Origin of the sequence: Mycobacterium hippophais (genome assembly GCF_027529605.1) — a bacterium.
In the GTDB taxonomy this organism is placed as follows: Bacteria; Actinomycetota; Actinomycetes; order Mycobacteriales; family Mycobacteriaceae; genus Mycobacterium; species Mycobacterium arseniciresistens.
The window spans coordinates 1-55,136 of record NZ_JAPZPY010000011.1 but is presented as its reverse complement, the minus strand read 5'-3'; the positions used below and the strand labels follow the sequence as shown (position 1 = coordinate 55,136).

59 protein-coding genes (1 of these 59 running past the window's edge) are annotated in these 55,136 nt (G+C 69.9%); 23 read left to right on the top strand and 36 right to left on the bottom strand.

Features of this window, described 5'->3' with window-relative positions:
• Both O6P37_RS21150 and O6P37_RS21145 read left to right on the top strand, forming a co-directional pair.
• Positions 1 to 577 carry the 3' portion of a methyltransferase domain-containing protein gene (locus O6P37_RS21150; protein WP_269895931.1) on the top strand. It extends 209 nt beyond the left edge of the window, so the window shows 577 of its 786 coding nt (coding positions 210-786); the start codon falls outside the window, past its left edge; its stop codon occupies positions 575 to 577.
• On the top strand, positions 564 to 1,634 hold the full coding sequence (locus tag O6P37_RS21145; RefSeq protein ID WP_269895930.1) for a prenyltransferase/squalene oxidase repeat-containing protein: 1,071 nt from the start codon (positions 564 to 566) through the stop codon (positions 1,632 to 1,634). Before O6P37_RS21150 ends, O6P37_RS21145 begins: the two co-directional genes overlap by 14 nt.
• Before the next feature lie 12 nt (positions 1,635 to 1,646).
• On the opposite strand, the gene O6P37_RS21140 is transcribed toward O6P37_RS21145, so the two are convergent.
• Positions 1,647 to 2,327, bottom strand: coding sequence for a class I SAM-dependent methyltransferase (locus O6P37_RS21140; protein WP_269895929.1), 681 nt, complete (start codon positions 2,325 to 2,327; stop codon positions 1,647 to 1,649).
• Between the two features lie 94 nt (positions 2,328 to 2,421).
• Here O6P37_RS21140 and O6P37_RS21135 point away from each other — a divergent pair, with 94 nt between their 5' ends.
• Positions 2,422 to 2,991, top strand: coding sequence for a TetR/AcrR family transcriptional regulator (locus tag O6P37_RS21135; RefSeq protein ID WP_269895928.1), 570 nt, complete (start codon positions 2,422 to 2,424; stop codon positions 2,989 to 2,991).
• Here O6P37_RS21135 and O6P37_RS21130 read toward each other — a convergent pair.
• Positions 2,988 to 3,599, bottom strand: coding sequence for a TetR/AcrR family transcriptional regulator (locus tag O6P37_RS21130; RefSeq protein WP_269895927.1), 612 nt, complete (start codon positions 3,597 to 3,599; stop codon positions 2,988 to 2,990). The genes O6P37_RS21135 and O6P37_RS21130 overlap by 4 nt on opposite strands.
• Positions 3,600 to 3,696: 97 nt before the next feature.
• Between O6P37_RS21130 and O6P37_RS21125 the strand changes: the two genes are divergently transcribed.
• The gene (locus O6P37_RS21125; RefSeq protein WP_269895926.1) at positions 3,697 to 5,049 is read left to right on the top strand and encodes a cytochrome P450; all 1,353 of its coding nucleotides are present in this window, start codon (positions 3,697 to 3,699) and stop codon (positions 5,047 to 5,049) included.
• Here O6P37_RS21125 and msrA read toward each other — a convergent pair whose 3' ends face one another.
• Positions 5,050 to 5,565, bottom strand: a complete 516-nt coding sequence (gene msrA / locus O6P37_RS21120; RefSeq protein ID WP_264014343.1) for a peptide-methionine (S)-S-oxide reductase MsrA — start codon at positions 5,563 to 5,565, stop codon at positions 5,050 to 5,052.
• Positions 5,562 to 6,035 carry a peptide-methionine (R)-S-oxide reductase MsrB gene (gene msrB, locus O6P37_RS21115; RefSeq protein WP_269895925.1) on the bottom strand — a complete coding sequence of 158 codons (474 nt, stop codon included), beginning with the start codon at positions 6,033 to 6,035 and terminating at the stop codon, positions 5,562 to 5,564. The genes msrA and msrB overlap by 4 nt, the downstream gene beginning before the upstream one ends.
• Before the next feature lie 121 nt (positions 6,036 to 6,156).
• Here msrB and O6P37_RS21110 point away from each other — a divergent pair, with 121 nt between their 5' ends.
• From O6P37_RS21110 to O6P37_RS21100, 3 genes are all read left to right on the top strand, one after another.
• Positions 6,157 to 6,663 carry a nuclear transport factor 2 family protein gene (locus tag O6P37_RS21110; protein WP_269895924.1) on the top strand — a complete coding sequence of 169 codons (507 nt, stop codon included), beginning with the start codon at positions 6,157 to 6,159 and terminating at the stop codon, positions 6,661 to 6,663.
• On the top strand, positions 6,660 to 7,691 hold the full coding sequence (locus O6P37_RS21105; RefSeq protein WP_269896079.1) for an NAD-dependent epimerase/dehydratase family protein: 1,032 nt from the start codon (positions 6,660 to 6,662) through the stop codon (positions 7,689 to 7,691). Before O6P37_RS21110 ends, O6P37_RS21105 begins: the two co-directional genes overlap by 4 nt.
• 64 nt (positions 7,692 to 7,755) lie before the next feature.
• Positions 7,756 to 8,574, top strand: a complete 819-nt coding sequence (locus tag O6P37_RS21100; protein ID WP_269895923.1) for a class I SAM-dependent methyltransferase — start codon at positions 7,756 to 7,758, stop codon at positions 8,572 to 8,574.
• Here O6P37_RS21100 and O6P37_RS21095 read toward each other — a convergent pair.
• Positions 8,562 to 9,029: a DUF4262 domain-containing protein gene (locus O6P37_RS21095; protein ID WP_269895922.1), complete on the bottom strand. Its 468-nt coding sequence runs from the start codon at positions 9,027 to 9,029 to the stop codon at positions 8,562 to 8,564. The genes O6P37_RS21100 and O6P37_RS21095 overlap by 13 nt on opposite strands.
• Before the next feature lie 66 nt (positions 9,030 to 9,095).
• On the opposite strand from O6P37_RS21095, the gene O6P37_RS21090 reads away from it, so the two are divergent.
• The 3 genes from O6P37_RS21090 to O6P37_RS21080 all read left to right on the top strand — a co-directional run bounded on the left by O6P37_RS21090 (position 9,096) and on the right by O6P37_RS21080 (position 12,601).
• Positions 9,096 to 10,484, top strand: a complete 1,389-nt coding sequence (locus tag O6P37_RS21090) for an NAD(P)/FAD-dependent oxidoreductase (protein ID WP_269895921.1) — start codon at positions 9,096 to 9,098, stop codon at positions 10,482 to 10,484.
• A 250-nt stretch (positions 10,485 to 10,734) separates the two neighbouring features.
• Positions 10,735 to 11,037: a hypothetical protein gene (locus tag O6P37_RS21085; RefSeq protein ID WP_269895920.1), complete on the top strand. Its 303-nt coding sequence runs from the start codon at positions 10,735 to 10,737 to the stop codon at positions 11,035 to 11,037.
• Between the two features lie 199 nt (positions 11,038 to 11,236).
• On the top strand, positions 11,237 to 12,601 hold the full coding sequence (locus O6P37_RS21080) for an HNH endonuclease signature motif containing protein (RefSeq protein WP_269895919.1): 1,365 nt from the start codon (positions 11,237 to 11,239) through the stop codon (positions 12,599 to 12,601).
• Between the two features lie 19 nt (positions 12,602 to 12,620).
• On the opposite strand, the gene O6P37_RS21075 is transcribed toward O6P37_RS21080, so the two are convergent.
• Positions 12,621 to 13,097, bottom strand: a complete 477-nt coding sequence (locus O6P37_RS21075; protein ID WP_269895918.1) for an SRPBCC family protein — start codon at positions 13,095 to 13,097, stop codon at positions 12,621 to 12,623.
• 110 nt (positions 13,098 to 13,207) lie between these two features.
• On the opposite strand from O6P37_RS21075, the gene O6P37_RS21070 reads away from it, so the two are divergent.
• Positions 13,208 to 13,579 (top strand): DUF427 domain-containing protein, encoded by a 372-nt coding sequence (locus O6P37_RS21070; protein ID WP_264014335.1) that lies wholly within the window; start codon positions 13,208 to 13,210, stop codon positions 13,577 to 13,579.
• Here the strand turns inward: O6P37_RS21070 and O6P37_RS21065 are convergent.
• Genes O6P37_RS21065 through O6P37_RS21030 form a run of 8 tightly spaced genes read right to left on the bottom strand, consistent with a single transcriptional unit; the run spans position 13,576 to position 21,178 of the window.
• Positions 13,576 to 14,583 (bottom strand): DUF5914 domain-containing protein, encoded by a 1,008-nt coding sequence (locus O6P37_RS21065; RefSeq protein WP_269895917.1) that lies wholly within the window; start codon positions 14,581 to 14,583, stop codon positions 13,576 to 13,578. The two genes, O6P37_RS21070 and O6P37_RS21065, sit on opposite strands and share 4 nt — an antisense overlap.
• Positions 14,580 to 16,145: an FAD-dependent oxidoreductase gene (locus tag O6P37_RS21060; protein WP_269895916.1), complete on the bottom strand. Its 1,566-nt coding sequence runs from the start codon at positions 16,143 to 16,145 to the stop codon at positions 14,580 to 14,582. Before O6P37_RS21060 ends, O6P37_RS21065 begins: the two co-directional genes overlap by 4 nt.
• Positions 16,142 to 16,852, bottom strand: coding sequence for a class I SAM-dependent methyltransferase (locus tag O6P37_RS21055; RefSeq protein WP_408633220.1), 711 nt, complete (start codon positions 16,850 to 16,852; stop codon positions 16,142 to 16,144). The genes O6P37_RS21060 and O6P37_RS21055 overlap by 4 nt, the downstream gene beginning before the upstream one ends.
• Entirely contained in the window at positions 16,849 to 17,184 is a 336-nt protein-coding gene (locus tag O6P37_RS21050; RefSeq protein WP_269895915.1) for a lycopene cyclase domain-containing protein, read from the bottom strand. The genes O6P37_RS21055 and O6P37_RS21050 overlap by 4 nt, the downstream gene beginning before the upstream one ends.
• Positions 17,181 to 17,522 carry a lycopene cyclase domain-containing protein gene (locus O6P37_RS21045; RefSeq protein ID WP_264014330.1) on the bottom strand — a complete coding sequence of 114 codons (342 nt, stop codon included), beginning with the start codon at positions 17,520 to 17,522 and terminating at the stop codon, positions 17,181 to 17,183. Before O6P37_RS21045 ends, O6P37_RS21050 begins: the two co-directional genes overlap by 4 nt.
• A gap of 2 nt (positions 17,523 to 17,524) precedes the next feature.
• Entirely contained in the window at positions 17,525 to 18,508 is a 984-nt protein-coding gene (locus O6P37_RS21040) for a phytoene/squalene synthase family protein (protein ID WP_269895914.1), read from the bottom strand.
• Positions 18,505 to 20,019 (bottom strand): phytoene desaturase family protein, encoded by a 1,515-nt coding sequence (gene crtI, locus O6P37_RS21035; RefSeq protein ID WP_269895913.1) that lies wholly within the window; start codon positions 20,017 to 20,019, stop codon positions 18,505 to 18,507. The genes O6P37_RS21040 and crtI overlap by 4 nt, the downstream gene beginning before the upstream one ends.
• A gap of 22 nt (positions 20,020 to 20,041) precedes the next feature.
• Positions 20,042 to 21,178, bottom strand: coding sequence for a polyprenyl synthetase family protein (locus O6P37_RS21030; protein WP_269895912.1), 1,137 nt, complete (start codon positions 21,176 to 21,178; stop codon positions 20,042 to 20,044).
• 213 nt (positions 21,179 to 21,391) lie between these two features.
• Between O6P37_RS21030 and O6P37_RS21025 the strand changes: the two genes are divergently transcribed.
• A complete protein-coding gene (locus O6P37_RS21025) occupies positions 21,392 to 22,246 on the top strand; it encodes a DNA-3-methyladenine glycosylase family protein (protein ID WP_408633223.1) in 855 nt (284 codons plus the stop codon).
• An 81-nt stretch (positions 22,247 to 22,327) separates the two neighbouring features.
• On the top strand, positions 22,328 to 22,882 hold the full coding sequence (locus O6P37_RS21020; RefSeq protein WP_264014326.1) for a Dps family protein: 555 nt from the start codon (positions 22,328 to 22,330) through the stop codon (positions 22,880 to 22,882).
• A 13-nt stretch (positions 22,883 to 22,895) separates the two neighbouring features.
• Here the strand turns inward: O6P37_RS21020 and aqpZ are convergent, their stop codons facing one another.
• The 3 genes from aqpZ to O6P37_RS21005 form a co-directional block, all read right to left on the bottom strand.
• Complete coding sequence (aqpZ, locus tag O6P37_RS21015) at positions 22,896 to 23,720, bottom strand: aquaporin Z (protein WP_269895910.1); 825 nt, start codon at positions 23,718 to 23,720, stop codon at positions 22,896 to 22,898.
• Between the two features lie 96 nt (positions 23,721 to 23,816).
• Complete coding sequence (locus tag O6P37_RS21010) at positions 23,817 to 25,235, bottom strand: chloride channel protein (protein ID WP_269895909.1); 1,419 nt, start codon at positions 25,233 to 25,235, stop codon at positions 23,817 to 23,819.
• Positions 25,236 to 25,263: 28 nt separating this feature from the next.
• Complete coding sequence (locus tag O6P37_RS21005; protein WP_269895908.1) at positions 25,264 to 26,058, bottom strand: PaaI family thioesterase; 795 nt, start codon at positions 26,056 to 26,058, stop codon at positions 25,264 to 25,266.
• Positions 26,059 to 26,526: 468 nt separating this feature from the next.
• On the opposite strand from O6P37_RS21005, the gene gltB reads away from it, so the two are divergent.
• Positions 26,527 to 31,110, top strand: coding sequence for a glutamate synthase large subunit (gene gltB / locus O6P37_RS21000; RefSeq protein WP_269895907.1), 4,584 nt, complete (start codon positions 26,527 to 26,529; stop codon positions 31,108 to 31,110).
• Positions 31,103 to 32,569 carry a glutamate synthase subunit beta gene (locus tag O6P37_RS20995; RefSeq protein ID WP_269895906.1) on the top strand — a complete coding sequence of 489 codons (1,467 nt, stop codon included), beginning with the start codon at positions 31,103 to 31,105 and terminating at the stop codon, positions 32,567 to 32,569. Before gltB ends, O6P37_RS20995 begins: the two co-directional genes overlap by 8 nt.
• 469 nt (positions 32,570 to 33,038) lie before the next feature.
• Here O6P37_RS20995 and O6P37_RS20990 read toward each other — a convergent pair whose 3' ends face one another.
• Both O6P37_RS20990 and O6P37_RS20985 read right to left on the bottom strand, forming a co-directional pair.
• A complete protein-coding gene (locus O6P37_RS20990) occupies positions 33,039 to 33,890 on the bottom strand; it encodes an LLM class F420-dependent oxidoreductase (protein ID WP_269895905.1) in 852 nt (283 codons plus the stop codon).
• 38 nt (positions 33,891 to 33,928) lie between these two features.
• On the bottom strand, positions 33,929 to 34,282 hold the full coding sequence (locus tag O6P37_RS20985; protein ID WP_269895904.1) for a hypothetical protein: 354 nt from the start codon (positions 34,280 to 34,282) through the stop codon (positions 33,929 to 33,931).
• 94 nt (positions 34,283 to 34,376) lie between these two features.
• Between O6P37_RS20985 and O6P37_RS20980 the strand changes: the two genes are divergently transcribed.
• Positions 34,377 to 35,381 carry a PHP domain-containing protein gene (locus O6P37_RS20980; RefSeq protein ID WP_269895903.1) on the top strand — a complete coding sequence of 335 codons (1,005 nt, stop codon included), beginning with the start codon at positions 34,377 to 34,379 and terminating at the stop codon, positions 35,379 to 35,381.
• On the opposite strand, the gene O6P37_RS20975 is transcribed toward O6P37_RS20980, so the two are convergent.
• Genes O6P37_RS20975 through O6P37_RS20965 form a run of 3 tightly spaced genes read right to left on the bottom strand, consistent with a single transcriptional unit; the run spans position 35,335 to position 38,100 of the window.
• Entirely contained in the window at positions 35,335 to 36,183 is an 849-nt protein-coding gene (locus tag O6P37_RS20975) for a TIGR03620 family F420-dependent LLM class oxidoreductase (RefSeq protein WP_269895902.1), read from the bottom strand. The genes O6P37_RS20980 and O6P37_RS20975 overlap by 47 nt on opposite strands.
• A gap of 48 nt (positions 36,184 to 36,231) precedes the next feature.
• Complete coding sequence (dinB, locus tag O6P37_RS20970) at positions 36,232 to 37,437, bottom strand: DNA polymerase IV (protein ID WP_269895901.1); 1,206 nt, start codon at positions 37,435 to 37,437, stop codon at positions 36,232 to 36,234.
• Between the two features lie 24 nt (positions 37,438 to 37,461).
• Positions 37,462 to 38,100: a TetR/AcrR family transcriptional regulator gene (locus O6P37_RS20965; RefSeq protein ID WP_269896077.1), complete on the bottom strand. Its 639-nt coding sequence runs from the start codon at positions 38,098 to 38,100 to the stop codon at positions 37,462 to 37,464.
• Positions 38,101 to 38,170: 70 nt separating this feature from the next.
• Between O6P37_RS20965 and O6P37_RS20960 the strand changes: the two genes are divergently transcribed.
• The gene (locus O6P37_RS20960; protein WP_269895900.1) at positions 38,171 to 39,640 is read left to right on the top strand and encodes a flavin-containing monooxygenase; all 1,470 of its coding nucleotides are present in this window, start codon (positions 38,171 to 38,173) and stop codon (positions 39,638 to 39,640) included.
• A 51-nt stretch (positions 39,641 to 39,691) separates the two neighbouring features.
• Here the strand turns inward: O6P37_RS20960 and rraA are convergent, their stop codons facing one another.
• The 7 genes from rraA to O6P37_RS20925 all read right to left on the bottom strand — a co-directional run bounded on the left by rraA (position 39,692) and on the right by O6P37_RS20925 (position 44,683).
• The gene (gene rraA / locus O6P37_RS20955) at positions 39,692 to 40,171 is read right to left on the bottom strand and encodes a ribonuclease E activity regulator RraA (RefSeq protein WP_269895899.1); all 480 of its coding nucleotides are present in this window, start codon (positions 40,169 to 40,171) and stop codon (positions 39,692 to 39,694) included.
• 20 nt (positions 40,172 to 40,191) lie between these two features.
• The gene (locus tag O6P37_RS20950; RefSeq protein WP_269895898.1) at positions 40,192 to 40,956 is read right to left on the bottom strand and encodes a MerR family transcriptional regulator; all 765 of its coding nucleotides are present in this window, start codon (positions 40,954 to 40,956) and stop codon (positions 40,192 to 40,194) included.
• A 48-nt stretch (positions 40,957 to 41,004) separates the two neighbouring features.
• Positions 41,005 to 41,541: a hypothetical protein gene (locus O6P37_RS20945; RefSeq protein WP_269895897.1), complete on the bottom strand. Its 537-nt coding sequence runs from the start codon at positions 41,539 to 41,541 to the stop codon at positions 41,005 to 41,007.
• Positions 41,542 to 41,635: 94 nt separating this feature from the next.
• Positions 41,636 to 42,595: a CopD family protein gene (locus O6P37_RS20940; protein ID WP_269895896.1), complete on the bottom strand. Its 960-nt coding sequence runs from the start codon at positions 42,593 to 42,595 to the stop codon at positions 41,636 to 41,638.
• On the bottom strand, positions 42,571 to 43,098 hold the full coding sequence (locus O6P37_RS20935; protein WP_269895895.1) for a copper resistance CopC family protein: 528 nt from the start codon (positions 43,096 to 43,098) through the stop codon (positions 42,571 to 42,573). Before O6P37_RS20935 ends, O6P37_RS20940 begins: the two co-directional genes overlap by 25 nt.
• A 5-nt stretch (positions 43,099 to 43,103) precedes the next feature.
• Positions 43,104 to 43,760 carry a DUF6474 family protein gene (locus tag O6P37_RS20930; protein WP_264015215.1) on the bottom strand — a complete coding sequence of 219 codons (657 nt, stop codon included), beginning with the start codon at positions 43,758 to 43,760 and terminating at the stop codon, positions 43,104 to 43,106.
• A 617-nt stretch (positions 43,761 to 44,377) separates the two neighbouring features.
• Positions 44,378 to 44,683, bottom strand: a complete 306-nt coding sequence (locus tag O6P37_RS20925) for a hypothetical protein (RefSeq protein ID WP_269895894.1) — start codon at positions 44,681 to 44,683, stop codon at positions 44,378 to 44,380.
• Positions 44,684 to 44,786: 103 nt separating this feature from the next.
• Here O6P37_RS20925 and O6P37_RS20920 point away from each other — a divergent pair, with 103 nt between their 5' ends.
• The 3 genes from O6P37_RS20920 to O6P37_RS20910 are packed head-to-tail and all read left to right on the top strand — an operon-like array spanning position 44,787 to position 46,983.
• The gene (locus O6P37_RS20920) at positions 44,787 to 45,245 is read left to right on the top strand and encodes a hypothetical protein (protein ID WP_269895893.1); all 459 of its coding nucleotides are present in this window, start codon (positions 44,787 to 44,789) and stop codon (positions 45,243 to 45,245) included.
• A gap of 59 nt (positions 45,246 to 45,304) precedes the next feature.
• Positions 45,305 to 45,796 carry an ImmA/IrrE family metallo-endopeptidase gene (locus O6P37_RS20915; protein WP_264014279.1) on the top strand — a complete coding sequence of 164 codons (492 nt, stop codon included), beginning with the start codon at positions 45,305 to 45,307 and terminating at the stop codon, positions 45,794 to 45,796.
• On the top strand, positions 45,793 to 46,983 hold the full coding sequence (locus O6P37_RS20910) for a hypothetical protein (protein ID WP_269895892.1): 1,191 nt from the start codon (positions 45,793 to 45,795) through the stop codon (positions 46,981 to 46,983). The genes O6P37_RS20915 and O6P37_RS20910 overlap by 4 nt, the downstream gene beginning before the upstream one ends.
• A 46-nt stretch (positions 46,984 to 47,029) precedes the next feature.
• Here the strand turns inward: O6P37_RS20910 and O6P37_RS20905 are convergent, their stop codons facing one another.
• From O6P37_RS20905 to O6P37_RS20885, 5 genes are all read right to left on the bottom strand, one after another.
• Positions 47,030 to 47,428 carry a helix-turn-helix domain-containing protein gene (locus O6P37_RS20905; protein WP_264014277.1) on the bottom strand — a complete coding sequence of 133 codons (399 nt, stop codon included), beginning with the start codon at positions 47,426 to 47,428 and terminating at the stop codon, positions 47,030 to 47,032.
• 438 nt (positions 47,429 to 47,866) lie between these two features.
• Entirely contained in the window at positions 47,867 to 48,586 is a 720-nt protein-coding gene (locus O6P37_RS20900; RefSeq protein WP_269895891.1) for a TMEM165/GDT1 family protein, read from the bottom strand.
• A gap of 259 nt (positions 48,587 to 48,845) precedes the next feature.
• The gene (locus O6P37_RS20895) at positions 48,846 to 49,379 is read right to left on the bottom strand and encodes a peptidase (RefSeq protein ID WP_264014275.1); all 534 of its coding nucleotides are present in this window, start codon (positions 49,377 to 49,379) and stop codon (positions 48,846 to 48,848) included.
• Between the two features lie 202 nt (positions 49,380 to 49,581).
• On the bottom strand, positions 49,582 to 50,205 hold the full coding sequence (locus O6P37_RS20890) for a superoxide dismutase (protein ID WP_264014274.1): 624 nt from the start codon (positions 50,203 to 50,205) through the stop codon (positions 49,582 to 49,584).
• 126 nt (positions 50,206 to 50,331) lie between these two features.
• Entirely contained in the window at positions 50,332 to 50,457 is a 126-nt protein-coding gene (locus O6P37_RS20885) for a hypothetical protein (protein WP_269896086.1), read from the bottom strand.
• A 627-nt stretch (positions 50,458 to 51,084) separates the two neighbouring features.
• Between O6P37_RS20885 and O6P37_RS20880 the strand changes: the two genes are divergently transcribed.
• Genes O6P37_RS20880 through O6P37_RS20870 form a run of 3 tightly spaced genes read left to right on the top strand, consistent with a single transcriptional unit; the run spans position 51,085 to position 53,383 of the window.
• Positions 51,085 to 51,426 (top strand): rhodanese-like domain-containing protein, encoded by a 342-nt coding sequence (locus tag O6P37_RS20880; protein ID WP_269895890.1) that lies wholly within the window; start codon positions 51,085 to 51,087, stop codon positions 51,424 to 51,426.
• Positions 51,427 to 51,483: 57 nt separating this feature from the next.
• Positions 51,484 to 52,515, top strand: a complete 1,032-nt coding sequence (locus O6P37_RS20875; protein WP_269895889.1) for a DUF4328 domain-containing protein — start codon at positions 51,484 to 51,486, stop codon at positions 52,513 to 52,515.
• Between the two features lie 25 nt (positions 52,516 to 52,540).
• Positions 52,541 to 53,383 (top strand): glycerophosphodiester phosphodiesterase, encoded by an 843-nt coding sequence (locus O6P37_RS20870; protein WP_269895888.1) that lies wholly within the window; start codon positions 52,541 to 52,543, stop codon positions 53,381 to 53,383.
• Position 53,384: 1 nt separating this feature from the next.
• Here O6P37_RS20870 and O6P37_RS20865 read toward each other — a convergent pair whose 3' ends face one another.
• Positions 53,385 to 53,930 carry a ferritin gene (locus O6P37_RS20865; protein ID WP_269895887.1) on the bottom strand — a complete coding sequence of 182 codons (546 nt, stop codon included), beginning with the start codon at positions 53,928 to 53,930 and terminating at the stop codon, positions 53,385 to 53,387.
• A gap of 131 nt (positions 53,931 to 54,061) precedes the next feature.
• On the bottom strand, positions 54,062 to 55,136 hold a 1,075-nt coding region (locus O6P37_RS20860), incomplete at its 5' end, for an LCP family protein (protein WP_408633219.1).

Here is a 55,136-nt window from a genome sequence, read left to right as displayed (position 1 = left end):
CGAGGCCGTCAAGGGCGACGCCCTCGATCTGCCCTACGCCGACGGCACGTTCGACGTCGTCATCGCCTCGGAGATCCTGGAGCACGTGCCCGCCGACGACCGGGCCATCGCCGAACTGGTGCGCGTGCTCAAACCCGGTGGCTCGCTGGCGATCACGGTGCCGCGGTGGCTGCCGGAGCGGATCTGCTGGATGCTGTCGGACGAGTACCACGCCAACGAGGGCGGCCACGTCCGGATCTACCGGGCCGACATGCTGCGCAACAAGGTGCTGGCGCACGGCCTGCGGTACACCTTCAGCCATCACGCGCATGCGCTGCACTCACCGTTCTGGTGGCTGAAATGCGCTGTCGGAACATCGAAGAACGACCATCCCGCGGTGGCGGCCTACCACAAGCTGCTGGTCTGGGACATGGTCGACCAGCCGTGGATCACCCGGCGCGCCGAGGAACTGCTCAACCCGCTGGTCGGCAAGAGCGTCGCTCTCTACTTCGAAAAACCGGCGGCCTTCCAAGAACCCGCCGCCTTCCAAGAACCCGCGACCCCCGACGACGTCGAGGTGAGCCATGCGCGCGACTGAACTCCCCGGGGTGGCCGGCGTCTTCACGCCGGACCAGTGTCTGCAGACGGCGCGGTCGATCGCCGCGACGCAGGAGAGTTCCGGTGCGATCCCGTGGTTCGACGGCGGGCACACCGACCCCTGGGACCACGTGGAGTCGGCGATGGCGCTGACCGCCGCAGGGCTGATCGAACCCGCCCGTGCCGCCTTCGAGTGGTGCCGCAACCGGCAGCGGCCCGACGGCTCATGGCCGATCCAGTTCCGCAACGGCGTGATCGAGGACGCCAACAGTGACAGCAACTTCTGCGCCTACGTCGCCACCGGGGTGTGGCACCACCTGTTGATCACCCGCGACCGGCGATTCGCCGAGCGAATGTGGCCGGTGGTCTCCAGGGCCGTCGACTTCGTGCTCGACCTCCAGCGGCCGAACGGCGAGATCGCCTGGGCGCGAAGCGAAGCGGGACCGGTCGACGAGGCCCTGCTCACCGGGTGCGCCAGTATCCACCACAGTCTGCGGTGCGCACTGGCGCTGGCCGACTACTTCGACGACCCGCAGCCGGAGTGGGAGGTCGCGGTCGGCCGACTCGGTCACGCGATCGTCGCGCACCCGGGGTCATTCGTCCCCAAGGACCGCCACTCGATGGAGTGGTACTACCCGGTGATGTGCGGCGCGCTGCGCGGACCTGCGGCCGAGGAACGCATCAACGACCGCTGGGACGACTTCGTGGTGCCCGGCCTCGGCATCCGCTGCGTCGACGACCGGCCGTGGGTCACCGGAGCCGAGACCTGCGAACTGGTGATGGCGCTGGACGCCATCGGCGACGGCCGGCGCGCGCACCAGCAGTTCGCGGCCATGCACCATCTGCGGGAACGCGACGGCTCGTACTGGACGGGCCTGGTGTTCGCCGACGGCAAGCGCTGGCCGGAGGAGCGCACCACGTGGACCGGTGGCGCAGTGATCTTGGCCGCGGATGCGCTGTCGCGCACCACTTCTGGCTCCGGGATTTTCCGGGCCGCCGATCTGCCGCGCGGCCTCGAGGACGAGTTCGACTGCGCCTGCGCCGACACCCGGCGCTGATCGCGCCTTCGGTTACAGCGAGCCCGGCCGGCCGCCGGTCCTTTCCAGCACCCGCATCGAACCCATTGCCGACACCTCGTGGAAGTCGCCGGTGTCGAGGGCGCGGCGGTAGATGTGGAACGGCGCCTGGCCGCCGTCGCGGGGATCGGGGAACACGTCGTGGATGATCAGCCCGCCGCCGACGTCGACCCAGCGCGCCCAGCCGTCGAAGTCGCGCTGTGCGGCCTCCTCGGTGTGACCGCCGTCGATGAACAACAGCCGCAACGGGGTTCGCCATCCGGTGGCCACCACGGTGGACTTGCCGACGATGGCGACCACGTGGTCGTCCAACCCGGCGGCGTCGAGCGTGTGGCGCAGCGTGGGCAGCGTGTCGAACAGCCCGGTCACCGGGTCGACCATGCCGCTGTCGTGGTACTCCCAGCCTGCCTGGTGCTCCTCGGAGCCGTGGTGGTGGTCGATGGTGTAGACGACCGCGCCGGCTTCCTGGGCGGCGGCGCCGAGCATGACCGTCGATTTGCCGCAGTACGTGCCGATCTCGACGCCCACTCCGCCGGGCAGGTACCGCACCGCCGCGTCGTAGAGCGCGCGGCCCTCGTCGGCCGGCATGAAGCCGGTGACGCCCTCGGCGAGGGCGAACAGCTGCGCGGCCCGCGGCGGCAGGGCGGTCCCGGTGACGGATTCGGTGGCACTCATGGTCTCAACTTAGCCGTCGGCCGGGCGCGGCCCGCCGCGGAGTGGGCGGCTCGGCCGTTGCTGGCCCCCCGGCGTTGTAGTAGCGTCCGGACATGTGTCCGATCCGGCTTTGGAGTCGACTCGGCGCCGATTGACCGCCAAACAGGCCGACACCGTCGACCGGCTCGGCCGCGCCGCGGTGGACATCCTCGGCCGTGACGGATTCGCGGGCCTGACCGTACGTCGGGTGGCAGCAGAGGCCGGGGTCGGCGCGGCCACCGCGTACACCTACTTCTCCTCCAAGGAACACCTTGTCGCCGAGGTGTTCTGGCGGCGCCTGGCCGCGTCCCCGGCCGCCGACCACGGTTCGCCGGAACCCGCCGCGCGCGTCATCGAGGTGCTGCAGCACATCGCCCTTCTGGTGGCCGACGAACCGGAGTTCGCGGGGGCGGTGACCAATGCGCTGCTCGGCCGCGACCCCGACGTCGAGGTGCTGCGCCAGCGCATCGGGCGCGACGTCCGCGACCGTCTGGTCACCGCGCTGGGACCGGACACCGACTACGACGTCATCGAGTCACTCGAGCTGCTCTACGTCGGCGCCCTGGTGTGGGCGGGGATGGGATATTCGTCCTACACCGACATGACCGAGCGGCTCACGAAGTCCGCGCGGCTGATCCTGGGCTAACGGGCCGGCGGTCCGAGGAGCGCCGTCGACGCCGCGATCGCCGGGTCGACGATGCCCCGGACGTCGCGACCGTCCTCCACGAGCACCGCCGTCAACTCGCGCAGGCCGCCCAGCAGGATGACCGCCAGCGGCCGGGGCACCACCGGCAGGCCTGCGCGCTGGAAGCCCGGACTGCTGCTGAGGTCGACGAGCATGTCGGTCAGGTGCTCCATGGCCAGCCGGTGCAGCGGCGCCGCCACCACGCCGAGCCCGGGCAGTTCGCGGATCCAGCTCAGCGTGACCGCGGGCCGCGACTCGATGTGGGCGACGTATGCGTCCACGGCCTGCCGGATCTGCTCCTGCCAGGGCGCCTCGGGGTCGACGGCGGCCCGGATCCGGTTGACCAGCGCGTCGTTGTTGGCGCGCAGGAGCTCGATGAAGCAGTCCTCCTTGGTGCCGAACAAGCCGTAGAACGTGCGCTTGGAGGTGCGCGCGTGCCGCACGATGTCCGACACCGTGGTGTCGCGGTAGCCGCGTTCGGCGATCGATGCGGCCAGGCCGTCGAGCAGCCGACCGCGGAACGTGTCGGTGGCCGTGGCGCTGGCTCCGTCCTCGACTGAGGTGGTCATGTCCCTCCCACCGCTCTTGCGCGTGTTGGTACCAAGCGGTACCGTACTCCACACATCCACGGTACATCGCAGTACCAACCGGGGTCTGGAGTCCTTGATGAGCGAAACGGCCGCCACCGAACACCCCGTCTCGGAGTCTGCCGGGGCGCATCTGCCGCCCGTGACGCGCGTGCCCAAGCTGCTTCAGGGCGTGGTGTACGTCCTCGCCAGGCGTCAGATGATCGACCGCCTGACACGGCGTCACGGCGCCGCCTTCGTCGCCAACATCCCGATGTTCGGCAAGACGGTGATCCTCACCGATCCGGCGCTGGCCAAGCAGGTGTTCGCCACCAACCCCGAAGAGCTCGGCAACGTGCAGCCCAACCTCAGCCGGGTCTTCGGGCCCGGATCGGTGTTCGCGCTCGACGGCGACGACCACCGCAGGCGACGCAAGCTGCTCACGCCGCCGTTCCACGGCAAGGCGATGAAGAACTACGAGAAGATCGTCGAGGAGGAGACCCGCCGCGAGATGGCGTCGTGGCCCGACGGCCGGCCGTTCGAGACGCTGGAACCGATGATGCGGATCACGCTCAACATCATCTTGCGTGCCATCTTCGGCGCCGACGGAGCAGAACTCGACCGGCTCCGCGAGGTCATCCCGCCGTGGGTGACGCTGGGCTCGCGCCTGGTCGTGTTCCCCGAACCGGCCCGCGACCTCGGGCCGCTGGACCCGTGGCGACGCCTGCACGACTACCGGCGGACCTACGAGTCGGTGATCGACACCCTGATCACCCAGGCGCGGGCCGACGAGCACTTCGACGAGCGCACGGACGTGCTCTCGCTGTTCCTGCGCAGCGCCTACGAAGACGGTTCGGCGATGACGCCGAGTGAGATCGGCGACGAGCTGCTCACCCTGCTCGCCGCCGGGCACGAGACCACCGCCTCAACCCTGGCGTGGGCGTTCGAGCGGATCAGCCGCCATCCCGCGGTGCTCGCCGAACTCGTGGCTGAGGCGCAGACCGACGGCAACGAGTACCGCCAGGCCACGATCCTCGAAGTGCAGCGGGCGCGCACCGTCATCGACTTCTGCGGGCGGCACGTCTGGGCGCCGATGGTGCAGATCGGCCAGTGGCGGATACCGCGCGGCTACTCGGTGCTGGTCAGCATCAACCAGTTGCACGCCAACACCGGGGAGTTCCCGGACCCACAGCGCTTCGACCCGACGCGGTTCGTCGGCAAGCGGCCCAACATGTTCGCGTGGGCGCCGTTCGGTGGCGGCACCCGCCGGTGCGTCGGCGCCGCCTTCGCCAACATGGAGATGGACGTCGTGCTACGAACGGTGCTGCGGCACTTCGACGTCGAGACCACGACGGCGCGCGACGAGAAGGTGCACTCCCGCGGGGTGGCGTTCACCCCCAAGGATGGCGGCCGGGTGGCCATGCGCCGCCGGCCGACACCCCTGGGGTCCTGACTACGTCGTCGCGTCGGCCCGCTTGGGCAGCTTCCAGTCCGGCCGCGGGAAATGGCAGGTGTAACCCCACGGCAGCCGCTCCAGGTAGTCCTGGTGCTCGGGTTCGGCCTCCCAGAAATCACTGGCGGGCGTCACCTCGGTGACCACCTTGCCGGGCCACAGCCCCGAGGCGTCCACGTCGGCGATGGTGTCGAGTGCGACGCGCTTCTGCTCGTCGTCGACGTAGAAGATCGCCGACCGGTAGCTGGTGCCGACGTCGTTGCCCTGCCGGTTCTTCGTCGTCGGGTCGTGGATCTGGAAGAAGAACTCCAGTATCGCCCGGTAGTCGGTCTTCGCCGGGTCGTAGACGATCTCGATCGCCTCGGCGTGGCCGGGATGGTTGCGGTAGGTCGCGTTGGCGTTCTGCCCGCCGGTGTAGCCGACGCGGGTCGAGACCACCCCGGGCTGCTTGCGGATCAGATCCTGCATACCCCAGAAGCAGCCGCCGGCCAGTATCGCCTTCTCGGTGGTGCTCATGCCTGTGCCTCCTTGGAAGAGAAGAGCTGTCGGTACTCGCCGTATCCCTCGGCCTCGAGGTCGTCGAGATGGACGAACCTCAGCGAAGCCGAGTTGATGCAGTAGCGCAACCCGCCGGCCTCCCGCGGCCCGTCGTTGAACACGTGCCCGAGGTGGCTGTCGCCGTGCGCCGACCGGACCTCGGTGCGGAGCATCAAGTGGCTGAAGTCCCGCTTCTCTCGCACATTTGACGCGCCGTTCGCGGCGTCCAGCGGCCTGGTGAAGCTGGGCCACCCGCTGCCGCTCTCGAACTTGTCCGTCGAGGCGAACAACGGCTCACCGGAGACCACGTCGACGTAAATACCCGGTTCGTGGTTGTCCCAGTACTCACCGGTGAACGGCCGCTCCGTGCCGTTGCGCTGGGTCACCTGGTACTGCTCCGGCGACAACGCGTCCAACGCCGCCGGGTTCTTGTGATAAGTCCTGCTCATCTGTCCCTTTCTACTCTTCGGGGCACGAGCTACAACCCCAAGATTGGTTCCGTTAGTCCCGAGGTGCACCGGCTCGGCGGCGGTTCTCGACAACACGGGTAGAACGTGTTCTAGTTTGGTGGTGACGGGCAGCACCTTCAGCCGCGACGAACTCGTCGCCGCCTTCGCCGACTTCGAGAAGACCGTCGACACCGCCGCGCAGACCCGCAACTGGGATCCGTGGGTCGACCAGTACAGCGAGGACATCGTCTACGTCGAACACGCCGCGGGCACCATGCGCGGCCGCGAGCAGGTGCGTGACTGGATCTGGAAGACGATGGAGGCCTTCCCCGGCAGCTACATGACGTCGTTCCCGTCGCTGTGGACGGTCTACGACGAATCGACCGCCCGGGTGATCTGCGAGCTCGACAACCCGATGCGCGACCCCGGCGACGGCAGCGTCATCAGCGCCACCAACATCTCGATCGTCACCTACGCAGGCGACGGGAAGTGGCGCCGCCAGGAGGACATCTACAACCCGCTGCGGTTCGTGTCGGCGGCCACGAAATGGTGCAGGAAGGCACAGGCGCTTGGCACCCTGACCGACGAGGCCGCGGTGTGGCTGAAGACGTACGGCGGCGGCCGGTGACCCGCGCGCTCGTCATCGGCGCCAACGGCTACCTCGGCTCGCACGTGACGCGCCAACTGGTCGCGGCGGGCGGGGAGGTCCGCGTGATGGTCCGCGACGGCGCCAAGACCGTCGGCATCGACGACCTGCAGGTCGACTGGTTCGTCGGCGACATCTGGAGCGACGACGTGCTGCGCGAGGCGATGACGGGTTGCCAGGACGTCTATTACTGCGTGGTCGACACCCGGGGCTGGCTACGCGATCCGGCGCCGCTGTTCCGCACCAACGTCGAGGGCACCCGCAACGTGCTGGAGATCGCCGCGCAGGTGCACGACGCCCATCCGATGCGGCGCTTCGTGTTCACCAGCAGCTACGTGACCGTGGGCCGCAAGCGGGGCCGCGTCGCCACCGAGGACGACGTCATCGGCGAGGCACAGCGCAAGCGCCTGACGCCCTACGTCCAATCCCGCGTGCAGGCCGAGGAGCTCGTGCTGGACTACGCGCGCCGCCGAGGCCTGCCCGCCGTGGCGATGTGCGTGTCGACGACCTACGGCGCCGGCGACTGGGGCCGCACCCCGCACGGCGCGATCATCGCGGGCGCCGCGTTGGGGAAGCTGCCGTTCGTGATGGGCGGAATCGAACTGGAGGCCGTCGGCGTCGAGGACGCCGCACGCGCGATGGTCCTGGCCGCGGAGAAGGGCCGTCCCGGCGAGCGGTACCTGATCTCCGAGAAGATGATCAGCAACGCCGAGGTGGTCCGCATCGCGGCGGAGGCGGCAGGCACACCGCCGCCGACGAAGTCCGTACCGCTGGCGCTGTCGTATGCGATGGCCGCGATGGGCAGCGCGAAGGCCCGGCTGCGCGGCACCGACGAGCGGCTGTCGATGGGGTCGCTGCGGCTGATGCGGGCCGAGGCGCACGTCGACCACGGCAAGGCGGTGCGCGAACTCGGCTGGCAGCCCCGGCCGGTCGAGGAGTCGATCCGTGAGGCCGCGCGGTTCTGGGTCGATCTGCGAAAAGCCAAGCGCAAGGCGGGATCCGCGGGCTGAACGACGCGCCCGCGGGTGTTCAGCGGGCTGTCTGCGCGGCGGCCGGCGCGCTACCGTCAGTGTCATGACCGACAAGACGAGCGTCGACCTGACCGGTGCGCCGGAGACCATGCTGGCGACGCTGTACGCCAAGGCGCTCGACGCCGGGGCGTCGGCCTCCGTGCTGCACGACCACTACGCCGCGGAGATCGTCGCGCAGATCGACTACGACTGGGCGAACACCGGGATCAAACCGGGCAACGCGCCGAGTGTCGCGCTGCGCTCCAAGCACTTCGACACCTGGGCGGGCCAGTTCCTCGCGGTGCATCCCGATGCGGTGGTGGTGCACCTCGGCTGCGGGCTGGACAGCCGCTTCTTCCGCCTGTCGCCCGGGTCCGGCGTCGAGTGGTACGACGTCGACTATCCCGATGTGATCGCGCTGCGCGAGCGGTTCTATCCACAGCCGGAGCGCTATCACCTGGTGGCGGCGTCGGTCACCGATCCCGCGTGGCTCGCCTCGATCACATCGGACCGGCCGACGCTGATCCTCGGCGAGGGGCTGACCATGTACCTGACCGAAGCGGACGGGGTGGCCCTGCTGCGCCGGCTGGTGGCCCGATTCCCTTCAGGCGAACTGCAATTCGACGCGTTCAACCGGCTCGGCATCCGGTCACAGTGGACCAACACCGTCGTGCGCCGCTCGGGGTCGACACTGCACTGGGCGATCAACACGCCCGCCGACATCCTCGACGCCGTCCCCGGCACCCGCCTGCTGGCGTGGGTGCCGGTGTTCGAGTCCGACGCGTTCTCGAAGCTGGGTGGCGGCTACCGGGTGATGGCAGCCGTGATGAACCGGGTGCCGGGGGTCCGCACCATGGCGCAGTTCCACCGCTACGCGTTCTGAGTGCGCGGCCCCAGTACCGGTTGCCTGCGCCCGCCGGGATTGAAGTCGGCCGACCACGGCCAGCGCCCTCGCCGGTCGGACCACACCAGCTGCAGTGCCCGCACGTCGCGGCCGTACAAGTTGATCGCCATGCCGAGGTGGGCGTCGGGTTGGGCCACTTCGACCACCTCGAGCAGCACCCCGTCGGGCAGCTCGATCTCGTCGCCGGGCGCCGGGGGTTCCTCGCAGACGCAGTAGTCGGCGACCGTGTTGAGCACCTGCAGTGACCGGGGCGGGTCCACGCCGGTGACGAGCAGTTCCGGTAGCCCGCACTCGTGCAGACCCACGGTGTAGGAGAACGGATTACGTTCGCTCTCCACGAACTGAACCGCCCAGCCGTGCTCGACGACCTTGTCGTACAGCACGTCGAGGTAGTCGTCGAGCGAGGCCTCGGGGTGATCGCACTGCCAGCACATCGGCGGCGTCCTTTCGTCAGTGGTACCTGACCTCAGCGTGCACCCGGGGTCTGACAGGATCGGGCGGTGGCGACGGATCGCGGGCAGGTGCGCAACGGCGAGGTCTCGCACTGGTTCGCCGAACCGCCCGCACTCCGCCCGCGGCTGCCCGGTGACCGCGACGCCGACGTCTGCATCGTCGGCGCGGGATACACCGGACTGTGGACCGCCTACTACCTCAGACGCGCCGACCCGTCGCTGCGGATCGCGGTGCTCGAGGCGCGCTTCGCCGGCTACGGCGCATCCGGCCGCAACGGCGGCTGGCTGTCCGGACTCGTTCCCGGTGACCGCGCCGGGCTGGCCCGGCAGTACGGCGCGCAGCGGGTGGTGGCGTGGCAGCGGGCGCTCAACGACGCGGTCGACGAGGTGATCGCGGTCGCCACCCGGGAGGGCATCGACGCCGGCATCGTCAAGGGCGGCACCCTGGAGATCGCCCGCAACCCGGCGCAGGCCGCACGGCTGGCGGCGGCGTTCGACGAGGAACTGCGCTGGGGCAACGAGGGCGTGACGCGGCTGACCGGAGACGAAGCGGCGCAACGCATCCGGTTCGACGGCATGCTCTCGGCCTACCATACGCCGCACTGCGCACGGATCCAGCCCGCGCGCCTGGCCCGCGGACTCGCCGACGTCGTCGAACACCTCGGCGTGGACGTCTACGAGCAGAGCGCGGTCACCGGCATCGCGGCGGGCCGGGCCGATACGGCGCACGGCACCGTCCGGGCGGGCACGGTGCTGCGCGCCACCGAGGGGTTCACCGCGAGCATGCCGGGACTGCGGCGGCGGTGGCTGCCGATGAACAGTTCGATGATCGCCACCGAGCCGATTCCCGAGCGGATCTGGGACGAGATCGGTTGGGAGGGCCGTGAGACGGCGGGGGACACCGCACACGGCTTCTTCTACGCCCAGCGCACGGCCGACGACCGCATCGCCATCGGCGGGCGCAGCGTGCCCTACCGCTACGCCTCACGCACCGATGTCGACGGCCGGGTGCCGTCGCGCACCATCGCGCGCCTGACCGAGGTGCTGCACGCGATCCTGCCGCAGGTGCGCGACATCCCGATCGCGCACGGCTGGTGCGGGGTGCTCGCCGTGCCGCGGGACTGGTCGGCCGGTGTGGGCCTCGACCGGTCGACCGGACTGGGCTGGGCCGGCGGATACGTCGGGCACGGCGTCACCGCCGCCAACCTCGCCGGGCGCACGCTCGCCGACCTGGTGCTCCGCCACGACACCGACCGCACGGCACTGCCCTGGGTGGGTCACCGCGCCCGTGACTGGGAGCCCGAGCCGTTGCGCTGGCTCGGCGTGCGGGGCCTGTACACCGCCTACCAGCTCGCCGACCGCCATGAGGCGCGCGGCCGAGCCGCCACGTCTCCGCTCGCGGTGCTCGCCGACCGGATCGCCGGCCGCCCCCACTAGCTCTCTCGGATCGGCTCGCGGTGCGGCCGATGGGTCCCCACGAATGCTTAGCCATAGCCGTGTGCCATGTGGTTTCCGAAAACGACTCTGAACGCCCATGACATGCATCGATGCTCGTCAGCGGGCTGAACTTCCTTCCGTAAACAAGCGGCGTCGATTCGGATGCGCAATTTGCCGAGCGATCCAGGTGACGAACCAATAGCTTCGAGGGGGATCGGCGCCGGCGAATGACCCAGAGAAACGAGAAACCATGAAGAAGTTTGCCATCGCTCTGGCGGCCGTCTGCATCGCCGGCCTGGCGGCGGCTCCGTCGGCCTCCGCGGAGCAGGCACCTCTCACCGAGGGACCGCACACGTTCATCTTCTCCGACGGCGCGACGAGCGCGGTGACCGTCGCCTACGACTGCGGGCCGGATTGCTTCTCGATGGGCGACTCGTCGTCGCGCGAACAGTTCCGCTTCGACGGCGCCCGTTGGGTGACCCCCAGCGGCATCTCGACCGCCGACGGGCGCAACTTCCTCAACAAGAACGGGCAGCCCGCCACCGTGACGTAGCCGCGTTTCCCCCTGGGTGGGCCACCGCGCGCGTGACTGGGAACCCGAGCCGTTGCGCTGGCTCGGCGTGAGGGCCCTGCACGCCGCCTATCGGATCGCCGGCCGCCGCACTAACGCGCGGTCGAATCCCTTGTGTCACATCTGTTTCTGCTGTCACAAAGTCGGCTGATCTGTCGGGGGTCGAACTAGTGTTCGATGTATGGACAGGGTGGATGTGGTCGCGGCGCTGCAGGCGTGGGACGATGCCCGCGCCTGGCTGGCCGCCCTGCCCCTGGACACGTTGACCGGCGCGGAGTTGGTGGCGATCTACGAGCACCGCCAGCACGGGCTGCGCCAGGAAGCCGCGCTCGATCACACCGTGCTGGCCACCCTGACGCAGCGGTTCACCGCCGCGGACTTCGGTGGCACCGGGCTGAAAGACGTGTTGGCGCAGCGGTTACACCTCGACACCGCCGATGCGAAGAGACGCCTCGACGCTGCCGGCATGCTCGGACCCCGGTGGGCGTTCACCGGTGAAGAACTACCTGCGGAGTGGGACAACACGTCGGCCGCCTTGACGAAAGGGCTGATCGATCCTGCGCACGTCGAGGTGATCCGCAAGTTCTTCACCAAGCTCCCGCCGTGGGTCGACCAGGCGGCCCGCGCCGACGCCGAGGGCGACCTCGCGCGGTGGGCGCAGGGCATGTGCCCGGAGGATCTGCAAAAGCTCGCCGATCATCTGGTCGAGGTCATCGATCCCGACGGCGCCGAACCCGACCACGACAAGCAACAGGCCAAACGCACTCTCAAGATGGGCAAGCAACGCAGCGACGGGATGACCCCGGTCCGTGGTGAACTCGACCCCGAGACCGCTGCCCTGCTCGACGTCGTGCTCGCCCGAGAAGGCGCGCCCGGACACAACTTGCCCGAGGACCCGGGTGCGGGCGAGGTCGCCGAACGCGACTTCACCGGCAACTCCGATCCGCGCACCCGCGAACAACGCCACCACGACGCGCTGAAGACCGCGCTACGGCACGCCGCAGCCGCCGGAGGTCAGATCAACGGGCTACCGGCCACCATCGTGGCCACCACCACCATCGGCGACCTGCAAGCCGGTACTGGGTACGCCCACACCGCCGGCGGCACCCGGCTACCGATCCGCGATCTGATCCGCATGGCCGGCCAGTCCCGGCACTACCTGGCCGTCTTCGACGACCACACCGAGGAAATCCTGTACTTGGGCCGCGCCCGGCGCTGCGCCACCACCGCGCAGCGGCTGGCGTTGTTCGCCCGCGACAGGGGCTGCACCCGACCGGGCTGCACCGCCCCGGCCTATCAGACACAGGTCCACCACGCCCAGCGCGACTGGGCCGACGGCGGACAGACCGACATCGACGAACTCGCCCTGGCCTGCCAACCCGACAACAACCTCATCGAACAAACCGAATGGACCACCCGCCGACGCGATGGCCGCACCGAATGGATCCCGCCACCCACCCTCGACACCGGCCAACACCGCACCAACCGATACCACCACCCCCGGCGCTACCTCACCGACCGAGACGACGACGCAGAACCGGCATAGGGCCTCGGCTTGAGGAGTTCTACTGGGCGCCCGCTTCGGCCTTGGCCTTGAGTCGCTGCAGGGTGACCTTGATGTGCTCGGAATTCGCCGCGTCGCGGTCGCTCACACCGGTCGCGAGAACGGCCACCTTCTTGAACCAGCCCGCGCGGCGGTCCCACGTCCGCTCGGTCACCCGGCAGCCGGCGCCCGAGGCCTCGATGTCGTAGCGCCAGTGCGCCACCGGCAGCATCGCGCTGCGCACGTCGAAGGCGAACACCCGGTCGGCGTCGGCATCGGTCACCGTGCAGGTGGTGGTCCAGCGCTTCGAGCCGTTCTCGTTGCGCCCCTTGAACACCGCTCCCGGCCGCGCCCCGTCACCCTTCTGCCACTGCATCGCGGTGGCCTCCTCGGCCAGGTCCGCCAGCGTCGGCAGGTCGGTGATCAGGCGGTACACGGTCGCGGGATCGGCGGCGATGTCCACGGTGGCCTCGGCGGAGGCCGTACCCAAGTCGGTCATCCGGCGATGGTAGCCGCCGGCCCGAACTCGGTGGACCGCTGCGGAAGAATCCCCGGCGGCACAGGGTTGGCAGGAGGAGAGTGGATGACGCACGCGTGAGGAGACCTCCGATGACAGAACGTCCCGTCCTGCACCCCACCGCAGAGCACCCGATCACCGTCACGCCGACCGGAGCGCGGGTGACCGTGCGGGTCAACGGCGAACTGGTCGCCGACACCACCGACGCAGTGACCCTGCAGGAGTCGACCTATCCCGCGGTGCAGTACATCCCGCTGTCCGACGTGGTCGCCGAGCGGCTGCAGCACAGCAACACCGGCACGTACTGCCCGTACAAGGGTGAGGCCGCCTACTACTCCGTCGCCGCGGGCGACGACGTCGTCGAGGACGCGATCTGGACCTACCCGAAGCCGTACCCCGCGGTCGCCGCGATCGCAGGCCGGGTCGCGTTCTACCCGGACAAGGCCGAGATCACGGTCGGTTAGCGGCTGCGCACCAGGTAGCGGCGCTCGGCGTAAGCCAGGTCGTCGCGCCACAGCCGGGTCGCGGCGTACCGCATGACGGGGGCGATCAGCGGCGCCGCGTACACGCCGTAGCCGAAGTTGGGCCGGTCCGAGTGCGCAACGACGGCCTCGATCACCGCGGTGCGTGGCCGGCCGTCGGGACCGGGCCCGACGGGCGTCGCGTGGGTCTCGACGACGCTGCTCGCGCCCTCGCCGTCGACGATGCGCATCACGATGGTCCGCGGGCCCGGCGCGGTGAACTCGGCGATCACCGGGACGCCGAGGCGGCCCAGCCGGAAGGTGACCGCCACCAGGAAGCGGTCCGCCTGTTCGGTGACCTCACCGTCGGCGGGTGGCGCGCTGAGCACGTCGAGCCGGGTGAACGAATACGGGTGGAACCACGCACCGTGCCAGGGGTCGAGCCGGTTGGCGATGATGTCGGCCGGCTCGCACACCCCCTCGAGCCGGGTGACGGCATGCAAGTAGGGCGCCGGTGGCCGCGCCGGGATCAGCGGCGCATCGGTGGGCGTCTCGCCGCCGACAGCGTCCAGGCGGACCCAGGCCAGCACCCCGTCGTCGTGGGCTGGGTAGGGCTTCCAGCCGAATTCGCGGCGGTCACCGCCCAGCCGCAGCCCGTGCCAGGAGCACACCAGCGCACCGCAGTCCACGGTGCCGGTGGCGAGCTCGGCGCCCAGGTGCGGGCAGCTGCCCGGTCCCACGCGCAGTTCACCGGCGGCGCCGCGCCACGCCACGATCTCCACGCCGCCCACCGAGGTGCCCAACGGCTTGTCGCCGACGTCGTCGCTGGCGGCGAACGTGAACCAGTTGCCGGTCGGCCGGGCCTGCGCCCGGGCCAGCGCGCGGTCGATGACGGCGGGCTGCGCCTCCCGGTACGTGGGCTCCTGGCGGGCCCACGGGATCTTCGGCAGCACCTCGAACGGGACCACCTTGTCCCACTTGGCCTTCAGCTCGGCGAGCCGGCTCACGACGCGTCCCGCTCTGCCCGAGCGACCAGCCGGCTCAACGTGGGGGACCGGCCTTCGGTCGGCACCGTCACCAGCGCATGCCCGGCGATGCCGAAGCTCTGCAGCAGCTGGTTGGCGGCGGACCAGCCGGTGGTGGCGGCCCGCTCCATCAGCGCGACGGGCAGGTCGATGCGGATGCCGTCACCGGCCAGTGCGAGCCCGTCGGTCGGGGTCGCCACGCCGGGCCTGCGGTCGAAGTCGCCGGGGGCGAACCGCGGGCAGTCCTGACGGCGCAGCACCAGTTCGCCGACGACACGAGCGTCCCTGGTCTCCGGGTACAACTCGTGCAGCCGGGCCAGCAGCCGGCCCGGCAGCTCGTCGGCGACACTCCCCGTCGCTTCGCTCGCCCCAGCGGGTCCGACCGCGGCGTAGGAATGCAGTTCGACCACCGACCCACCGGTGCGGCCGGCCCATTCGGCGGCCTGTCGTTCGTAGCGTTCCAGCACACTGACATTGTCCAACGGCGGACGCCCGCCCGTGCCGAGAAAGGCGGGCCGGTCGGGGTGCACCGGCCGGTCGAGCCAGAGCCGCTGCACCACGAACGGCGGTGCGGTGCCCAGCGCGTCGACGCGGGCCCGCCAGTCAGCGTCGCCGAGCGAGGGTGACCGTCCGACGATGCCGCGCAGAGCTGTCACGTCGGTGGCCAGCACCACGCCGTCCGCGTCCAGCGTCGCGCCCGAATCGCAGTGCACCCGAAAGCCTTGCTGCTCATCGGTTGTGGCCACTTCGCTCACGGAGATCCCGGTGTGGAAGCGCACGCCGAGGCCCTCCAGTCGCTCGCGCATCGGCTGCCACAGCGCCTCGTCGAAGTTCGCGTTCGCCACGTCGAACACCAGGCCCTCGCTCGAGCCGAGGAAGTAGATGTGGAACATGGTGGCCAGCTCGGCCGCCGACAGCTCCTCGGGCAGCGCGAAGAAACTGCGGGAGAACACCTCGAACGCCAGGTGCCGGGCGGCCTCCGGGAAGTTGATGTCCCGCAGGAACGTGTCGGCGTCGACGTGATCGAGGCGGTCGTAGATGTCGGGCACCGACACCGTCGCCAGCGGGCCCGCGGCCCGGCCGTCGACGCGGACCAGGTCGCGCAGCCGGAACGTCGGGCTGCGCAGCGCGAACACCAGCGCGTTCCACGGCGGGCTCTGCGGCAGTCCGCGGAACGTGTCCACCCGGCCGTGGGCGTCGATCAGCGGGTAGTCCTCGACCGGCACCAGCATCCGCAGCCCGGGATCGATGCGGCTCAACAGGTGCCGCAGGTTGTAGTACTGGCGGAAGAAGGCGTGGAAGCCGCGGTTCATGGTCACCGGCGTGCCGTCGGGCAGGTCGTCCTCCCAGCCGCCGACCCGGCCGCCCAGATATGATTCGCGCTCCACGACCTCCACCTCGATGCCGCGTTCGGCCAGGCCGGTGGCCGCCGCGAGGCCCGCGATGCCCGCGCCCACCACCACGGCCCGCGGTCGCCGCGGCAGGGCGTCGGCGTTCAGTGCGCCCGGCGGGGCCGGGTGCAGGACGCGGCGGGGGTCGGTCACGACGCCACCGCGGTGAAGGTGTGCACGATGTCGCGCTGCCAGCCGGGCATGGTGTCGCTGTCGACGTCATTGAAGCCGTTGCGGCGCAACCGGTCCCGGAAAGCCGCGGCGCCGTCGAACTCCATCACGCTGCGCCGCAGGTATCGGTACAGCGAGGCGTCGCCGGTGCGCAGCCGGCCTGCGGGGATGATCACGGTCCAGCACACCGCGTTCCACACGACGGTGGCCACCCGGGAGTCGCGCACCGAGTAGTCGTGCACCGCGAGCGGCGCCCCCGGCCGCAGCAGCGTGCGGAACGTCTGCAGCTGCGCGTCGGGGTCGGGCAGGTTGCGGATCAGGTACGCGGCGAAGATCCCGTCGAAGGGGCCGTCCACCCCGGCCGCGGCGAGGTCCTCGATGCGGCTGTGCACGAAGCGCACCGACGCCGGCCAGGTCTTGGCGGTGGCCTCGGCGAGCATGCCCGCCGAACCGTCCACCGCCACGATCTCGGCCTCGGGCGCCACCGAGAGCAGTGCCGCCGTCGACAACCCGGTGCCGCAGCCGGCGTCGAGCAGGCGCAGCCCGGCGCCGTTGCGCGGCAATCTCATTCGCTGCGCGGAGATCCGCAGGTGATCCTCGTAGCCGGGATTCGCGCCGACCAGCCGGTCGTACGCGGCCGCCCCGGCGTCGAAGGATTCGGGAACGTGGTCGCGACTCAGTCCGCTCACATGGCCTCACTTTCCGCCGTCTCGCGGCGCAGACGCTGACGTTCCCACAGCAGCAGCACCGCGGTCACCATCGAGAACCCGAAGAGGAAGTCCTCCACCGGGATGTCCCACGGGAACCGGATGCCGCTGAAGTGGTCGTCGTGGTAGACGACGATCGGCGCCGACAGTTTGGTCAGCCACCCGTCGACGGGGATCTGGAAGCCGAGCACGATCGCCATCGACATCCAGTAGGCGGGCCGTCGGAACAGCCCGGTGCGCAGGAAGACCAACTCCCACGCGACCACCAGGAGCACCGAGACCACGGCGGGCAGGGTGTAACCGATGCCGATCACGCGGACTCCGATGACCGGTCGCGCAGCCGCCGCATCAGTTCCAGGCAGGAGGTGACGGCGTTGTAGGTGAGCAGTCCGCACAGCGGGATCACCAGGAAGAACAGCAGTTCCTCCAGCGGCAGGCTGCCGATGCGGATCCCGGTGACGTAATCGGGGTTGTAGGTCCAGACCTGCCCGCTGATGGCCAGCACGTCCCAGGTGACGAACACCGCCGCGACGGGCAGCAGCGCCGATGCGGTGCGGCCGATCTGGCGGTACACCCCGGAACCGAAGAACTCCAGCGGCAATGTGATCGCCAGGCAGGCGCCCAGCACCATCAGGTATTGCCAGTGATCCATGGCTACACCTTTACAGGGTTGGCCATCCGTGCGCGCCAGGCCCGCACCAACCCGGCGCCGGCGACCTGCAGCCGTCGGCCGGTGCCGACCGTCGCGCGCTGGGTGAAGATGTCGAAGTCGATCTCCTCGATGCGGTCCAGGATCTCCGAGTACAGCACCTGCGCGGCGCTGACGCAGGGCCGCGAGCGCGGCGCGAGCAGCGCGATCCCGCCCTCGGCGTAGTCGTAGATCCGGCGGGCCGCGGCGTGCTGCTCGGCCAGGGCGCTCCGCACCCGCGCATCGGTGCGCCCGTTGGCGCGGCACCACTGCAACAGGTCGCGGTCCACCCCGTGGGCGGCGAGCTCGTCGGCGGGCAGGTACACCCGGCCGCGTTCCAGATCCTCGTTGACGTCGCGCAGGAAGTTGGTGAGCTGGAAGGCCTTGCCGAGCGCGGCGGCGTAGGGCGCGGCGTCCTCGCGGGGGCCGACCGTGCCGAGGACCGGCACCATCTGCAGGCCGATCACCTCCGCGGAGCCGTACATGTAGCGGTCCAGCGCCGCACGGTCCGGATAGTCGGTGACCGTGAGGTCCATCCGCATCGACGCCAGGAAGTCGTCGAACAGCTCCCACGCGATGCCGTAGCGCCGGGCGGTGTGCACCACGGCGTCGAGCGCCTTGTCGTCCGGGTCGGCGGGGCCGTGCCCGTTGGATTCGGCGGATCCGCCGGTGCCCTTGGTCATCCGGTTGAACAGCCGGGTGGCCAGCCGCTGCAGGTTGTCGGCGCGTTCGCTGATCGGGATGACGGGGTCGAAGTCGTCGAGGATGTCGTCGGCCTGGCGGGCGAAGCCGTACAGCGCGTGCACGGCGGGCCGCTGCTCGGGCGCCAGCAGCCGGGTGGCCAGGAAGAACGTCCGCCCGTGCCGGGCGTTGATCAACCGGCAGCGGCGGTAGGCGTCGCGCAGCGCGGGGTCGTGGACGCCGGCGGCGTCGAGCTCCGAACCGATCATGGCAGCCCGCTCCTCGTTCTCGTCGGCGCCGGACGGGTGACGGCTCCGGTGACCCGGTCGGCGGCCAGCCGGCCGGACAGCACAGCGGTGGGGATGCCGACGCCGGGCACCGTCGAGGACCCGGCCAGCACCACGTTGTCGATTCCGCGCACGGTGTTCGCCGGCCGGAACGGGCCGGTCTGCGCGAAGGTGTGCGCCAGCGAGAACGGCGTGCCGGCCACCATGCCGTCGCGCGCCCAGTCGTCGGGGTTCACCACGTGCAGCAGTCGCAGGTCGGTGCCGACGCCGGGCAGCCTCGCCTGCACCGTGGCCAGCATCTGCTCGGTGTAGGCGGCGCCGGTGCGTGCCCAGTCCACCGTTCCGACGGCGGTGTTGGGCGCCGGCGCGAGTACATAGAGCAGGTCGCGCCCGGCGGGAGCGAGACTGGCGTCGCCGGCGCTGGGCCGGGTGACCAGCAGCGACGGATCGCCCATCACGCGGCCGTCGTCGATGATGTCGCGGAAGGTCTGCTCCCATGCGCCGCCGAACAGGATGTTGTGGTGGCCGACGCTCTCGTCCACGGTGCTGCAGCCGACGTGCGCGACCACGGCCGAGGGTGCCGGCCGGATCGGCAGCAGGCGGCGCGGGGTGCGGCCCAGCATCCGGTAGGTGGCGGGCAGCTCGGTGGTCAGCACCACCGCGTCGGCGGCGAAGCGCCGGCCGTCGTCGGTGTGCACCGCGATCACCCGGCCGTCGCGCTGCTCCAACTCCGACACCGTTGCGCCGTAGTGGAATTCGACACCCGCGTCGGCGGCCGCGGCGGCCATCGCCGACGGCACGGCCCGCATGCCGCCGCGTGGGAAGTAGACCCCGGCGACGGTGTCCATGTAGGCGATGACGGCGTAGGCCGCCAGCGCGCGGTCCGGCGGCACCCCCGCGTAGAGCGCCTGGAAGGTGAAGATCCGGCGCAGCCGCTCGTCGGTGATGAAACGGCGGATCACCTTGTCCCAGCGCCGGAACCCGCCGATGGCGGCGAGCCGGGCCAGCTGCGGCGTCAGCAGCGACAGCGGCGAGTCGAAGTTCGACCCGATGAAGCCGTCGAACTCCACTTGGTACAGCCGGGTCAGCCACTCGCGCAGTTCGGTGTAGCCGCGCGCGGCCTCGCCGCCGGCGAACCGTTCGATCTCGGCGGTCATCGCCGCCGGATCGGTGTGCACGTCCAGCCCGCTGCCGTCGGCGAACGAGGCGTGGTAGGCCGGGTCCACCGGCAGCAACTCGACGCGGTCGGCCATCGAGTCACCCACCGCGGCGAAGGCCTCGTCGAGGATGTCGGGCATCGTCAGCACCGTCGGGCCGGTGTCGATGCGGTACCCGTCGATGTCCAGGCGGCCCATCCGGCCGCCGGGGAAGGTCTCGCGTTCCACGACGGTGACCGTGCGGCCCCGGCCGGCGAGCTGCAGGGCGGCCGACAGCCCCGACAGGCCGGCGCCGACCACGACCACGCGGTCGGTCTTGCCCTCGAGTGTGCGCATCAACCAGCTCCTGCCTGACTCGTCATGCCGCCCGCCGCGTGCAGACCGCAGCCATCTCCACCAGCGCGGCGCGCACGGTGGTGTCGAGCCTGCTGGTGTGGACGCGCTCCAGCGCGTGGCTGAGCTTGCGGTCGATCAGCTGCTCGATCCACTGCACGGCGCCGGTGGCGGCGATGAGCGCCCGCCACCGCATGATGTCGGCGTCGCTCAGCTCGCGCTGGGCCATCAGCTCGTCGAGCTGGCGCCGCGCGCCCGCGTCGGCGAGGTGGTGGGCGGCCATCACCACGCTGGTGGCCTTGTGCTCGGACAGGTCGCCGCCGGCCGGTTTGCCGGTCACCGAGGGTGAGCCGAAGATGCCGAGCAGGTCGTCACGCAGCTGGAATGCCTCGCCGACGGCCGCGCCGTAGCGGCCGAGCAGCGTCACCGTGTCCTCCGGGCAGCCGGCGAGCGCGCCCCCGATCTCGAGCGGGCGGCGCACCGTGTAGTTACCGGACTTGCGCCGCGCGACGTCCAACACGGCCTCCAGTGTCGGCCGTCCGCCTGCGTCGTTGACCAGATCCGCAAACTGTCCGACGGCGAGTTCGGTGCGCATCGCGTCGTACCGCGGCCACGCCCGGGCAAGGGCCGTCGCGCTCAGCCCGCTCTCGCGCAGCATCTGCGCCGCCCACACCAGGCACAGATCGCCGAGCAGCACCGCTGCGGACGCGCCGAACCGCTCGGCCGAGCCGGCCAGCCCCCGCTCGCGGTGCCAGTCGGCGAACCGCACATGTGCCGACGGCAGCCCGCGGCGCAACGGCGAATCGTCCATCACATCGTCCTGCAGCAGGGCGAAGGTGTGCAGCAGCTCGAAGCTGGCGGCGGCGCGCAGCGCGGCGTCGTCAGGTGCGGCGCCGCTGAGCCAGCCCAGGTACATGAACGTGGAGCGCAGGCACTTGCCGTCGCTGACGAAGTCCGCGAGCACGGCGGGGGCGATGTCCACTCCGGTGGCCCGCAGGTCGGCGGTGCACCGGTCGGTGACGAACCCGGTGACCGCGCCGAGCACCGCTGCCCGCACGTCGCTGCGCCAGACCTCGAACGGCGCGCCGGAACTCCCGTTCGGTGGCGCTACCGCGATGGTCTGCAAGGTGCCCGCCAACGTGCGATCGCCGACACCACTCACCCCGAACCTTTCCACGCGCGAACCGATACCCACTTCAAACTAGGGTGGAGTCGGCATACCCCCCAGCCCAGCGGCCCAATCCGGGCTGGATGTCATCAACACGTCACACGCAGAAGCCCTTCGGGAACGGGACGGAGTCGCCACGTGGACACACACCGGGCGGTCCGCCGCAGCGTGTCCTTCGGCGGTCCCGCCAGCCCGGCGCTGACGTTGATGCCGCTGCGCCGCGGCCGGTACGACCCGTGTTTCCTGACCGCCGCCGACGGCGCGATCTGGCGCACCAGCCTGATGACGTCCGGGCCGGTGACGGCGCGCATCACCCGCGCCGCACCCGACACCGTCGACTGCGAGGCGTGGGGCGCAGGCGCCGCGGAGTTCATCGAGGCTCTGCCCGCCCTGCTGGGCGCCGAGGACGACACCGCAGGCTTCGCGCCCGAGGAACCCACCATCGCCGCGGCGTACCGGCGGGTGCCCCACCTGCGGCTGGCCCGCACCGGCCGGGTGCTCGAGGCGCTCATCCCCGCGGTGCTCGAGCAGCGGGTGCAGGGGATCGACGCGTTCCGGGCCTGGCGGCAGCTGGTCACCCGGTACGGCTCGCCCGCGCCGGGGCCTGCGCCCGAGCGGATGCGGGTGCCGCCGCCGGCCGAGGTGTGGCGGCTGATCCCGTCCTGGGTGTTCCACCGGGCCAATGTCGATCCGCGCCGCGCCCGCACCGTGGTGCTGTGCGCGCAGCGCGCCGATGCGCTCGAGCGGCTGGTGGCCCGGCCCGCCGAGCAGGCCCGGGCCGCGATGATGTCGCTGCCGGGCGTCGGTGAGTGGACGGCCGCCGAGACCGCCCAGCGGGCCTTCGGCGACGCCGACGCCCTCTCGGTGGGCGACTATCACGTGGCGAAGATGGTCGGCTGGAGTCTGCTCGGGCACCCGATCGACGATCCCGAGATGGTCACCCTGCTCGAGCCGCTGCGCCCACACCGCCACCGCGCCGTCCGGCTGCTCGAGGTCAGCGGACTCGCCCGCAATCCGCGGTTCGGTGCGCGGATGGCGGTGCCGAATCTGGCCGAAATGTGACGTCGGCACGGCACTGATTACGGTCCGCGACCCGCGGGTATGCGGCTCGCGACGACTTGATCACGCGCAAAGGAGCTATCGATGACTCAGTTCACCGTTCCCGGTATGACCGACAAAGAGGGCGCCAAGGTCGCCGAGATCCTGCAGAAGCAGCTCAGCCGCTACAACGATCTGCACCTGACGCTCAAGCACGTCCACTGGAACGTGGTGGGGCCGAACTTCATCGGCGTGCACGAGATGATCGACCCGCAGGTGGAACTGGTGCGCGGCTACGCCGACGAGGTGGCCGAGCGCATCGCGACGCTGGGCGCCTCACCGAAGGGCACCCCCGGTGCCATCATCAGCGACCGGTCGTGGGACGACTACTCACTCGAGCGGGACACCGTCGCCGCCCACCTCGCCGCGCTGGACCTGGTCTACGACGGCGTCATCGCGGACACCCGTAAGAACATCGAGGAGACCGAGGAGCCCGACCCCATCACCAACGACATGCTGATCGGCCACTCGGCCGAGCTGGAGAAGTTCCAGTGGTTCGTCCGTGCGCACCTGGAGAGCGCCGGCGGCAAGCTGACCCATGAGGGCAAGTCGACCGAGAAGGGCGCCGCGGACAGCGCCCGCTCCAACGGCACCAAGTAGCGGCTCCGACGAGTCAGGCCCGCCCCGAGGGGTGCGGGCCTGATTCGTCTGCCCGCAGGTCGGCGAGGTCCGTCTCCGCGTCCAGCGCGTCGTCGCGGACCGGGCGATCGGCCAGCTCTTCGTTGCGGCCGAACAGATACGGATACGCCAGGCCGGCGATCGCCGCGCCCACCAGCGGCGCCAGCCAGAACGCCCACAGTTGCGCGGGCGCCCCGTCGCCGTTGAAGAACGCGACCCCGGTGCTGCGCGCGGGGTTCACCGAGGTGTTCGAGATCGGGATCGAGATCAGGTGGATCAGGGTCAGGGTGAGCCCGATCGACAATCCGGCGAAGCCGTGCGGGGCCCGGTCGTCGGTCGAGCCGAGGATCACCAGCAGGAAGATGCCGGTCAGCACCACCTCGGCCACGAGCACCGCCCACAGCGAGTAGCCGCCGGGTGAATGGTCGCCGAACCCGTTGGCCGCCATGTTCCCCGTCGCGGTCCAGTCCGCGCGACCCTGCGCCACGACGTAGATCACCAGGCCGGCCACCAGGCCGCCGATCACCTGGGTGATCCAGTAGGCGGGCAGCACACGCCATTCCACGCGCCGCGCGAGTGCGGCGCCGAGGGTCACCGCGGGATTGAAGTGGCCACCGGAGATGGTGCCGAAAGCGTAGATGCCGGTGAGCACCGTGAGGCCGAAAGCCAGTGCGACGCCCGAGAATCCGATGCCCAGCGAATAGCCGTCGGCGGCGGTGAACTTGGCGGCGAACACGGCGCTGCCGCAGCCGCCGAGCACCAGCCAGAACGTCCCGATGAACTCAGCCGCCAGTCGGTGTGACATCGTCGGCTCGCGCATGACCTACCCCCTCGTCGGAGTGACCCCTGTCACAGCGTGGCATGCGGCGCCGCCGCGGCGGCACCGTCGTACCCGGATCGTGTCCGGATAGAGACGTCAGTCCGGCGGTGGCGACGACGCGGCCCGCTGCGCCGCCGCGGTCTCCCGGTTCAGCCGCTGAGCCTGGTAGATGGACACATTCGTGCGGGTGACGACGAGATAGGCGATGCCGACGGCGACCATGGCGCAGGGGATCACCGAGAACGAATCGGTCATCTCGGCCACCATGATCATCACCGCCAGCGGCGCGTGGGCCACGCTGCCGAAGCACGCCATCATGCCCACCACCACGAACACCGCGGGGCTGTCGGGCAGCCCCGGTGCGCCTGCGAGTTCCCCGAGCCGCCAGATCGCCGCCCCGACGAACGCGCCGATGACGATGCCCGGCCCGAAGATGCCGCCCGAGCCGCCCGTTCCGATGGACAGCGAGGTGGCCACGATCTTGGCGAACGGCAACACCAGCACCACCCACAGCGGGATCGCCATCAGCGTGTCGGTGGCCGCGGCCTTCTGCGCCCAGCCGTAGCCGCTGGCCAGCACCTGCGGCAGGAGCAGTGCCAGCAGGCCGACCGCGAGGCCGCCGAGGGCCGGCTTGATCACCTTGCCGCCGGGGAGTCTCGCCGTCAGCGCCACGGTGCCGTAGAAGGTCCGGGCGTACAGCAGGCCCACCGCCGCGGCGGCCAGGCCGAGGAGCACGAACCACACCAGTGTCAGCGGCTGGTCGAACCGGAAATCGGCTGCCAGAGAACCGAACAGCGGCTCGAAGCCGAGGATCGACCCCAGTACCGCGTATGCGGTGGCCGAGGTGATGAAGCCGGGCACCAGCGCCTTGTAGTCGAAGTCCTCGCGATAGACGATCGACGCGGCCAGCACCGCTCCGCCCAGTGGCGCACCGAAGATGGCGCCGATACCCGCGCCGATGCCCAGCGACACCGCGATGCGGCCGTCGTCGTCGGACAGGTCGAGCCTGCGGGCCAGAATGGATCCGAAGCCGGCCGAGATCTGAGCGGCCGGGCCCTCACGCCCGCCGGATCCACCGGATCCGATGGTCAGCGCGCTGGTGATGGTCTTCACCACGATGGCGCGGGTGCGGATGCTGCGCGGGTCGGAGTGCACCGCCTCGATCGCGCTGTCGGTGCCGTGGCCCTCGGCCTCCGGGGCGAACTTGGCGACGAGCCACGCCGACACCAGGGCGCCGCCGCAGGCGATCAGCGGAATCGCCCAGGGCCGCTCGAATCCCGGCGATCCCGGGTCCCCGCCGCCCTCGCCGTCGGGTCTCGGGATGTCGTAGCCGCCGAGTTCACCGAGCAGGAACCGGCCGGCGTAGTCCAGGGCGAGATAGAACACGACGGCGCCGAGGCCGGCGATGACGCCGATGGAAAGCCCGAGGATCAGCCACTTGCGCAGGTATCCCGAGTCGCGGATGAACCTGCCGAGACCGCCGAGCCCGCCTGTGGTGCCGCGGGCGTCGGACATGGTGGCCGATGCTAGCCGAGCGGCACCGTCAGCGATAGGCGGTGTAGTGGGCGGTCAGCGCCTGGCGGCCGTCCGCTCCGACGGCCTGCGCCGAGGCGGTGCCGGTGCTCCGGCCGACCCGCAAGGCCGTTGCCTCGTACCGGGATTGGTCGCCGGCGAGCAGCCGTCGCAGATAGTTGACCCGCAGTGATCCGGTGCGCAGCGGCGGGTCGCCCGCCGTGCCCGCGGCATTGACCGCGGCGTCGGCCACCAGTTCCAGCCCGGTCGCCGCGACACCGCCGTGCACGACGCCGAGGCTGTTGTTGAGCACCGGGTCGGCGGCCTGGCGCAGTTCGGCCTGGCCGGGTCCGGGACGGACCGCCATCATGTCGGCCAGCCCGCTCTTGCGTTCGTGGTGGGCGGGGTCGGACGGGAAGTCAATGAATTCGGCCGCGACGATGTAGAACGACCGCACCGTGCCGGTGCCGATGACGGTCCCACGGTGGGTGAACTCGGCCAGGGCCAGCGCCGTGCGGGTCTTGTGGGCGAACGGGCGGGCGTGGGCCACCACCGGATCGTCGTGGCCGGCGATGAGGTCGACCGCCTCGGGGACGAGTTCCAGCGACAGTTCGGTGGTCAGGGTCCACTCGTCGTCGCCCTTGCGGATGTGGTTTGCCAGCCCGCCGACGTGGTCGAGCAGCATCGCCAGCGGAGCCACGGTGGGCGCGCCGGTGAGGGGATTGACCAGGCCCGCGACCGGGATCGTCGCGACGACGCGGGTGCCGGTGCCCTCGTGCGTCTCGATACCGAACCGGCCGATGGGGGTGTTGAGCGGATGTGACATCGCAGCCAAGTGTGCCGGGTCACCCCCTCGGCCCGCGTGACGGAGTCGACTCTAAGAATCTGACTAGGCTTTCGCGCAAATCGTCGAACCACCGAAGGCGCAGCAAAGCGGCCATGAGAACTTTCTGCAGCAAACTTATATGGCGGATCAGCAACCGGGATGGCCGTGACCGCCCGGCGGGGTGATGCCGGGGGGTGTACCCAAAGGGTCGATGCGGCAACGGTATTCGCGGTCACGACGGCCACGGGTGATGCGGGCCGGCAACGCGGCCGGCGAGTATAGTTAGGTCAGACTAAGTTGGCATGTCAGGCGGTGTTTGTCCTATCGTTTTCTCCCATTGAGGCGATGGGGAAAAAGGCCGCTGTTCAGTGCTGCACGGACGACCTCCTCCGCCAACCGGCCAGGCCGTCGCAGACGGCCGTCAACGGTGCACTTTGTGTAAGGCGTGAGAGTAAGGGTCAGGTGGGAATGGCGCCCAGGAAACAAGGGCTGTACAACCCCGCGTTCGAGCACGATTCGTGCGGCGTGGCGATGGTCGCCGACATCCACGGCCGTCGCAGCCGCGACATCGTCGACAACGCCATCACGGCACTGTTGAACCTGGAACACCGCGGTGCCCAGGGCGCCGAACCGAACACCGGTGACGGCGCGGGCATCCTGCTCCAGGTGCCCGACGACTTCCTGCGCGCGGTGGTGGAATTCGACCTGCCGCCTGCGGGCAGCTACGCGACGGGTATCGCCTTCCTGCCGCAGTCGTCGAAGGACGCCGCCGTGGCGTGCGAGGCGGTGGAGAAGATCGCCGAGGCCGAGGGCCTGCACGTGATCGGCTGGCGCGACGTGCCGACCGACGACTCCTCACTCGGCGCGCTGGCCCGTGACGCGATGCCGACCTTCCGGCAGGTGTTCATCGCCGGCGCCGACGGCATGGACCTCGAGCGCCGCGCCTACGTGGTGCGCAAGCGCGCCGAGCACGAACTCGGCACCAAGGGTCCGGGCCAGGACGGCCCCGGCCGCGAAACGGTCTACTTCCCAAGCCTTTCCGGGCAGACCTTCGTCTACAAGGGCATGCTGACCACCCCGCAGCTCAAGGCGTTCTACCTCGATCTGCAGGACGACCGGCTGACCAGCGCGCTGGGCATCGTGCACTCGCGGTTCTCCACCAACACGTTCCCGTCGTGGCCGCTGGCGCACCCGTTCCGCCGGGTCGCCCACAACGGTGAGATCAACACCGTCACCGGCAACGAGAACTGGATGCGGGCGCGCGAGGCGCTGATCAAGACCGACGTCTTCGGATCCGAGCAGGACCTGGACAAGATCACCCCGGTCTGCACGCCCGGCGCCTCGGACACCGCGCGCTTCGACGAGGTGCTCGAACTGCTGCACCTCGGCGGCCGCAGCCTGCCGCACGCCGTGCTGATGATGATCCCCGAGGCGTGGGAACGCCACGAGTCGATGGACCCCGCTCAGCGGGCGTTCTACGAGTACCACTCGTCGCTGATGGAGCCGTGGGACGGCCCGGCGTCGGTGTGCTTCACCGACGGCACCGTGATCGGCGCCGTGCTCGACCGCAACGGCCTGCGCCCGTCGCGCATCTGGGTCACCGAGGACGGCCTGGTGGTGATGGCGTCCGAGGCGGGTGTGCTCAACCTCGACCCGTCCACCGTGGTCAAGAAGATGCGCCTGCAGCCCGGCCGGATGTTCCTGGTGGACACCGCCCAGGGCCGCATCGTCGACGACGAGGAGATCAAGGCCGAACTCGCCGCCGAGCACCCCTATCAGGAGTGGCTGGACAACGGCCTGTTCCGGCTCGAGGAACTGCCGCCCGGCGACTACGTCCGGATGCCCCACCACCGGGTGGTGCTGCGGCAGCAGATCTTCGGCTTCACCTACGAGGAGCTCAACCTGCTCGTGGCGCCGATGGCGCGCAACGGCGCCGAGGCGCTCGGCTCGATGGGCACCGACACCCCGATCGCGGTGCTCTCCCAGCGGTCGCGGATGCTCTACGACTACTTCCAGCAGCTGTTCGCCCAGGTGACGAACCCGCCGCTGGACGCCATCCGCGAAGAGGTGGTGACCAGCCTGCAGGGCACTGTCGGCCCGGAGGGCGACCTGCTCAACCCGGACAGCGAGTCGTGCAGGCAGATCGTGCTGCCCCAGCCGATCCTGCGCAACGCCGAGCTGTCGAAGCTGATGTGCGTCGACCCCGACCACGAGATCCGCGGCAACAAGCACGGGATGCGCGCCGCGGTGATCCGCTGCCTGTACCCGGTGAACCGCGGCGGCCAGGGGCTCAAGGAGGCGCTGGACAACGTGCGGGCCAAGGTGTCGGCGGCGATCCGCGACGGTGCGCGCATCATCGTGCTGTCCGACCGCGAGTCCGACGAACAGCTGGCGCCCATCCCGTCGCTGCTGAGCGTGTCGGCAGTGCACCACCACCTGGTGCGCGACCGCACCCGCACCAAGGTCGGGCTGGTCGTCGAGGCGGGTGACGCCCGCGAGGTGCACCACATGGCCGCCCTGTGCGGTTTCGGCGCCGCGGCCATCAACCCGTACATGGCGTTCGAGTCGATCGAGGACATGGTCGACCGCGGTGTGATCACCGGCATCAGCAGCGACCAGGCCAAGGCCAACTACGTCAAGGCCGCGGGCAAGGGTGTGCTGAAGGTGATGTCCAAGATGGGCATCTCCACGCTGGCCTCCTACACCGGCGCCCAGCTCTTCCAGGCCATCGGCATCTCCCAGCAGGTGCTCGACGAGTACTTCACCGGGCTGAGCTGCCCGACCGGCGGCATCGACCTCGAGGACATCGCCACCGACGTCGCCAGCCGGCATGCGTTGGCCTACCTGGACCGGCCCGACGAGCGCGCGCACCGCGAACTCGAGGTGGGCGGCGAGTACCAGTGGCGCCGCGAGGGCGAATACCACCTGTTCAATCCGGACACGGTGTTCAAGCTGCAGCACTCCACCCGCACCGGCCAGTTCTCCATCTTCAAGGAGTACACCGGACTGATCGACGATCAGAGCAAGCGGATGGCGTCGCTGCGCGGCCTGCTGAAGTTCCGCAGCGGGCTGCGGCCGTCGGTGCCGATCGACGAGGTGGAACCGGCGACGGAGATCGTCAAGCGGTTCTCCACCGGCGCGATGAGCTACGGCTCGATCTCGGCCGAGGCGCACGAGACCCTGGCGATCGCGATGAACCGGCTCGGCGGGCGGTCGAACTCGGGCGAGGGCGGCGAGGCCGTCAGTCGCTTCGACCGCGACCCGAACGGCGACTGGCGTCGCAGCGCCATCAAGCAGGTGGCCTCGGGCCGGTTCGGCGTCACCAGCCACTACCTAACCAACTGCACTGACATCCAGATCAAGATGGCGCAGGGCGCGAAACCCGGTGAGGGCGGGCAGCTTCCGGGCCACAAGGTGTACCCGTGGGTGGCCGAGGTGCGGCATTCGACGCCGGGCGTCGGGCTGATCTCGCCGCCGCCGCACCACGACATCTACTCGATCGAGGATCTGGCGCAGCTGATCCACGACCTGAAGAACGCCAACCCGCAGGCCCGCGTGCACGTGAAGCTGGTCTCGGAGAACGGCGTCGGCACCGTCGCCGCGGGTGTGTCGAAGGCGCACGCCGACGTGGTGCTGATCTCGGGTCACGACGGCGGCACCGGGGCGACCCCGCTGACGTCGCAGAAGCACGCGGGCGCCCCGTGGGAGCTCGGTCTGGCCGAGACCCAGCAGACTTTGCTGCTCAACGGACTTCGCGACCGGATCGTCGTGCAGGTCGACGGCCAGCTGAAGACCGGCCGCGACGTCGTCGTCGCCGCACTGCTGGGCGCCGAGGAGTTCGGCTTCGCGACCGCACCCCTGGTGGTGGCCGGCTGCATCATGATGCGCGTGTGTCACCTCGACACCTGCCCGGTCGGCGTGGCCACTCAGAACCCGGTGCTGCGCAAGCGGTTCAACGCCAAGCCGGAGTTCGTGGAGAACTTCTTCATGTTCATCGCCGAAGAGGTCCGCGAGCTGATGGCGGAGCTGGGCTTCCGCACCGTCAACGAGATGGTCGGGCAGGTCGGCGCGCTGGACACCACGCAGGCCGCCGAGCACTGGAAGGCCTACAAGCTCGACCTGTCTCCGGTGCTGCACGAGCCCGAGTCGGCGTTCATGAATCAGGACCTGTACTGCAGCTCACGTCAGGACCACGGGCTGGACAAGGCACTCGACCAGCAGCTCATCGTGATGAGCCGGGAGGCGCTCGATTCCGGGAAGCCGGTGCGGTTCAACACCACCATCGCCAACGTGAACCGCACGGTGGGCACGATGCTCGGCCACGAGCTGACCAAAGCCTATGGCGGGCAGGGTCTTCCCGACGGCACGATCGACATCACCTTCGACGGCTCAGCGGGCAACAGCTTCGGGGCGTTCGTGCCGCGCGGCATCACGCTGCGGGTCTACGGTGACGCCAACGACTACGTCGGCAAGGGACTGTCCGGTGGGCAGGTCGTGGTGCGGCCGCCCGACGACGCGCCTGCCGACTATGTCGCCGAGGACAACATCATCGCGGGCAACGTGATCCTGTTCGGCGCCACCAGCGGCAAGATGTTCCTCCGCGGTCAGGTGGGGGAGCGGTTCGCGGTGCGCAACTCCGGCGCGGAAGCCGTGGTCGAGGGAGTCGGCGACCACGGCTGCGAGTACATGACGGGCGGCAAGGTGGTGATCCTCGGCCCGACCGGGCGCAACTTCGCGGCCGGCATGTCCGGCGGCATCGCCTACGTGCACGACCCGCACGGCAAGCTGCCGGAGCACCTCAATGCCGAGATGGTGGAGCTGGACGGCCTCGACGACGAGGACCGCGAATGGCTGCACGCTGCGGTCCAGGCCCATGTCGACGCCACTGATTCGGCGGTGGGACAACGGGTTCTGGCGGATTGGAACACGGAATTGGAGAAGTTCGTCAAGGTGATGCCCAAGGACTACAAGCGGGTTCTGGAGGCGATCGCCGAGGCCGAGCGCAACGGTGTCGACGTGGACGAGGCGATCATGGCGGCGGCAAGTGGCTGATCCGAAGGGCTTTCTCAAGTACACCCACCGCGAGACCCCGCAGCGCCGGCCGGTCGACCTGCGACTGCGTGATTGGAAAGAGGTCTACGAGGACTTCTCCCACGAGACGCTGCAGTCGCAGGCGGCGCGCTGTATGGACTGCGGTATCCCGTTCTGCCACAACGGCTGTCCGCTGGGCAACCTGATCCCCGAGTGGAACGACCTGGTGTTCCGCGACCGCTGGCGGGAATCCATCGAGCGGCTGCACGCCACCAACAACTTCCCGGAGTTCACCGGGCGGCTGTGCCCGGCGCCGTGCGAGGCGTCGTGCGTGCTCGGCATCAACCAGGATCCGGTGACCATCAAGCAGGTCGAGGTCGAGATCATCGACAACGCCTTCGAGAACGGCTGGGTGGTGCCGCTGCCGCCCGACCGGCTGACCGGCAAGAAGGTGGCCGTCGTCGGATCCGGGCCCGCCGGCCTGGCCGCCGCCCAGCAGCTGACCCGCGCCGGACACGAGGTGACGGTGCTGGAGCGCGCCGACCGGATCGGCGGCCTGCTGCGCTACGGCATCCCCGAGTTCAAGATGGAGAAGCGCCACATCGACCGCAGGCTGGAGCAGATGCGGGCCGAGGGGACGCAGTTCCGCACCGGGGTCGACGTCGGCGTCGACATCACCGTCGAGCAGCTTCGCGCGGACTTCGACGCGGTGGTGCTCGCCGGTGGCGCGACGGCGTGGCGCGACCTGCCGATTCCCGGTCGCGACCTCGAGGGCATCTACCAGGCCATGGAGTTCCTGCCCTGGGCCAACCGCGTGCAACTGGGTGATCCGGTGCTCGGCGAGGACGGCGAACCGCCGATCACCGCCAAGGGCAAGAAGGTGGTGATCATCGGCGGCGGCGACACCGGCGCCGACTGCCTCGGCACGTCGCACCGGCAGGGCGCGGAGACGGTGTACCAGTTCGAGATCATGCCCCGGCCGCCGGAGACCCGGGCCGACACCACCCCGTGGCCGACGTACCCGCTGATGTACCGGGTGTCGTCCGCGCACGAGGAGGGCGGCGAGCGGGTGTTCTCCGTCAACACCGAGGAGTTCTGCGGTGAGGACGGCAAGGTGAAGTCGCTCAAGGTGCACGAGGTCGAGATGAAGGCCGGCAAGTTCGAGCGGGTCGAGGGATCCGACTTCGAGCTGGAGGCCGACCTGGTGCTGCTGGCGATGGGCTTCGTCGGCCCGGAGAAGGACGGCCTGCTCACCGAGCTGAAGGTGGAGCTCACCGACCGGGGCAACGTCGCGCGCGACAAGGACTTCGCGACGTCGGTGCCGGGCGTGTTCGTCGCCGGTGACATGGGCCGCGGGCAGTCGCTGATCGTGTGGGCGATCGCCGAGGGCCGCGCCGCCGCGGCGGGCGTGGACCGCTACCTGATGGGTCAGACGGCGCTGCCTGTTCCGATCGAGCCGACGGCCGCCCCGCAGCGGTAGGGAGTTTGGATGGGGCGGCTGTGAAAGGTCACAGTCGCCACACCAGTCCCACCAGAAACAGCAGATGATTACTCGGCGCGCCTCCCACCATTTGCCGGGGAAGTGTTTCTAATAAAAGTCTGTGGGTAATGAGGTAAAGTACGACCACGGGTCAGCAATCACGACATCGCAGGAGTGATCACCGTGCACATCAACCCGATTTCGCGAGCCCGGGTGAGTCGAATCGCCTGGTCACTGCTCCGTCACCCGGTCAAGAGCCGTGAGTTCCCGGAGAAACAGGAGCGGCTGATCACTCCCGACGAGCTACTTCGCTTCGGCGTCTGACCCGCTGTTTCGACCCTGACGCCCGCCCTCTGCGCGGCGAACACAGGTTTTGCCTGATCGTTATCGCTTCGTGATGGTCATTGCTCAGGCCGGAGAAACCGGCGGTGACGCCGATCCATCGTTATAGCTGAGCCGATCGAACGCGTCAGCCGGTGAGCAGCCCGGAATCTCGGATCGCCTCGGCCAACGGCTCCAGCACCGCGGTGTCGTACGGCGGCGGCAGGTAGATGATGGCGAGATCGAGACCCTCCGCGCCGAGCGCGATGCAGTCCTCGATCACCGCGCGGTAGTTCCGGTCCTCGCCGAGCCGGACGTGTGCCGACAGGGTGATCTCCTTGGGGTCGCGGCCGATGTCCTTGCAGCGGGCGGCCAGCACGTCGCGCTTCTGGGCGAACTCCGCCGGCGTACCGCCGACGAAATTCCAGTGGTCGGCGTACTTCGCGGTGATCGGAAGCGTCCGCTTTTCACCACTGCCACCGATGCAGATCGGCGGATGCGGCTGCTGCGGGCCCTTCGGCTCGTTGCGGGCGTCCTTGAGCTGGTAGTACTTGCCGTCGAACGTCGTCGTCTCTTTGTACAGCAGGCTGGTCAACACCTCACAGGCCTCCTCGAAGCGGTCGAACCGCTCCTTGAGGCTGCCTAATTCGATGCCGTAGGCGCCGGACTCCTCCTCGTTCCAGCCGGCGCCGATGCCCAATTCGAGCCGGCCGCCCGAGATGATGTCGAGGGCCGCGGCCATGTTGGCCAGCACGGCGGGGTGCCGGTAGTGGATGCCGGTGACCAGCACGCCGACCCGCAGCCGGTTGGTGGCCTGTGCGAGCGCGGTCAGCGTGACCCAGCCCTCGAGACACGGCCCGGTGGAGTCGGAGAAGATCGGATAGAAGTGGTCGAACGTCCAGCCGGACTCGTAGACGTCGATCTCGTCGGCGGCCTGCCAGATCGGCAGCATCTCGGCCCAGGTGGTGTTCTGCGGTGAGGTCTTGAAGGCGAATCGCACGTGTTCCGAGCGTAGTCGCGTTGGCTGTGAACCGCCGGTCAGTCGGCTTCCTCGACGTAGCGCTCGGCGAACAACGCCGCCCTGGCGGCCAGCACCGATGCGGGGCTCGGCAGCCCTACCTGGTCTTCGAGGAGACTCCGGACGGCGACGCTGTCGTGTCCCAGCTCGGCCATGTAGCCCGCGACCACCACGTGCTGCGCGGCCATCGACTGCCGGCGGGCCAGCGCCGCGATCACCAGGATCTCCTCGGCCAGTTCGGCCTCGGTCATCTCGACGACCCGCGGCGCCAGTGCGACGCCGACGAGGTGGCCGCCGAAGGTGACGGTGGCGGAGACGCTGTCCAACGGATTGCTCGCCGTGAACAGCAGCGGCCGGCCGTCGGTCTCCTCCACATCACCCCCTTGCCTCCCGATCGAGCGTATGGCAGCCCAGGCTGGCCGCTGAGCGGCAGTTTCCTGCGCCGGGCGCGGCGGGCACACTGGACGCATGGATCCGGTGACCGCGCTGCGCCAGATTGCGTACTACAAAGACCGGGCCCGGGAGGACTCCCGGCGGGTGATGGCCTACCGGAACGCCGCCGACACCGTCGAGCGACTGACCGACGCGGAGCGCGAGCGGCACGGCGCCGCCAACAGCTGGCAGTCGCTGCCCGGCATCGGTCCCAAGACCGCCAAGGTGATCGCCCAGGCGTGGGCGGGCCGCGAACCGGACGCCCTGGTCGAATTGCGGGACAACGCAGCCGATCTCGGTGGCGGCGAGATCAGGGCGGCGCTGCGAGGCGACCTGCACGTGCACTCGAACTGGTCGGACGGGTCAGCCCCGATCGAGGAGATGATGTTGGCCGCCCGCGACCTCGGCCACGAGTACTGCGCGCTCACCGATCACTCGCCGAGGCTGACCATCGCCAACGGGCTGTCGCCGGAACGGCTGCGCAAGCAGCTCGACGTCATCGACGAGCTCCGCGACCGTGTTGCGCCGCTGCGGATCCTCACCGGTATCGAGGTCGACATCCTCGAGGACGGCTCCCTCGACCAGGAGCCGGAGCTGCTGGAGCGCCTCGACGTGGTGGTCGCCAGCGTGCACTCGAAGCTCGCAATGGATGCGCCGTCGATGACGCGCCGGATGATCAAGGCGGTGACCAACCCGCACGCCGACGTCCTCGGGCACTGCACCGGCCGGCTGGTCACCGGTGGTCGCGGCATGCGTCCCGAGTCGAAGTTCGACGCCGAGAAGGTCTTCACCGCCTGCCTGGAGAGCGGCACCGCCGTCGAGATCAATTCCCGCCCCGAACGCCGTGACCCGCCCACCCGGCTGCTGGAGCTCGCCTTCGAGATCGGTTGCCTGTTCTCGATCGACACCGACTCGCACGCCCCCGGCCAGCTCGACTTCCTCGGCTACGGCGCCCAGCGGGCACTCGACGCGGGGGTTCCGGTGGAACGGATCGTCAACACGTGGTCGGCCGAGGAGTTGCTGGAGTGGACGGCGAGCTGAGCGCGGTCGCTAGGAGTCGGGCCGCGTCGGGGCCGCTTGGCCGACCCGATCCACCGAGCACGGTCAGCTGGACGTGGTCGGCACCGGCGGCCCGCAGCTCGTGGGCGTGGGCGGCGACGCGGTCGGGTGCACCCCACGCGACGAGCTCGTCGATCAGCGCGTCGCTCAGCGTGGCGACGTCCTCGTCGGTGAAGCCTTGGCGCCGAAACGAATTGATGTAGGGCGGCAACGTGGCGAGGAAGCTCAGCGGTTCCCGGGCGGCCGCCCGTGCCGCCGCGGGGTCGTCGTCCAGCACGACGTAGAGCCCCACCACCAGCGTCCGATCGGCGCCGAGTCGTTGCCGCGCCGCGGCGGTGTAGGCCGGGGTGAACAGGCCACCGATCGCGCCGGCGAAGCGGTCCCGCGCGATGTCGAGCGCCTTCGGGCCGAACGCGGCGAGCAGGCGTCGACGCTGTGTGATCGGCGCGGTGGCGGCGTCCAGTTCGTCGACGTACCCACGGACCGCCGCGAGTGGCCGTGAGCGCTGCGGTGAGCCGAGTCCGACGAGCAGCCGCCCCGGCGCGACGAGTTCCGCGCGGCGGAAGAGATCGGTCACGGCAGCGGGGTCGTAGACGTCGGGCGGGATGATCGCCGGCGCCACGACCGCATGCTCGGTCGACCCGATGACGTCGAGGAGGCGGTCGAGCCGGTCGAGTTGACCGCCGTTTACCCACAGCGTCCGGTATCCCGCCCGTTCGATCTCGGGGGGTGCGCCCGCGGCGCCGACGTCGACGGAGAAGCCGTACGGTCCCATTGCATCCATGCCGCCGACGGTAGGACCTCAACGACCCTTGAGGTCAAGATCGTGAGCTCAGTCCGGCAGGTGCGGCACCTCCAGTCCGGGGTCGCGCCCGACGAGTACGCCCCTGGTGAGCGCGGTGTTGCCATACCGGCTGCGAACCCGGTCCATTGCGCTGTCCAGGGCGATCGGGTCTGCGGCCGCGCCGAACGGCAGCTCGAGCTGTTGCGCACCGGCGGAGTCGATGTTCGTCACCGCGAAGCCCACCAGCGTCAGTCCCCGTTCGGCGGTGAGCGGCGCCGCCGCGGCGACGAGCTCCCGCGCCGCCGCGAGGACGGCCTCGGTCGACGCGGTCGCCTGCGGCATCGTCAGCGAACGGGTGGCGCGGCCGAAGTCGTCGAATCGCAGCCGCAGCACCACCGTGCGGCCGGTGCGGCCCGCCCTGCGCATCCGCCGGGTGATGCGGTCCACGAGATTGACGACGACGGCGTCGACCTCGGCGGCCGACATGGAGTTGCCGGCCCGACCCAGCGCCCGCTGGGCACCCACGGACCGGCGGCGCACGCCGGTCACCACGCGGCGCCGGTCGATGTTGCGCGACAGCGCGTAGAGCTGGCGGCCCATCGCCCCGCCGACCATCGAGCCGAGGGTGGCCTCGCTCAGCTCGGCGACGTCGGCCACCGTCTCGATGCCGTGCGCGTGCAACTTCTCGGCGGTCTTCGCGCCGACTCCCCACAGCCTTCGCACCGGCAGCGGATGCAGGAACGCCAGCTCCCGGTCGGGCGGCACGAGCAGAAGGCCGTCCGGCTTGCCCTCCTGGCTCGCCACCTTGGCGAGGAACTTGGTGCGTGCGATGCCGACGGTGATCGGCAGGCCGACCTCGTCGCGCACCCGCTCCCGCAGCCGCGCGCCGATCTGCACCGGCGTGCCCGACACCCGGCCCAGCCCGCCTACGTCGAGGAACGCCTCGTCCACCGAGAGCGGCTCGACCAGCGGTGTGGTGTCCCGGAACACCTCGAACACGGCGTCGCTGGCCTGGGAGTACGCCGACATCCGGGGCGGCACCACCACCGCATGGGGGCACAGCCGGCGCGCCTGGTGGCCGCCCATCGCGGTGCGCACGCCGTAGGCCTTGGCCTCATAGCTCGCGGCGAGCACGACCCCGCCGCCGACGAGCACCGGCCGGCCGCGCAGCGCAGGATCGTCACGCTGCTCGACCGATGCGTAGAACGAGTCGAGATCGGCGTGCAGGATGGTCGCCGCGCTGGACACGAACACATGTTCGCATGGAGGTCCGACGCGTCAGCCGCATTCTCCGTAGACCGCGCAGGTCCACACGTGCACCAGTGAGTCGAGCACCCGGTCGGTCGGGATGGCCGGCGTCTCGTGGGCGAATGCCGCGAGCAGCGTGCGTTCGTTCATCAGGTTGAGTGCGGTGGCGATGTCGCGTGCCGGGATGGTGCTCGGCGCTGCGCCGCGATTGCGCTCGGCCTCGATGGTCGCCGCGGTGAAGTCGATCCATTTCTGCATGAACGTCGAGAAGACCCCGCGGATCTCGGCGTTGTCGGAGCCGGACGCCGCGACGGTCACGCCGCGGTGCGCGCCGAAGGTGTCGAAGAAGACCTTGATGCCCGGCCGCCAGACGTCGCGGCCGTCGGGTGCCTGGGCCGCGGACGCCTCGAGCGCGGTGTCGGCCTCCCGGATCACCCGCTCCCAGAGCGTGAGCAGCACAGCCTCTTTCGAGGGGAAATAGAAGTAGAACGTCGGGCGGGAGATGCCTGCGCCCCTGGCGAGGTCGTCGACCGAGATCCCGGCGAACCCGCGCTCGTCGAGCAGCCGTTCGGCGGTCGCCAGGATCGCCTGCTCGCGGTCGTCGCCCGACGGGCGAGCGGAGCGGCGGCCGCGCGATGCGCGGGCCTGGCTGGCGGTGGTCACGACGATGACTTTACACGGTGTCGAGACGATCAACACGGTGTTGACGTACTCAACATGGTGTTGATACCTTGACACCATGACCGAATTTGTCGACGTTGTCATCGTGGGAGCCGGCATCTCCGGCATCAGCGCGGCCTGGCACCTGCAGAACCAGAATCCCGGTAAGAGCTACGCGATCCTCGAACGCCGGGAGAAGCTCGGCGGCACCTGGGATCTGTTCAAGTACCCCGGCATCCGTTCGGACTCCGACATGTACACCCTCGGATTCCATTTCAAGCCATGGGCGACGGACCAGATGATCGCCGACGGCCCATCGATCTGGAACTACCTGAACGAGGCCGCCACCGAGAACGGCATCGACACGCACATCCGGTACAGCCACAAGGTGCTCGCCGCCAACTGGTCGGACGAAGACAGCCGGTGGGAGCTCACCATCGAGCGCGACGGCGAGGAGATCGAACTCCACGCCGGCTTCCTGTGGGCCTGCAGCGGCTACTACAACTACGACCAGGGCTTCTCCCCGGAGTTTCCCGGCGCCGACGACTTCGGCGGCACGATCGTGCACCCCCAGCACTGGCCGGAGGACCTCGACTACCAGGGCAAGAAGGTCGTCGTGATCGGCAGCGGCGCCACCGCCATCACCCTGATCCCCGCGCTCATCGACAACGGCGCCGGTCACGTGACGATGTTGCAGCGCACACCCACCTACATCGGATCGCTGCCCGACAAGGATCCGTTCGCCAAGCGGGCCTACCGGCTGCTGCCGGAAAAGCCGGCCTACACAGCGGTGCGCTGGAAGGCGATCCTGCAGGCCACGGCGCAGTACCAGCTCGCCCGTGCACTTCCGAACGTCTTCCGGAAGTTGTTGCGCACCATGGCCGAACGGCGCCTGCCGGAGGGCTACGACTACGACCGGCACTTCAGCCCGGACTACAAGCCGTGGGACCAGCGCGTGTGCCTGGCCCCCAACGGCGACATCTTCAAGGCCATCCGCAAGGGCAAGGCCGACGTCGTCACCGATGCCATCGAGACGTTCACCGCCGACGGCATCCTACTGAAGTCGGGCGAGCGCATCGAGGCCGACATCATCGTCACCGCAACCGGATTGAACGTTCAGTTCTTCGGCGGGGCGAAGGTGTCGCGCAACGGCGCACCGCTGGACCTCGCGGACACCGTGGCCTACAAGGGCATGATGCTCTCCGGTGTGCCGAACATGGCGTTCACCTTCGGCTACACCAACGCCTCATGGACGCTCAAGGCCGACCTGACGTCGGAGTACGTCAGCCGTCTGCTCAGCTTCATGGGCGAGAAGGACTACGTCACCGTCGAACCGCGCGATCCCGGCAGCGATATCGAGCGGCTGCCGTTCGTCGACCTGAGCTCGGGTTACATCAAGCGGGCCCTCGACACGCTTCCGAAGTCGGGTTCTGAGGCGCCGTGGCGGCTCAAGCAGAACTACCTGGTCGACCTGAGGGTCATCCGCAACGGCAAGATCGACGACGGCACGCTGGAATTCAGCAAGCTACGGGCGTCCGTCTCGGCCTGACGGTCCCCGTACCCGGAAATGCCCCCGACATGGGTCGGGGGCATTTCCGCGCTACGGGCTGACCACCACGATGCCGTCGTCGTCGCTGTAGGCGATGTCGCCGGGCGCGAACGTGACGCCGCCGAACTCCACGGCCACATCGCGTTCTCCTGCACCGGTTTTGGAGCTCTTGCGCGGGTTGGTGCCCAGTGCCTTGATGCCGATGTCGAGGGTGCGCAGCACCGCCGCGTCGCGCACCGCGCCGTTGATGACCAGCCCGGCCCAGCCGTTGTCGCGGCCCAGCGCGGCGATGACGTCGCCGACCAGCGCGGTGTGCACCGAGCCGTCGCCGTCGATCACCAGGACTCCGCCGTCGCCCGGCTCGGACAGCACCGACTTGAGTAGCGCGTTGTCCTGGAAACAACGCACCGTGGTGATCGGGCCTGCGAATTCGGCCCGGCCGCCGAATTGCCGCAATTGCAGGTCGCAGCTGCGGACGTCGGGGCCGATGTCGTCGACGAGGTCAGCGGTGGCGCGGGGTGCGATGGTCACCCGACGATTATCTCAGCCCGTCATGTCCGCGCCCGCGCCACGATGACGTCGTGCACGAATTGCGCCAGCCCCGGCTCGACGTCGTCGTAGTAGCGGGTGAACCGGTCGTCGGCGAGGTACATCTCGGCGAGGCAGACGTGCATGTCGTCGCTGCAGTCGTAGAACCGCTCGATCGAGCCGCGGTGCCGGTCGGCCAACTCGTTCGCCGCCGGCGATCCGGGCGCCACGCCCCCGCGCTTGGCCTGCGCCAGCGCTTCGAGCAGGGCGTCGCCCTCGTTCTTGACGGCGATCCAGTCCTGCTTCGTCAGCTGCGCGGACCGCTGCTGGGACTGCCGCCACACCTCGGTGCCGCCCCAGCGTTCCCGCGCCTCGTCGGCGTACTCGCCACCGAACACCGTGGAACCGAACACCTCCACCTGTTCCTCGGCGGTCAGTTGCATTCCTTCGCGGTGTGCGTCCATGAGTTCCTCCACTGCCCTGATCGTGTGCTGCAGATGATCGGCGCGCTCGAGCAGCAGCTTGTGCTGGCGCTCGAGATGCGCAAGGACGTCGGAGCCGGACTCGTCGAGCAGGGTCCGGATCTCCTCCAGCGGCAGTCCGACCGACCGGTACACCAGCACGACGTGCAGACGTTCGATGTCGGCGTCGGTGTAGGCGCGGTAGCCCGCCGGGGTACGTACGCCCGGCACCACGAGACCGATGTGGTCGTAGTGGTGCAGGGTGCGCACCGAGACGCCGGTCAGATCGGCGACCGCGCCGACCGTCCTGGCTGCCGTGTCGTCCATGGGAATGACTATCGGCCCTGACGTCGCGTCAGGGTCAAGTGCGGGGGGTCAGTCGTCCTCGGCGTACCGGCGCGCGATGAGCACGAGCAGGATCGCCAGGACGCCTGCGGCGACGGCCGCCGTGACCGGCACCCGGGACTGCTCCGCTGACCTCAACGGCATCGGCACCGCACCCGAGACGGGGTTCGCAGCCGTGGCCACCGTCGACTTCGCCTGAGCAGCAGCCTCTTTGGCGGCGGAGGTGATGTCGGAGGCGGACGGCGTGGGAAGGGAGGGCTCCGGTTGCGCCGGGATCGGGGCGGCCGGGGCCTCGGGAGCGGCAGCCGTCGCGGGCGGAATCTTCTTGGCGGGCGCCTTCTTGGCGGGGGCCTTCTTCGCGGCCTTCGCGGGAGTTTTCTTGGCCGGCGTCTTCTTGGCGGGCGCCTTCTTGACCGCGGCCTTCTTGGCAGGTGCCTTCTTCGCCGGCGCCTTCTTGGCGGGCTGCGCCGGTGGCGGTGCGGGATCGGCGGCGCCCGACGACGACGGGGGAGCGGCCGGTACGACGGCGTCCGGGGTCTGGTCGGGGCGACCCTGCTGGTCTGCCATTCGGCTGCTCCTTTGCGGTGTCTCTAGCCTCGTGCGCGATCGCGTGAGTGTCGAAGCCGGCAGTGGTGCCCATCATGCCAGGCGGGGTCGCCGGTCAACCCGTCACTGCCAGTGCGGCGGCCAGCGCCAGCGCGACGGCCATGATCGCCAACTCGATCAGCGAGCGGGTGCGTGACAAACCGGCCGTCGCACGGTGCGCCCGCGCCGCCGGAAGCCACCCGGCCCGATTCCGCCACGCCAGCACCATCAACACCGCCGTGACCACGATCTTCGCCGACAGCACGCGGCCGTACCCGGTCGTAAACAACGCGTCCCACGAGTCGACCGCCGCGACCGCACCGGCGACCCCGGCGGCCAGCAGCACCCCCACACAGAGGAGCGACAGCTGGGAGAACCTCGGCAGCACCCGGGCCCATCGTCCGCGATGCCCCACTGTCAGCACCATCGCCGCCAGGGCACCGCACCACACCGCGGCGGCCAGCGCGTGGACCGCCACCGCCACTCCGCCCCAGGGGCTTTCGGCGAGGTGACCCGCGAGCGTTCTGGCGGCCAGCCCCGCGGCCGCCAACCCGCCCGCCGCAACGGCCGTCACCGCCGTCCGCGGTGCGGCCAACGCGATCAGTGCCACGGCCAGTGCCGCCGCGATGCTGAACAGGCCCGCCCGCCCGACGGTCGTCTGGAGCGAGAACTGCAGGACGTCACGCGCCCCCACCCTGCTCAGCGGCAGGGCGGCGGCCTGCGCCGTCACGGCGATCAGGCGCACCACCTCGGCCAGCAGCCAGAGGGCTGCGGCCACCCCGAGCGCGGTGGCCGACGAGCGGACGAGTTCGGCGCGGTGCCTGCCGACGTCGAGCATCGGCACCACCGTCAGCCCGAGAGTGACCACCGCCGCGGAGTCGGCCAACGCACGCACCGCCGACCCGGCCAGCGAGTTCATCGGCTGGGCCAGCGACCAGCCCAGCGCCGAGGCCGCCACCACGAGGAGCGCGCCGGTGAGCGCCGCGCGACCGCCGGCGATCGCGGGAGCGGTCACGTCCGGCGCCGCACCGCCCACCACACGCCGGCGGCGACGATCAGCGCGCCGACCACCACGAACGGCCAGACGGGAACGCCGCGATCGGGCGGTGCGGCCGGGGTGGCGGTCGCCGACGGGCCGGGTGTCCCGGTGCCTGCCACGTCGAGCGCGAAGGACCATGACCCGGTCACCACGTGGCCGTCGGCCGAGGTCAGCCGGTAGTTCACGGTGTAGCTGCCGGCCGGCCCCAACGGGCGCACACCCACGCTCACCAGGGCATCGGCGACCTCGGGCTCGCCCGTCGACCAGAGGTTCCCGTCCGGGCCGACGACGGTCATCGCCGCGAACGCCTTCTGCATCGGTTCGTTGAACGTCGCCGTGACCCGCTGCGGCGACGCGGTGAGCACCGTGTCCTCTGCGGGATCGGCGGCGACGCGGGCCGCGTGCGCGGCGGCCGGCCCAGCGCCCGCCAGCGCCAGCGCGGCCAGCACGACGGTCACCAGGGCAGTGAGCACCCGCAGGCGCGTCGGCGGGTGCGGCATGGTCGTCAGACGACGCCCAGGCGAGCCATCAGGTCGGCATCGATCCCGTCGAGCTGCGTGGCGATGGCCGAGTGAGCGGACCGCCTGCGCGTCGACGGCATGTTCTCGGCGGCGGTCACCGCGGCCGACAGATCGCTGAGCCGCTCGGTGATCGCGGCGACGAACTGTTTGGTCTCCGCGTCCTTGGGCTTCTTCTCGGCGACCAGCCGCAGGGACTGTTCGGCGCCGGCGATGCGGGCCGACAGTTCGGCGCCGTGCCCGGAGAACTGGCCGAGCTGGCTGAGTGGGACGCCCAGCCGGTCGGCGCGCCGCTCGTCGACGAGCCCGCGTGCGGCGATGGAAGCCCGGTACACGATCGGAACGGCGATCGGCGCCAGCAAACGCGCCACGGTCAGCACCCGCCGAATGCGCGTGGCGGAGAACAGCTTGCCCTCCCTGGCGGCTTTGAGCTGCGTCTCAGCAACTCGCAGAGCGGCCCGGTCGCTGTCGCGCTGGGCGCGCAGTTGAGCCTTGAGCGCCCGCGTCTCGGCCTTGTTGGCGGCCTTGATCCGGCGCGTCTCGTTCTTGGCGGAGAGCTTGGCCTCCATCTTGGCCTTCACCTTGATGGCCCGGGCCTCGGCCCGGCGGGTAGCGCGGCTCTTGCGTCGCTTGAACAGGGCCATCCCGGCGTGCCTCCCGGTTGATTCGTCACTGGATGCGCGTGCGGCCACATCGCCGCGGAACAACAGTATCGTTCGAGCACATCGCCGCCCTGCCGCGCCCCTGCGGGCGGCCGGGCCTATTAGTTGCAGTAGCAAACCGTGACCACGGATTATGCGACAATCGGTGGACCGCCAGAGAGGCCGGCGGGCGGGGCTACGAGGGGTGGTGGCGGAGTGAGTTCGCGCGTTCGCGTCGCCACGTCGGCCGGGCTGGTGGCTTCCGGCCTGTTCCTCACGGGTCTCGGCGGAGCGATGGCATTTGCCGGGCCCGATCAAGGCCGCGGCGGGGACGGCCGCCAGTCGCAGGACTCCCGCGGGGACGATCGCGCCGACCGCGGCGACCGGCCCGGTCGCGACGGACCCGGTCGCCCCGGACCTGATCGCGATGGCCCCGACCGCCCCGGCCGGCCGGGCGACCCCGATCGGGGCGACGACGGCCCGAGGGGCCCGGGGCGCGGCGACGACGACCCGCGCGGACCCGGCCAGGGTCCGGGCGGACCGCGCCCCGGGAACCCGGGCCCCACGAGGCCCGGCTCCGGCGAGGGGCCGGACCGCGAGTGGGGGCATGGCCATCCCGGTCACCCGGGTTGGCCGGGTGACAAGCCGTGTAGGCGGAAGTCCTGCGGCGGGACGAATCCGACGGATACACCTACGAATACGAATACCGGGACTGCGACGGACACACCGACGGACACGGCGACTGAAACCCAAACGGGTACGCCGACCGACACTCCGACGCTGACCTCGGCTGAGACCTCGACCTCCGCGTCGACCTCCACCTCCGCGTCGACCTCCACCTCCGCGTCGACCTCCACGTCCACGTCCACGTCGACCTCCACGTCCACCTCGACTTCGACCTCTACCTCACCGAGGCCGACGAACAACGACGGCTCCTCCGGTGGTGACGGCGGGTCGCAGGGCTCCGGGCAGCCCGAGACGCCCGACGAGGAGACCCCGCCGGTCGCTGAACCACAACCCGAGCCTCGGGTGCTCGACGCGGCCCCCGGCATCGGCGCCCTGGCCCAGGCACCGCTGGCGCCGATCGCCATGCCGATCATCGTTCCGCCGATCGTGGTGCCACCGGTCGTCGTGCCACCCCTCGTCGCTCCCCCGGGACTCGGCATGGGTGGCGGGCCCGGCGGCCCCGCAGGACCCCGTGGACCCAGCCCGAACTCGGGTCCGCGCGAGATGAACGCTGATCCACGCACGGGACGCCAGCCCGAGGCGCCGTTCCGCGGTGGAGATCCCGGGGTACCGCCGGCGACATTCCGGGTCGGTTACGTGGAATACCTGCGAACTGCGGGTATTTCTCAGATTGCGGCGGTGGCGGTGCCGGGGGTCGCGGGGATCCTGTTGCTCACCGGCGCGGGGGGACTCGTCGGTTACCGCCAGGCCAAGGCAGGCCGAGCGGTACGCGGTGCCGGCACCGCACGGTTCATCGAATAGCCACGGACGCTCGCCGGAGACAAGGCGGCGGGCGCAGGATTGAGTCGAGAGGGGGTTCCATGCCTGCAACCCGTCGCGTGACGCGTGCAGTCAGTGCTGTGCTCGACCTTGCGCCCCGCAGGGGCGAGGTGTCGTTGACCCGCCTGGTGCAGGCGGTCAGCGAGGACCGCGGACGTCCCATCGAACTCAAGACCGCCGAGCTGCCCCCCGGTGTGTGCGGACAGTGGCGGCAGTACAGCGACCGCGACGTCTTCCTGCTGCAGAACGGCCTGCCGGCCTGGGATCGCACCCTCGCGCACGAACTCGGCCACCTCGTGCTCGGCCACGAGGGAATGCCGGTCGCCGAGGCGGCCCGCGCCACCGCCGAGGTCGCCAGTTCCGAACTGATCGGCTACATGCTCAACCAGCGCACCGGGTGCATGGGACCCAGCGGCGAGGATGCCGAACAGGAGGCCGAAGACTTCGCGGCCCTGCTGATCTACCGGCTCGGACGACTGCCATCGGACCGCTCCTCGATTGTGCAGGTGCGGCTCGGAGAGGCGTTTGGTTGATCATCTGGGTGATCGCCGGGCTGCTGGGTCTGGCGACCGGACTTCGCATCGGATGGGCCCTGGTCAACAAGCAGTCGTTGGTCAGCACCGCGATGATCCTGGCGCTGGGCAGCCTCGGCCTGGTCGCCGCGCTCAACTGGCAGCCGCTCACCCTGCTGATCGACGACGTCGCGCACTGGCCGAACATCGCCATGGGTTTCAGTCAGGTGGCGCTGATCGCTTGTGCCGCGGGGAGTTCCGTGATGATCACCACGGTCGCCTCCGGGCGTAAGGCGTCGACCACCCGTCGGCTCGCCCTCGCGCAGTACGGCATCGCGACCGTCATCGCCCTGGTGAGCCTGGCCATGTTCTTCGCCGAGGGCAGGCAGCCCCAGATGGCGCCCGAGGAGTACCTCAAGAACAACCTCGGGTCGTCGTGGCTGCCGCCGCTGCTGTACGTCCTGCTCGCGCTGTCGCTGGTGTCCTGGGCGGGCATCCGGCACTCGAGCCGCAGCCGGCGGGGGCGGGCGCTGTTCGTGTTCACCGTCGGGATCGTGCTGATCATGCTGGCGAGCGGGTTCTTCGTGGTGCGTGCCGCGGGCCGGTCGTCGATCGGTGTCGGCACCGCCGCGACCCTTCTCGGCTGCGCGATGGTGGTGGTGGCCGCCGGGTCGCTGCTGCCCAGCGTCGAGGACTGGTTCGGCGCCCGTCGCGAGTTGCGGGCGATCCAGCCCATCCTCGCCGAACTCGGCCGTCGCCACCCCGATGTCGGGATCGGTGTCCGGCCGCGGGGCCCGTTGGTGTTCCGGGTGGCCGAGCGGATGTCGCTGATCTCCGATGCGCTGTTCCTCGAGGCCACCGTCGCGGCCAACACGCGGCACACCGTCGACGCCGCGGGAACCGAGACGGGTGGTGCGGGGCGTCGCGGTGGCAGCTTCTCCGACGAGCCCGGCGACCGCGCCCGCTCAGTGGACGAACTGGATCTGTCCCAAGTGGATGCGCCGCAGGTGCCGCCGCGGGAGCAGGCCCGGGCCATCGCGGAATGGATCTACGCGGGACGCGCCGGTGCCACCCGGCGAGGCCGGAAGTCGTTCCCGGGCCTTGGCTGGTTGCGGCAGCCGGAGTCGTATTCAGATCGAGAATGGATCCTCGCCATCGCCCAGGAGTACCGGGCGCTCGACAGCGCCGCCTCAGACACCGACGACTGACACTTCAGCCGTTACTTCGCCACGGTTCGAAAACCCCGGCGACGGGCTAACCGTCGAGATTCTCCCGGCGGCGCAGTTCGTCGACCTTCTGCGCGATGTCCTGCTGCGCCTCCGGGGACAGCCCCACGGTGCGCGCCGCAATACGACGGATGCCCTCGTCGCGCATGCTCGCGAGCCACGTCAGCTCCTTGTCGAGCTTCTCGTAGTACTCGTCGTCGGTGAAGTACGCCGGCTTGATCCGGAAGAAGTTGGCAAGGGCGGCCATGGTCGCCACCGATGGGTTCGTGCGGTTGCCCGAGCGGAGCTGGGACAGGTACGGCGCTGACATCGTGATGCCCTCGGCCTTCAGTGCGGCGATCACTTCGGCCGACGTGTGAGGGCCGCGTCCCGGCGGATAGACCGTGTCGAACAGCCGGTTCAGACGTGCGGCGAACGTCGTGCTCATCGAATTGACCTCCACATGCGTGACGACCGGCGGTATAGGCGGCGGTATTTGCTGACCATCGTAGCGACAGTTGTCCCCTCAACCAAGTGCAAACCGCCGCAAAGTTAACTTGGCTTCAGTTCGACCCGGATCGCCGATACGGCTACCAGCGACTTTGTGTTGTGTCCGCACCCTGTCCAGATGGTGCTTCGAAGCAAATAATAACGGGTGCGTAGGCTCGGGTCAGTCGAACGTGAAACAGCAGCTCCGACGGGAAACGCCGGGTGCTCGACAGGCAACCCGCGTGGTGCCGTCGACGGCGGATCCAGGCGTTTGCTGTGTTCGTTGTGACGTGGCCCACTCGGCCACGGTCACGGCGAGGTCTCCCGCCGTGACCTGCACGAGCGCTTCTCGGGGCCGGTACGTGCGCTGGCACGACCCCGCGGTAGCCGAACGAGATCAGGCCGATTCGGGCGACGATTCCAGCGGTACCGACGGCGCGGCGCCGTCGTCCGCACCGCTGCGGCGCCGGCGTACGGCGCGCACCCCGACGACGATCGCCACCGTGGCGGCCGCGCCCCCGGTGGCCACGAATGCCACCAGCCGCCAGCCCAGTGCGGCGTCGAAAAGCATCCACAGGCCGAAGAGCAGGAACAGCAGGCTGGCCACGCCGTGCAGGAAGCCCTCGGGCAGGCGCTTGTGCAGCAGCGCCCCGACCACGATCGCGACGCCGTCGGCGAGCACCATGCCGATGGTCGCGCCGACCCACACGCCGACCGCATCGTTGTCGCTGGCGAGTGCGACCGTCGCCAGCATCGTCTTGTCGCCGAGCTCGGCCAGCACGAACGACGAGATGATCGCGAACACCACGAACCTCGGCTCGGCCACCCGCACGTCGTCGTCACCGTCGTCGGTGCGGCCCTCCCGCCAGGTCCAGACCGCGAACAGCAGGAACGCGATCGCCGCGGCGAAGGCGATGGGGCGTTCGGGCAGCGTCGTCCCCAGGAAGTGGCCGATGGTGACCGACAGGCCGTGGACGAGGCAGGCGGCGATGCCGACGCCGGTGAGCACCACCCACCACCGGTGCCGGAGCGCGTAGGTCATCGTGATCAGCTGCGACTTGTCGCCCAGTTCTGCGACGAACACGACCGCGAGGCTGAGAAGGGCGGCGGTGAGCACTGTGAGCACCTTTCGACACGCAGCCGGCGTAGCCGTTTGCCAACGGCCCGCCGCGCTTCCGGTCGAAGGTCTCGCCCACCGCGTGCTGCGGTTCGCCGGCCGGGCTCTCGCCAGTATGTCGACACGACGATTCGGGGCTACTCCCCTTCGCTGATGATTCCGACCCTAGCGGGCGCGATGCGGCGACGCCAGCGCAGGACGGGATTTCGGGAAGCCGTACTTTCCGTTTCGAGTCCTTGATCGAACGATTCGAAAAGCCTTATGCGGCAAGCAGCATCGCCAGGATCGCGGTATCGGGGTGGCTGATCGGGTCGACGCCGACCCGGCTCACCATCGACGTCACGGTGCCGTCGGACTCGGCCTCCACCCACGCGGCGCGGTGTTCGAGGCCGAGATGCGGCAGCCCCGGCAGGAGTACGCATCCGGACGCCGCGCCACTGCATTCGGGCAGTGACGGCATCGTCTCCGACGGCGGGTGCAGCATCAGCAGTGCCGGCGGTTGGCGATCGGCGAAAAATCCTGGCGGAACGGCAGATTCACCGACGACGGTGCCCTCGGCCAACACCAGGCCGACGGTACCCGGTTCCGGTTCGTCCGGCAGCTCCTCCCGGACACCGAATATCGTTGTCGTGGACAATAACCCGGGTAGTGATGCGACGCGCACGGTGACCATCAGCAGCTGCGCCCACTCCTTCGTGGAGTCCGGCCACCGCCCCGACACCACGAAGCCCTTGAGCACGCCGGAAGAATGAAAGGGCGCGATCTCGATCGCCCTGCCTGACCCTGTCTCCATCTCGCCTCCGGGACATCGGTGTTCGGACATTACCCCGACTCGCCTGTGGGTCGATCCGTTCAGCATGCGCCAGCAACGGTCTGGCACGCAAGACGACACGAGTGCTAACAGCGAACACCCCGGATAACAACAGGCGGGGCGCCGCGCGAATCGCGCGGCGCCCCTTCTGTGAAGCGTGTGATGACCGAAGCCGGCCCTGGCTCTAGCCGAGGATGAGCCCCTTGGCCGCACCCGTGGCGGTGGCGAACCGGTTCTGCACGTCGGCCCAGTTGACGACGTTCCAGAACGCCTTGACGTAGTCGGCCTTGACGTTCTTGTACTGCAGGTAGAACGCGTGCTCCCACATGTCCACCTGCAGCAGCGGAATGATGCCGAGCGGGACGTTGGCCTGCTGGTCGTACAGCTGGAAGGTCAACAGGCGCTGGCCCAGCGTATCGTAACCGAGCACCGCCCAGCCCGAACCCTGCAGGCCGTTGGCGGCGGCGGTGAACTGCGCCCGGAAGTTGTCGAACGAGCCGAACGCGTCGTCGATGGCCGCGCCCAACTCGCCGGTCGGCTTGTCACCGCCGTTCGGGGACAGGTTCTTCCACCAAATGGTGTGGTTGACGTGGCCGCCGAGATGGAAGGCCAGGTTCTTCTCGTTCAGGAAGATCGCGGAGTGGTCACCGCTCGCACGGGCCTCCTCCAGCTTCGACAGCGCGTCGTTGGCGCCCTTCACATAGGTCGCGTGATGTTTGCTGTGGTGGAGCTCGTTGATCTGTCCGGAGATGTGGGGCTCCAGGGCTCCGTAGTCGTAATCGAGTTCGGGCAGGGTGTATTCGGCCACGAGTTTCCTTCCTCTTGCTGATCGATGAAGCTCGACATCCTCGGTATCAAGGTCAACATTGCTCCATCACTGCGCGCACCGCAAGGACGCGCGGCGCATCTACAGCAGTACCCGTCGGAGCCGACTTCAGAACAGGACGATGAGGGCGAGAATGCCCAGCAGCACCAGCGCGATGGCGGCGGCGCGCATGCAGGCCATGAGTTGGCTGCGGTTGTAGACGTGGGTGGACGTGTGCCATTCAGACGGTGGCATAGCCGATCCCGAGCCCATCGGATGCGATGCCATCAAACGCTCCTGACCAGCACAATCAATGTCCGCCCCCAGGTGAGATCTATCACAGAAATCGTGTGTGACGCCGATCATAGCCCTTCGCGGGCCGACAGAAAAATCGGACCCGCAAATGTGCGGCGGGGCGGATCGAGGGGTCTTGTGTTCACCGTGAGCCGATGTCCGTTCCAGGGTCCTCGCAGCCGGTGGCGTGGGCCGCGACGCGGCCGGGCCGCGGTGCGTGCGGGCATGGGAACCGACGTCCTCGCGGCTGTCCGTGGAGGCCGTCGCAACCTGCCGGCGGGGCCTGCGCCTCGCCGCGGCCGGCCACGCCGCACAACCCCGTCCGGCCCGGACGGGAATGTCCCACGGGAGCCGGCCTGACGCACCGGGCAATTAGCTCGGGGTGTTGATCACGGGCCCGCCGGGCACCGCAGGTTATCCACAGCGACTCCCGTCGTCTGCACAGACTTCGCGGCTCACGAGGCGTTCGGGCAGCTCGACACCCTGTGCATAGACCTGTGGAAACTGTGGATAGCCCCGAGATTGCTGCCGCCGCGATGTCCCGGTCGTTGGATGCGGCGGCCGGCTCGCCGTGCCAGCATGGGGGACATGGACGACGTGGAGGTCGCACAGGCCGACGTCGCGCAGTTGCCCGAAGCCTTCGACGACTCGGTGATCCTGCTCGACGTACGCGAGGACGACGAATGGCAGCGGGGGCACGCCGCCGGTGCGCGGCACATCCCGATGGGCGACGTCCCGTCCCGGCTCGCCGACATCGACCCGGGTGCCCGGCTGTACGTGGTGTGCCACGCGGGTGGCCGGTCGCAGCGGGTGGCGCAGTACCTGGTCCGCAATGGTTACCAGGCGGCCAACGTCAGCGGCGGGATGCTGGCGTGGGCGGGCGCAGGCCGTCCCGTCGTCACCGACGACGGTGGCGTCGGCACCGTTTGACTCCGGGTGCCCGACCGACTGCGGTGCCACCGACGCCACCATCGCTAGGCTGATCGGATGATCCAGGTGTGTTCCCGCTGCGGGACGCGGTGGAACGTGCGCGACCGACAGCGGCAGTGGTGCCCGCGCTGCCAGGGCACGTTGCTCGCTCCGTCGGGGCCTGCGCCGGGCTCGGAGTGGAGCGCGCAGCCGGGCGAGGCGGCATCACGACCCGGGGGCCAGGCGCCGCCGAAGATCCCCCCGGGCTACCGCTGGATCGCCGTGCGGCCCGGCGCGCCGCCGCAGCAGCGCCGTAGGCGCGGACCCCTGGGCCCCACGCCGCGCTACACCACCATCCCGCCGTGGGGGCTGGTCGAGTATTTCCCGCCCGATGAGCAGCAGGACGAGCGCACCCATGCCGGGCCTTCAGTGCGCGCGGTGCGCCGCCTGCTCACCGCGACGACGATCGCCTTCGGCGTCGCCGCGTTCATGTTGCTCGTGCGGTATGTCCTGCTGCTGGTGAACCGCGGCATGCTGCTCAACCCGTGGCTGGCCGACGGCGTGACCTGGCTCGGCATCGTGGCGGCAGTGGTGGCTTTCTTCCTGCTGCTGGCGCTGGCGATCGTGCTGTCGAACTGGCTGATCGCGCGGCGGGCGGCGGCCTTCGCCCACCGCGGCCAGACGGATCCCCGGCCGGCGTGGGCGCTGCGCTGGGGATGCCTGCTGCCGTTCGTGAACCTGGTCTGGGCGCCGGTGTTCGTCTACGAGCTGGCCCGGATCGAGAGCCGGGTCAGTTTGATGCGGCGGCCCCTGCTGGTGTGGACGATCCTGTGGACGCTGTGCACGATCCTGTCCGTCGCCGCGTTCGCGACGAGTTTTCCCGACACCCCGCAGGGCGTCGCCGACAACACGGTCACCACGACGATCGCCTACCTGCTGTCGGTGGCGGTTCTGCTGCTGACGAGGCGGATCTACCTGGGCTTCGAGCGCGCTCCGGTGGAGCGGGCGGCCCGACGCTGGGTGCTGGTCCCCGACGACCGGACGGCGCCGTCCGAAGCCCGGCCGGAAGAGGAGCGGATACCCGAATCGGCCGTTGCGGTTGAGACCTGAGGGCAGCACCCGGCAGCATAGCCCTATGGATTCGGGCGATGCCGGAACCGCCGGGGCGGCGGAGTCCGGTCCGGCGCTCGGTGGACACCCGTTCGTGGTGGCCCACCGGGGTGCCTCCGCCGACCGCCCGGAGCACACACTGGCGGCCTACGACCTGGCGCTGCGTGAGGGTGCGGACGGCGTCGAATGCGACGTTCGGCTGACCCGCGACGGTCATCTGGTGTGCGTGCACGACCGCCGGGTGGACCGCACGTCCTCGGGCAGCGGGCTGGTCAGCGAGATGACACTGGCGCAACTGCGCGAACTCGACTTCGGGTCGTGGCACGCCGGCGGCGCGAACGGCGATGCCGGGCTGCTGACCCTCGACGACCTCGTCCAGCTGGTGCTGGACTGGCACCGGCCGGTCAAGATGTTCATCGAGACCAAGCACCCGGTGCGCTACGGGGCACTGGTGGAGAGCAAGGTGCTGGCGCTGCTGCACCGCTACGGCATCGCCGCGCCGGCGTCGGCGGATCTGTCGCGCGCGGTGGTCATGTCGTTCTCCGCGGCGGCGGTGTGGCGCATCCGGCGGGCGGCGCCGCTGCTGCCCACCGTGCTGCTCGGGGAGACGTCGCGCTATCTGGGTGGCAGCGCGGCCACCACGGTCGGCGCGACGGCGGTGGGGCCGTCGATCGCGACGCTGCGCGAGCACCCGGAACTCGTGGACCGTGCGGCCGCCCAGGGCCGCGCGCTGTACTGCTGGACCGTCGACCACTACGAGGACGTGCAGTACTGCCGCGACCTGGGGGTGGCGTGGGTGGCGACGAACCACCCCGGCCGGACCAAGGACTGGTTGCAGAACGGTCTGACCGGGGCGGAACGGGACTGATCTACAGGTTGCCGCCGGCGGCGCGGGGCGCGGTCGGATCGGCGGCGGGCACGCTGATCTCGCGGGCCACGAAGTCCTCGAGGTGGAACAGGTCGGTGCCGGCCCGGTCGGCGATGCGTACCAGGGTGGTCATCGTGGCGACCTCCTCGACCTGCTCCTTGAGGAACCACTGCATGAACTGCTCGCCGAGGTAGTCGCCCTCGTCGCGGGCGACGCTCGCCAGCCGGGAGATCTGCTCGGTGACGGCACGCTCCTGGTCGAGCGCCAGCTTGAGCGCGTCGCGCGGGGTGTCGAAGCGGTTGCACACGGCGTCGACGCCCGGGATCGCCACGTCGACGTCGCGGTCGAGCAGGTACTGCACCAGCATCATGGCGTGGTTGCGTTCCTCGACGGCCTGGCCGTAGAAGTGCTTCGCCAGCTGCGGCAGGTCGGCGCCGTCGAAGTGCACCGCGATGGCGATGTATTGCTGGGCGGCGGTGAACTCGCTGCGCACCTGGTCCGTGAGGAGCTCGTGGAACTTGGTGTCGAGTGCGCTGTCATTGCTCATGGAACCGAGGATATAGCAGGTCAGAGGGGGTTGTCAGCAAAGGTCTGCCTTATTGAGGCGAGGTTTCCCTAAGTGCTGTGGCCGCGGTCACGCGAACGCAGCGTGGTTTGCTGAGGGTCGCCTAACCGAACTCACGGCTGCGTGTCGATGGTGTCGGCGGGGATCGGAGCGTCGGTGGCGAGGGCCTCGAAGAGCCGGCTCGCCGCTTCGCTGTTCCACACCACGACGGCGCCGGAGTCGCTGCCGGTGAACTCGCCGATGGGCACCGTCGTCGTCGTGACGTCGCCGCGCAGCGCCCACGCCAGCCTCGCCAGATCCCACACGTGCGCGCCCTCGTCGACCGCCAGTGCGCCGCCCGCCGCATGCACCAGGGGATACCACCGCAGCGGGTTCAGCAGGACCGAGGGGCTGGCGGCGCGGTGCAGCAGCGCCGACATGAAGGCGCGCTGATTGGTCATCCGGTCGAGGTCGGCGCGCGGGGTGGCCCGGGTGCGCACGTAGCCGAGCGCATTGCGGCCGTCGAGCTCCTGGCAGCCCGCGGGCAGGCTGATGCCGGCCAGCGGATCGTCGACCGGCTCGGGCGGGCACATCGTCACGCCGCCGACCGCGTCGACGGCCTCGGCGAATCCGTCGAAGCCGATCTCGCCGTAGTGGTCCAGCCGCAGCCCGGTCGCCTGTTCGACCGTCTGCGCCAGCAGCGGCGCGCCACCGATCGAGAAGGCGGCGTTGATCTTGTCCTCGCCGTAGCCGGGGATGGGCACGTAGGAGTCGCGTGGGATGGACACCATCGTGGTCGGCGCGCTCGAGAGCAGGCCGGGGACGTGGACGAGCAGGATGGTGTCCGTGCGGCCGACCCCGATGTCGCCGCCCGTCGCCAGCTCGGCCTGTTGTTCGGGGGAGAGGTGCTGGCGGCTGTCCGAGCCGACGAGCAGCCAGGTGGTGCCGCGCCCGGCGGCGGGCCGGTCGGGGTAGTTCGACAGCGCCGGGATCCGGTGCAGCGATGAGTCGATCCACACGGCGGCGCCCACCAGCGCGAGGACTGTGACCAGCAGCAGTGAGCCGATGATCCGGCCCCAGCGTCGGCGCCGGCGGGGCTTCGCCACGGGTGCGGGCGGCCGCGGGGGCGGGGAAGCGGGCCTACCGGCAGGCGCGGGCGGTCGTGCGGGCGGAGGCGGCCGTCGACCGGCGGGCGGCGGGCCTGCGGGG

What these genes read in the sequence shown, in the direction of transcription:
- O6P37_RS21145 (WP_269895930.1), top strand. Translation starts at nt 564, where the DNA reads ATGCGCGCGACTGAACTCCCCGGGGTGGCCGGCGTCTTCACGCCGGAC.
- O6P37_RS21140 (WP_269895929.1), bottom strand. Translation starts at nt 2,327, where the DNA reads ATGAGTGCCACCGAATCCGTCACCGGGACCGCCCTGCCGCCGCGGGCC.
- O6P37_RS21130 (WP_269895927.1), bottom strand. Translation starts at nt 3,599, where the DNA reads ATGACCACCTCAGTCGAGGACGGAGCCAGCGCCACGGCCACCGACACG.
- O6P37_RS21125 (WP_269895926.1), top strand. Translation starts at nt 3,697, where the DNA reads ATGAGCGAAACGGCCGCCACCGAACACCCCGTCTCGGAGTCTGCCGGG.
- msrA (WP_264014343.1), bottom strand. Translation starts at nt 5,565, where the DNA reads ATGAGCACCACCGAGAAGGCGATACTGGCCGGCGGCTGCTTCTGGGGT.
- msrB (WP_269895925.1), bottom strand. Translation starts at nt 6,035, where the DNA reads ATGAGCAGGACTTATCACAAGAACCCGGCGGCGTTGGACGCGTTGTCG.
- O6P37_RS21100 (WP_269895923.1), top strand. Translation starts at nt 7,756, where the DNA reads ATGACCGACAAGACGAGCGTCGACCTGACCGGTGCGCCGGAGACCATG.
- O6P37_RS21095 (WP_269895922.1), bottom strand. Translation starts at nt 9,029, where the DNA reads ATGTGCTGGCAGTGCGATCACCCCGAGGCCTCGCTCGACGACTACCTC.
- O6P37_RS21085 (WP_269895920.1), top strand. Translation starts at nt 10,735, where the DNA reads ATGAAGAAGTTTGCCATCGCTCTGGCGGCCGTCTGCATCGCCGGCCTG.
- O6P37_RS21080 (WP_269895919.1), top strand. Translation starts at nt 11,237, where the DNA reads ATGGACAGGGTGGATGTGGTCGCGGCGCTGCAGGCGTGGGACGATGCC.
- O6P37_RS21075 (WP_269895918.1), bottom strand. Translation starts at nt 13,097, where the DNA reads ATGACCGACTTGGGTACGGCCTCCGCCGAGGCCACCGTGGACATCGCC.
- O6P37_RS21070 (WP_264014335.1), top strand. Translation starts at nt 13,208, where the DNA reads ATGACAGAACGTCCCGTCCTGCACCCCACCGCAGAGCACCCGATCACC.
- O6P37_RS21045 (WP_264014330.1), bottom strand. Translation starts at nt 17,522, where the DNA reads ATGGATCACTGGCAATACCTGATGGTGCTGGGCGCCTGCCTGGCGATC.
- O6P37_RS21040 (WP_269895914.1), bottom strand. Translation starts at nt 18,508, where the DNA reads ATGATCGGTTCGGAGCTCGACGCCGCCGGCGTCCACGACCCCGCGCTG.
- crtI (WP_269895913.1), bottom strand. Translation starts at nt 20,019, where the DNA reads ATGCGCACACTCGAGGGCAAGACCGACCGCGTGGTCGTGGTCGGCGCC.
- O6P37_RS21025 (WP_408633223.1), top strand. Translation starts at nt 21,392, where the DNA reads ATGCCGCTGCGCCGCGGCCGGTACGACCCGTGTTTCCTGACCGCCGCC.
- O6P37_RS21020 (WP_264014326.1), top strand. Translation starts at nt 22,328, where the DNA reads ATGACTCAGTTCACCGTTCCCGGTATGACCGACAAAGAGGGCGCCAAG.
- aqpZ (WP_269895910.1), bottom strand. Translation starts at nt 23,720, where the DNA reads ATGCGCGAGCCGACGATGTCACACCGACTGGCGGCTGAGTTCATCGGG.
- O6P37_RS21010 (WP_269895909.1), bottom strand. Translation starts at nt 25,235, where the DNA reads ATGTCCGACGCCCGCGGCACCACAGGCGGGCTCGGCGGTCTCGGCAGG.
- O6P37_RS21005 (WP_269895908.1), bottom strand. Translation starts at nt 26,058, where the DNA reads ATGTCACATCCGCTCAACACCCCCATCGGCCGGTTCGGTATCGAGACG.
- gltB (WP_269895907.1), top strand. Translation starts at nt 26,527, where the DNA reads ATGGCGCCCAGGAAACAAGGGCTGTACAACCCCGCGTTCGAGCACGAT.
- O6P37_RS20980 (WP_269895903.1), top strand. Translation starts at nt 34,377, where the DNA reads ATGGATCCGGTGACCGCGCTGCGCCAGATTGCGTACTACAAAGACCGG.
- O6P37_RS20975 (WP_269895902.1), bottom strand. Translation starts at nt 36,183, where the DNA reads ATGGATGCAATGGGACCGTACGGCTTCTCCGTCGACGTCGGCGCCGCG.
- O6P37_RS20960 (WP_269895900.1), top strand. Translation starts at nt 38,171, where the DNA reads ATGACCGAATTTGTCGACGTTGTCATCGTGGGAGCCGGCATCTCCGGC.
- O6P37_RS20950 (WP_269895898.1), bottom strand. Translation starts at nt 40,956, where the DNA reads ATGGACGACACGGCAGCCAGGACGGTCGGCGCGGTCGCCGATCTGACC.
- O6P37_RS20945 (WP_269895897.1), bottom strand. Translation starts at nt 41,541, where the DNA reads ATGGCAGACCAGCAGGGTCGCCCCGACCAGACCCCGGACGCCGTCGTA.
- O6P37_RS20935 (WP_269895895.1), bottom strand. Translation starts at nt 43,098, where the DNA reads ATGCCGCACCCGCCGACGCGCCTGCGGGTGCTCACTGCCCTGGTGACC.
- O6P37_RS20930 (WP_264015215.1), bottom strand. Translation starts at nt 43,760, where the DNA reads ATGGCCCTGTTCAAGCGACGCAAGAGCCGCGCTACCCGCCGGGCCGAG.
- O6P37_RS20915 (WP_264014279.1), top strand. Translation starts at nt 45,305, where the DNA reads ATGCCTGCAACCCGTCGCGTGACGCGTGCAGTCAGTGCTGTGCTCGAC.
- O6P37_RS20905 (WP_264014277.1), bottom strand. Translation starts at nt 47,428, where the DNA reads ATGAGCACGACGTTCGCCGCACGTCTGAACCGGCTGTTCGACACGGTC.
- O6P37_RS20895 (WP_264014275.1), bottom strand. Translation starts at nt 49,379, where the DNA reads ATGGAGACAGGGTCAGGCAGGGCGATCGAGATCGCGCCCTTTCATTCT.
- O6P37_RS20885 (WP_269896086.1), bottom strand. Translation starts at nt 50,457, where the DNA reads ATGCCACCGTCTGAATGGCACACGTCCACCCACGTCTACAACCGCAGC.
- O6P37_RS20880 (WP_269895890.1), top strand. Translation starts at nt 51,085, where the DNA reads ATGGACGACGTGGAGGTCGCACAGGCCGACGTCGCGCAGTTGCCCGAA.
- O6P37_RS20875 (WP_269895889.1), top strand. Translation starts at nt 51,484, where the DNA reads ATGATCCAGGTGTGTTCCCGCTGCGGGACGCGGTGGAACGTGCGCGAC.
- O6P37_RS20870 (WP_269895888.1), top strand. Translation starts at nt 52,541, where the DNA reads ATGGATTCGGGCGATGCCGGAACCGCCGGGGCGGCGGAGTCCGGTCCG.
- O6P37_RS20865 (WP_269895887.1), bottom strand. Translation starts at nt 53,930, where the DNA reads ATGAGCAATGACAGCGCACTCGACACCAAGTTCCACGAGCTCCTCACG.